48 protein-coding genes (2 of these 48 running past the window's edge) are annotated in these 57671 nt (G+C 64.6%); 33 read left to right on the forward strand and 15 right to left on the reverse strand.

Annotated elements, in window-relative coordinates; translation table 11 throughout:
- The 6 genes from AAHK21_RS23190 to AAHK21_RS23215 form a co-directional block, all read left to right on the forward strand.
- Window positions 1-797, forward strand: partial view of an ATP-binding protein gene (locus tag AAHK21_RS23190; protein WP_367858452.1) — the 3' portion only. The gene continues 361 nt to the left of window position 1, outside the view; 797 of the gene's 1158 nt are visible here — the last part of the coding sequence; the start codon falls outside the window, past its left edge; it ends in the stop codon at window positions 795-797.
- The gene (locus tag AAHK21_RS23195) at window positions 798-2999 is read left to right on the forward strand and encodes a hypothetical protein (protein WP_367858453.1); all 2202 of its coding nucleotides are present in this window, start codon (window positions 798-800) and stop codon (window positions 2997-2999) included.
- A 700-nt stretch (window positions 3000-3699) separates the two neighbouring features.
- A complete protein-coding gene (locus tag AAHK21_RS23200) occupies window positions 3700-3936 on the forward strand; it encodes a hypothetical protein (RefSeq protein ID WP_367858454.1) in 237 nt (78 codons plus the stop codon).
- A gap of 76 nt (window positions 3937-4012) precedes the next feature.
- Entirely contained in the window at window positions 4013-4321 is a 309-nt protein-coding gene (locus AAHK21_RS23205; protein WP_367858455.1) for a DUF3077 domain-containing protein, read from the forward strand.
- 207 nt (window positions 4322-4528) lie between these two features.
- Window positions 4529-5092, forward strand: coding sequence for a hypothetical protein (locus AAHK21_RS23210; protein ID WP_367858456.1), 564 nt, complete (start codon window positions 4529-4531; stop codon window positions 5090-5092).
- A 24-nt stretch (window positions 5093-5116) separates the two neighbouring features.
- A complete protein-coding gene (locus AAHK21_RS23215) occupies window positions 5117-5500 on the forward strand; it encodes a hypothetical protein (protein WP_367858457.1) in 384 nt (127 codons plus the stop codon).
- Window positions 5501-5643: 143 nt separating this feature from the next.
- On the opposite strand, the gene AAHK21_RS23220 is transcribed toward AAHK21_RS23215, so the two are convergent.
- A complete protein-coding gene (locus AAHK21_RS23220; RefSeq protein ID WP_367858458.1) occupies window positions 5644-6189 on the reverse strand; it encodes a hypothetical protein in 546 nt (181 codons plus the stop codon).
- A gap of 322 nt (window positions 6190-6511) precedes the next feature.
- On the opposite strand from AAHK21_RS23220, the gene AAHK21_RS23225 reads away from it, so the two are divergent.
- From AAHK21_RS23225 to AAHK21_RS23235, 3 genes are all read left to right on the forward strand, one after another.
- On the forward strand, window positions 6512-7417 hold the full coding sequence (locus AAHK21_RS23225; RefSeq protein ID WP_367858459.1) for a hypothetical protein: 906 nt from the start codon (window positions 6512-6514) through the stop codon (window positions 7415-7417).
- Window positions 7418-7463: 46 nt separating this feature from the next.
- A complete protein-coding gene (locus AAHK21_RS23230; RefSeq protein ID WP_367858460.1) occupies window positions 7464-9731 on the forward strand; it encodes a C1 family peptidase in 2268 nt (755 codons plus the stop codon).
- Between the two features lie 140 nt (window positions 9732-9871).
- The gene (locus tag AAHK21_RS23235; protein WP_367858461.1) at window positions 9872-11479 is read left to right on the forward strand and encodes a methyl-accepting chemotaxis protein; all 1608 of its coding nucleotides are present in this window, start codon (window positions 9872-9874) and stop codon (window positions 11477-11479) included.
- A gap of 39 nt (window positions 11480-11518) precedes the next feature.
- On the opposite strand, the gene AAHK21_RS23240 is transcribed toward AAHK21_RS23235, so the two are convergent.
- Window positions 11519-12850 carry a serine hydrolase domain-containing protein gene (locus AAHK21_RS23240; protein ID WP_367858462.1) on the reverse strand — a complete coding sequence of 444 codons (1332 nt, stop codon included), beginning with the start codon at window positions 12848-12850 and terminating at the stop codon, window positions 11519-11521.
- Between the two features lie 120 nt (window positions 12851-12970).
- Between AAHK21_RS23240 and AAHK21_RS23245 the strand changes: the two genes are divergently transcribed.
- A complete protein-coding gene (locus AAHK21_RS23245; protein WP_367858463.1) occupies window positions 12971-13903 on the forward strand; it encodes a LysR substrate-binding domain-containing protein in 933 nt (310 codons plus the stop codon).
- 24 nt (window positions 13904-13927) lie between these two features.
- On the opposite strand, the gene AAHK21_RS23250 is transcribed toward AAHK21_RS23245, so the two are convergent.
- The 9 genes from AAHK21_RS23250 to AAHK21_RS23290 all read right to left on the reverse strand — a co-directional run bounded on the left by AAHK21_RS23250 (window position 13928) and on the right by AAHK21_RS23290 (window position 24583).
- The gene (locus tag AAHK21_RS23250; RefSeq protein WP_367858464.1) at window positions 13928-14107 is read right to left on the reverse strand and encodes a CopG family transcriptional regulator; all 180 of its coding nucleotides are present in this window, start codon (window positions 14105-14107) and stop codon (window positions 13928-13930) included.
- Window positions 14108-14308: 201 nt separating this feature from the next.
- Window positions 14309-16546, reverse strand: coding sequence for a TonB-dependent receptor (locus AAHK21_RS23255; protein WP_367858465.1), 2238 nt, complete (start codon window positions 16544-16546; stop codon window positions 14309-14311).
- Window positions 16547-16770: 224 nt separating this feature from the next.
- A complete protein-coding gene (locus AAHK21_RS23260; RefSeq protein WP_367858466.1) occupies window positions 16771-17733 on the reverse strand; it encodes a siderophore ABC transporter substrate-binding protein in 963 nt (320 codons plus the stop codon).
- Complete coding sequence (locus tag AAHK21_RS23265; protein WP_367858467.1) at window positions 17730-18512, reverse strand: ABC transporter ATP-binding protein; 783 nt, start codon at window positions 18510-18512, stop codon at window positions 17730-17732. The genes AAHK21_RS23260 and AAHK21_RS23265 overlap by 4 nt, the downstream gene beginning before the upstream one ends.
- Window positions 18509-19444: an iron chelate uptake ABC transporter family permease subunit gene (locus AAHK21_RS23270; protein ID WP_111532888.1), complete on the reverse strand. Its 936-nt coding sequence runs from the start codon at window positions 19442-19444 to the stop codon at window positions 18509-18511. The genes AAHK21_RS23265 and AAHK21_RS23270 overlap by 4 nt, the downstream gene beginning before the upstream one ends.
- On the reverse strand, window positions 19444-20334 hold the full coding sequence (locus AAHK21_RS23275; protein ID WP_231867513.1) for an ABC transporter permease: 891 nt from the start codon (window positions 20332-20334) through the stop codon (window positions 19444-19446). The genes AAHK21_RS23270 and AAHK21_RS23275 overlap by 1 nt, the downstream gene beginning before the upstream one ends.
- Before the next feature lie 50 nt (window positions 20335-20384).
- Complete coding sequence (locus tag AAHK21_RS23280) at window positions 20385-22154, reverse strand: ABC transporter ATP-binding protein (RefSeq protein WP_367858468.1); 1770 nt, start codon at window positions 22152-22154, stop codon at window positions 20385-20387.
- Window positions 22155-22156: 2 nt separating this feature from the next.
- Entirely contained in the window at window positions 22157-23944 is a 1788-nt protein-coding gene (locus AAHK21_RS23285) for an ABC transporter ATP-binding protein (protein ID WP_367858469.1), read from the reverse strand.
- 120 nt (window positions 23945-24064) lie between these two features.
- Window positions 24065-24583 carry a sigma-70 family RNA polymerase sigma factor gene (locus AAHK21_RS23290; protein ID WP_046855607.1) on the reverse strand — a complete coding sequence of 173 codons (519 nt, stop codon included), beginning with the start codon at window positions 24581-24583 and terminating at the stop codon, window positions 24065-24067.
- A gap of 218 nt (window positions 24584-24801) precedes the next feature.
- Here AAHK21_RS23290 and AAHK21_RS23295 point away from each other — a divergent pair, with 218 nt between their 5' ends.
- Window positions 24802-26907 carry a condensation domain-containing protein gene (locus tag AAHK21_RS23295; protein ID WP_367858470.1) on the forward strand — a complete coding sequence of 702 codons (2106 nt, stop codon included), beginning with the start codon at window positions 24802-24804 and terminating at the stop codon, window positions 26905-26907.
- Between the two features lie 375 nt (window positions 26908-27282).
- Here the strand turns inward: AAHK21_RS23295 and basC are convergent, their stop codons facing one another.
- Both basC and AAHK21_RS23305 read right to left on the reverse strand, forming a co-directional pair.
- Complete coding sequence (gene basC / locus AAHK21_RS23300; RefSeq protein ID WP_367858471.1) at window positions 27283-28602, reverse strand: putative histamine N-monooxygenase; 1320 nt, start codon at window positions 28600-28602, stop codon at window positions 27283-27285.
- A 75-nt stretch (window positions 28603-28677) separates the two neighbouring features.
- Window positions 28678-32970: an amino acid adenylation domain-containing protein gene (locus AAHK21_RS23305; protein ID WP_367858472.1), complete on the reverse strand. Its 4293-nt coding sequence runs from the start codon at window positions 32968-32970 to the stop codon at window positions 28678-28680.
- Window positions 32971-33098: 128 nt separating this feature from the next.
- Between AAHK21_RS23305 and AAHK21_RS23310 the strand changes: the two genes are divergently transcribed.
- From AAHK21_RS23310 to AAHK21_RS23340, 7 genes are all read left to right on the forward strand, one after another.
- Complete coding sequence (locus AAHK21_RS23310; RefSeq protein WP_367858473.1) at window positions 33099-34271, forward strand: isochorismate synthase MenF; 1173 nt, start codon at window positions 33099-33101, stop codon at window positions 34269-34271.
- A 26-nt stretch (window positions 34272-34297) separates the two neighbouring features.
- Complete coding sequence (locus tag AAHK21_RS23315) at window positions 34298-35899, forward strand: (2,3-dihydroxybenzoyl)adenylate synthase (protein ID WP_367858474.1); 1602 nt, start codon at window positions 34298-34300, stop codon at window positions 35897-35899.
- Between the two features lie 17 nt (window positions 35900-35916).
- Window positions 35917-36783, forward strand: coding sequence for an isochorismatase (locus AAHK21_RS23320; RefSeq protein WP_023632374.1), 867 nt, complete (start codon window positions 35917-35919; stop codon window positions 36781-36783).
- Window positions 36750-37532, forward strand: coding sequence for a 2,3-dihydro-2,3-dihydroxybenzoate dehydrogenase (dhbA, locus tag AAHK21_RS23325; RefSeq protein WP_367858475.1), 783 nt, complete (start codon window positions 36750-36752; stop codon window positions 37530-37532). The genes AAHK21_RS23320 and dhbA overlap by 34 nt, the downstream gene beginning before the upstream one ends.
- Before the next feature lie 81 nt (window positions 37533-37613).
- Window positions 37614-38909 (forward strand): histidine decarboxylase, encoded by a 1296-nt coding sequence (locus tag AAHK21_RS23330; RefSeq protein ID WP_367858476.1) that lies wholly within the window; start codon window positions 37614-37616, stop codon window positions 38907-38909.
- Between the two features lie 438 nt (window positions 38910-39347).
- Window positions 39348-40415, forward strand: a complete 1068-nt coding sequence (locus AAHK21_RS23335) for a GNAT family N-acetyltransferase (RefSeq protein ID WP_367858477.1) — start codon at window positions 39348-39350, stop codon at window positions 40413-40415.
- Window positions 40416-40434: 19 nt separating this feature from the next.
- Entirely contained in the window at window positions 40435-41418 is a 984-nt protein-coding gene (locus tag AAHK21_RS23340; RefSeq protein WP_094009906.1) for a fatty acid desaturase, read from the forward strand.
- A gap of 55 nt (window positions 41419-41473) precedes the next feature.
- Here the strand turns inward: AAHK21_RS23340 and paaX are convergent, their stop codons facing one another.
- The gene (gene paaX, locus AAHK21_RS23345) at window positions 41474-42397 is read right to left on the reverse strand and encodes a phenylacetic acid degradation operon negative regulatory protein PaaX (RefSeq protein WP_139671043.1); all 924 of its coding nucleotides are present in this window, start codon (window positions 42395-42397) and stop codon (window positions 41474-41476) included.
- Window positions 42398-42456: 59 nt separating this feature from the next.
- Complete coding sequence (gene paaY / locus AAHK21_RS23350; RefSeq protein WP_217869676.1) at window positions 42457-43056, reverse strand: phenylacetic acid degradation protein PaaY; 600 nt, start codon at window positions 43054-43056, stop codon at window positions 42457-42459.
- Window positions 43057-43395: 339 nt separating this feature from the next.
- Here paaY and paaF point away from each other — a divergent pair, with 339 nt between their 5' ends.
- From paaF to paaZ, 15 genes are all read left to right on the forward strand, one after another.
- Window positions 43396-44169, forward strand: a complete 774-nt coding sequence (paaF, locus tag AAHK21_RS23355; protein ID WP_367858478.1) for a 2,3-dehydroadipyl-CoA hydratase PaaF — start codon at window positions 43396-43398, stop codon at window positions 44167-44169.
- A gap of 31 nt (window positions 44170-44200) precedes the next feature.
- On the forward strand, window positions 44201-44995 hold the full coding sequence (gene paaG, locus AAHK21_RS23360) for a 2-(1,2-epoxy-1,2-dihydrophenyl)acetyl-CoA isomerase PaaG (RefSeq protein WP_367858479.1): 795 nt from the start codon (window positions 44201-44203) through the stop codon (window positions 44993-44995).
- 2 nt (window positions 44996-44997) lie between these two features.
- On the forward strand, window positions 44998-46515 hold the full coding sequence (paaH, locus tag AAHK21_RS23365) for a 3-hydroxyacyl-CoA dehydrogenase PaaH (protein ID WP_367858480.1): 1518 nt from the start codon (window positions 44998-45000) through the stop codon (window positions 46513-46515).
- Window positions 46508-46957 (forward strand): hydroxyphenylacetyl-CoA thioesterase PaaI, encoded by a 450-nt coding sequence (paaI, locus tag AAHK21_RS23370; protein ID WP_110604710.1) that lies wholly within the window; start codon window positions 46508-46510, stop codon window positions 46955-46957. Before paaH ends, paaI begins: the two co-directional genes overlap by 8 nt.
- The gene (gene pcaF / locus AAHK21_RS23375; protein WP_367858481.1) at window positions 46950-48170 is read left to right on the forward strand and encodes a 3-oxoadipyl-CoA thiolase; all 1221 of its coding nucleotides are present in this window, start codon (window positions 46950-46952) and stop codon (window positions 48168-48170) included. The genes paaI and pcaF overlap by 8 nt, the downstream gene beginning before the upstream one ends.
- 94 nt (window positions 48171-48264) lie before the next feature.
- On the forward strand, window positions 48265-49584 hold the full coding sequence (gene paaK / locus AAHK21_RS23380) for a phenylacetate--CoA ligase PaaK (RefSeq protein WP_367858482.1): 1320 nt from the start codon (window positions 48265-48267) through the stop codon (window positions 49582-49584).
- Window positions 49585-49800: 216 nt separating this feature from the next.
- Window positions 49801-50790: a 1,2-phenylacetyl-CoA epoxidase subunit PaaA gene (paaA, locus tag AAHK21_RS23385; protein ID WP_367858483.1), complete on the forward strand. Its 990-nt coding sequence runs from the start codon at window positions 49801-49803 to the stop codon at window positions 50788-50790.
- A 26-nt stretch (window positions 50791-50816) separates the two neighbouring features.
- A complete protein-coding gene (paaB, locus tag AAHK21_RS23390) occupies window positions 50817-51098 on the forward strand; it encodes a 1,2-phenylacetyl-CoA epoxidase subunit PaaB (RefSeq protein ID WP_046855639.1) in 282 nt (93 codons plus the stop codon).
- 8 nt (window positions 51099-51106) lie between these two features.
- Complete coding sequence (gene paaC, locus AAHK21_RS23395; protein WP_367858484.1) at window positions 51107-51865, forward strand: 1,2-phenylacetyl-CoA epoxidase subunit PaaC; 759 nt, start codon at window positions 51107-51109, stop codon at window positions 51863-51865.
- Window positions 51852-52376 carry a 1,2-phenylacetyl-CoA epoxidase subunit PaaD gene (gene paaD, locus AAHK21_RS23400; RefSeq protein WP_367858485.1) on the forward strand — a complete coding sequence of 175 codons (525 nt, stop codon included), beginning with the start codon at window positions 51852-51854 and terminating at the stop codon, window positions 52374-52376. The genes paaC and paaD overlap by 14 nt, the downstream gene beginning before the upstream one ends.
- A 15-nt stretch (window positions 52377-52391) precedes the next feature.
- Window positions 52392-53468 (forward strand): 1,2-phenylacetyl-CoA epoxidase subunit PaaE, encoded by a 1077-nt coding sequence (gene paaE, locus AAHK21_RS23405; protein ID WP_367858486.1) that lies wholly within the window; start codon window positions 52392-52394, stop codon window positions 53466-53468.
- A gap of 122 nt (window positions 53469-53590) precedes the next feature.
- The gene (locus AAHK21_RS23410) at window positions 53591-53899 is read left to right on the forward strand and encodes a DUF485 domain-containing protein (protein ID WP_023631978.1); all 309 of its coding nucleotides are present in this window, start codon (window positions 53591-53593) and stop codon (window positions 53897-53899) included.
- On the forward strand, window positions 53896-55458 hold the full coding sequence (locus tag AAHK21_RS23415) for a cation acetate symporter (protein ID WP_225933162.1): 1563 nt from the start codon (window positions 53896-53898) through the stop codon (window positions 55456-55458). Before AAHK21_RS23410 ends, AAHK21_RS23415 begins: the two co-directional genes overlap by 4 nt.
- Window positions 55459-55493: 35 nt before the next feature.
- Window positions 55494-56726 (forward strand): OprD family porin, encoded by a 1233-nt coding sequence (locus AAHK21_RS23420; RefSeq protein WP_367858487.1) that lies wholly within the window; start codon window positions 55494-55496, stop codon window positions 56724-56726.
- Window positions 56727-56751: 25 nt separating this feature from the next.
- A protein-coding gene (gene paaZ / locus AAHK21_RS23425; protein ID WP_367858488.1) for a phenylacetic acid degradation bifunctional protein PaaZ crosses the window boundary here: on the forward strand, window positions 56752-57671 show its start. It continues 1129 nt past the right edge of the window; the window shows 920 of its 2049 coding nt (coding positions 1-920); its start codon is at window positions 56752-56754; the stop codon falls past the right edge of the window.

Raw genomic sequence — 57671 nt, forward strand, 5'->3', positions numbered from 1 at the left:
AAGAAACTAGCAGCGCAAGAGGCGCACGCCCTACGGTAATCAACCTATTTAGCATCAGCAACGCACGACGAGAGTATATTAAGCCCTTTTACGCTGGGAGTGCCGGGCCAAAAGTACACCCTAGTGACGCGTTTGCTGGGATAATTGACAAGGCATCTATTCTGATGCAAACCAAGGCGGATAGACGTGCACTGATGAAGCACGGCCTGACCTCATTAGGCGATTTAATTTTCGAACTCATATTAAACGCTGATCAGCATGCCACTATGGGGCTCGATGGTGAAAAATATAAAAAAGGACTGCGCGGGCTAACTATCAAGTCGACAAAGGTCCAGAGAAACCAACTCAAGGATAAATTCACTGGGTCGGCCGCAACATTTGAACGATTTCTGGCTAACAATATGACCCAAGGCGATACGCTCGAGCTATTGGAAGTTTCAGTAATCGACAGCGGCCCCGGCATGGCGCGTAGATGGTTATCGCACAAACACGGACGAATCATCAACGATTTGGCCACCATAACTATCGAAGAAGAATTGGCGGCAACTATGGAATGCTTTGAGAAGCATGTGACGTCAAAAGATGATGAGGTTTCCGGCATGGGGCTTCACCGAGCCACGAAGGCCATGAACGATCTCAAAGCATTCGTAAGACTCCGCACAGGGAGATTGTCCCTCCAGCAGACTTTCAGTGGAAAGACGCAGACTGCAAAATTCGCCCCAAAACCGTGGAAAGCGGATGGAACGCTGTCAGCGGTGGAAGGTACTGTCTTCACTATATGCATCCCGGTGAACTAAATGACAGATCTTCTCGACTTTGAGGTTTGCCTTAATGAAGGTTTGCCGTCAGCGGTAAATATTGTAGTGTTTTTCAGTGGGCCCGACCAAATCACGGCTGAGCAAATTACTCATGCGCTGCAAGTCCGCCTGAAAGAATACATACTCCCTGATCACGTGCTATTTCTCACTCCTGAAATATTCCGACCGCAGATCAAGGAGGACTTAAAAAAAGAAAGGTCGGACATCTCAATTGCCTTGCAGCGAAAGGGACGATCCTCCAATATTAGTTATGGTTTTGGCTTTTTTAGTTACGATGGAAAGCTTTCGGGTCATGAAGTTTATGACGGCGCCGAGAAAGAACTAAGCAAGCGAATAGTCGATTCTTTTGATGAAATTCTAAGTGCTGGCCTTAAGCAGTTAGCGGCAAAAACAAATGTATTGGAAAGAGCACCATCCGGTTTTTTATTTTCAAAACCTTCGTCTCGCGCAGCTAATTATTTTATAAGAGCAGAGTCCCTGCTGGCAGAGGCTGCCAATTCCCACTTCATCGCACTCGCATGCCTTAAGTATGTAGCGCCTGCAGAACTTTCTGCGGCACCAAAAGTGATATACCTAGACACGATTTCGTTTCTTCCAGTCGCCTTGTCGATAAAACTATTTCTGAACACCTTTGGGAAAAATGGCCCGATATCCATTCGGTCTTTCAAATCCTATGAGGGCATCTCAGGCTGCGCTCCGTCAGGGAATGTCGCGCTTTGCCTGATTTCGGCGTCAACCAACTGCGGTCTTGCCGAGAAGTGGTACGAGGAAAACGGCTTTGATGCCTCCAAAATCATCACTATCCTGTCATTTCTAAAGAAGTCACCTTACTGCTCGATTGTTCTGCCTCTGGACAGACCCCACGATTTCAGCACCAGCGACGGTTCGGACTCCAGGCCACTGATTAGGATACAGGGCGAACGTTTCGTTGCTCAGCATTCTGAGACTCAACTCCTTAACATCTCTGTCAAACATGCTCACGAGAAACTGCAAGAGCGATTTGAGAAGTTCGTCGGAAAAGGTTTTTTTGGATGCTATGGCCAAGGGGCAACAGGCAATCGGAGAACAATATGGATTGACAGACCAAAACTGGCAGCGGACGATGAGTTTCAGAAATGGCTCAGCGATTGTGTCATTGAAGAAGTATCGTTGTCGACGAATACAATTATCTATGACGATGATCCTGCTAGTTTGGCAATGGCAACGCTCGCAAAATCGTTGTTGGAAGGGTACGGTCTCACAATTAAGCATTTCCTAAGTTTTGATGAGTTAGAAGACTTGGAGAATTTTGTTGGCGGCGCCCTGATATTGACCGCTGCTGCAGAGAGAGGATCTCGCCTGCTGAGCGTAAGCCGTCGGCTGAGAAGCAATCAAGAGAGTGGAACGCGAGTGTATCTTGTCGGGGCACTCCTAGGTCGATCCTATGATCAGATGGCAGAACTTTCCTCCAACCTGACCCAGCCACCTAGCGGTGCGAAGCGTTACACCGTAAAAAGTTACTTCGAGTTCCCAGTCTCCAATCCCATTTGTAACCGTCATTGGGAGGACGAAGCTAATCTCCTGTCGAGGATCATCAGCCAAAGCTCTCGGCCGCCGGCATTTGTGCTCGCACGAACCAAAGAGCTGAAGGTCACGGGCGATTCTGGTCTCATTGAGTCTGCATTCTGGCGCTCCAGTCAAACGGACAAACCGATGACGATCACTAAAGGCTTCGCATTTGTAAACGATAAAACCGATGTCAGATCTAGTTCCAGTGTAGAGATATTCTTGACGATCAACTGGGTGCTGCAGAATGCCAGGCAGTCCGTGAAAGTTGGAGAAGGTAAAAAGCTTGCTTCTATTGAGCTGCAGCAAGTTTTGCTTTCTCCAGAAGTATTCTCACGCTACGATGACGGCGTAATCCAAGCTGCATTTCTTCGAGCAGCTCATCCAGCAGAATTGGATTACAGGGAACACGAGGACTACAGTTTGGCCATGGCTGATATAATCAAGCGGATAGTTCGAGGCTACGGATTCTCGCGCGGAGAGGCAGCACTCGAATTTATCGTAGCATTGTGCATTGGCAAGATCGCCCTTCATTCAACTGTTGCAAACAAGTTGAATCATTTCATTTGTAGTCAAATGGAATCTCGTATTAAGGGCATTCACACCTTATTTAGTTCTGACTTAGAGGTTCTTTAATTTTCAATGGGCCTTTGCAGTGCTTCGGCATTATTACTGCTGCAAAGGCCCTGCTTGGTCGAAAGGCATCTGGGATAGCATCATAATTTATGATTAGTGTGTCTTCCGACTTAAAGGCCCACCTCCAGAGGTAATGTTTTTATAGTTTCCGACACACTATTTTTCACATTCGAGCAGGTCATGTGATGCTAAGTATCTCAGGCTGCAGATTGAGGACTTTCACATCGCCAACGATAGCACCTAGGTGGAGGCCACCACCCTCAGGATTGACTTGAAGATCTGGTGCATCTACTCAACCGCCGTGAGAGCCACCCGAGCCTCTGCCGGAGCAGGCAAATACTGGAGGCGCTGAACAACTAAGGCCCAAATAGGGTTGGACGGAGTCTTTTTTGTGTGTTCTGAATCGGAATTTCCCTCTTCCCTGTAGTCCATTTCCGAAACATACTCCCACCGCCTTACAGCCCATTGCAGCAGCCCTATCAGCCATCTAGTCTCGCCAAGTCGCTACCAAACCCGCGACACGGCTTTGACAGGCCGTTGCTGATAGAAGGATTGCACGTTGTCGCTTATGGCGGCTGTACGTGGGGCACCTTGTGTGCGCCGGGTTCCTTCATCCTCGGTCTGTCAACCCACGTACCGCTGCCACCATTCTGTTTGACAGCAGGATCTTGGCGGTTTCCCCCGATGAAGGAGTGCAACCATGCTAAAGATCGTCCCCGATCCACCGCAACATGACAAATACGCCACCCACACCCTCGAAGACCTTTTGGTCCAGATCTCCGAATACCTTGTCTGCGCCCTGACCGTCAGCCAGCAGACCGTCCTGCTCCATGCCAAACCCCCAGGCCAGGTCCTGACCCTCGCCGCCATGCATGAAATCGACAGCGCCCGCACCTTGGTGGAAGTGGCGCTGAGCCGTCTGCAATCCCGGCACTGACCTGGCGAGCCGAGGCTCGTACTTGATGTTCACCGATCAGGCCCCGCGCCGTTCGCGGGGCTGCAGGAGGAGTGGTATGGATAAGGAATTACAAACCCCGCGCACCAGGAAACTCACCACCACCGGCGTCGGGCATTTCGGCGAGGCTGGAGAGGAGGGCGGTCAAGACCCACTGTTCCGTGTTGTTGCGGGCCATTCGATGGACCATGCGGTTGAGCAGGCAACTGTGCTGATGTGCGCTGTACACAAGATCAGCGATCTGGCGATGACGGAGGCGGATCATTTGCCGACGTTGCTGACTGCCGTGCACTACCTCAGTGGCATGGCCAAGGCATTGGCTCAGGATGTGAATCATGGGTTGATGGTGGGGCGGAGAGCTGAGTAGGAATACGGTGGCTGCTCTGGCTGGTGCCAGTCTGTTAGACCCCGGGGCCGCTTTGCGGCCCATCGCCGGCGAGCCGGCTCCCACACCGAGCGCGCCGTACTCCAAATGCGTTATCAGCTATATATAGAACGGATGTACTAGATAGCCCTTTGCCTTATGTTCAGGCGAGAAACTATCGCCTCGAAGAATAGGCAAAGGACTGTCCCCATGATCGCTTTCAAAAAGCAGCTCCTGCCTGTCGCCATTCTTTGCAATGTCCTCGCCGCCCAGGCTAGCGATGTACAGATGGGTGACTTTTGGGTAGTCCATTACCAAGGTGGCTTGGGCAAGAACCAGGTGTTTGTCGCGGACGGCGACCCCAACAACATCTTCAATCGCCCAGACGGCGCGAAATCATTGGGCGTCTATCAGTTCTACGAAGAGCCCGGCAAACCCACATTCACTGCGTACGATGTCGAAATCGACTGCGCCAAGAACCGCGTGCGCATCACGGGTGCGCAGGATTTTCGCAGCGTTTTCAATGAATTGCGCAACGCCAAGTATTCCAGCCAATGGCAGAGCAAACCTGACGCCTGGTTGGCGCAAAGCCGCGACTTCCTGTGCAAACCGGCTGACCGCCAAGCCCGGAAAATGGAGCGCCTGGGTGTGATGCCTGCATCGCAAATAGCCAAGGCAGGGCCGCAGCTGTTCCAGATATTGAACCGCGAGGCCGCCAAGGCAGCCATCATGCAGAAGATCGACGAAGGGTTCGCACAGATGTCTGCCAAGTAAAGCGGCCTCCAGGGAGAAGACCTTATGAACAGATTGTTCGCATTGGGCCTGTTGGCCACATTGCTCAGTGGCTGCGCATCGCTGGAAGCCAGCAGCGCCTGGAAAGATCGCCCGGTGGGCGAGCTGATCGATTTCTTCGGCGTGCCCCGGCAGGTCATGGTGGTGCCGGAGGAGGATCTGGTCGTGCTCAGGTATGTGCGCGACAGCAGCTATGTCACGCGTGAAGCCGCGGGCACTTACACGGGGCCGCAAAACGGACAGATTGTGCATACGGAATACTGGGAAGACGTGCAGCACTCAGGCAGCTGTCAGATCGATGTGTTCATCAACAGAGCGCGACTGGTGCAGAAGGTACGCACGAAGGGACGCTGTGCAGTTGTCGAGATGGCGCCGGCAGCTCGAGCGTGATGGCAGGCACAAATCACAGGCAATCGACTCAGGAGGTCACCTCCCATAATACGCAATTTAACATAATATACATTATGCGCACATTCATATGAAGCTACCGGCGCCGTGGGTGAGCAGATTTGAAGCCAGGCCCCTGGCCTCGATCACTGCGCCGCAGATCGAGCTTGGACCTCAGCGATGTAACTCAGCACGAACGGATCCTGCGAGCCTCGTTCCTTGTAGTAGCCAACCACGTTGGCCAACGTCCACCGCAGCAACCTCATAAGCACTGGATCGGAAAATTTCCAGCTGTCCGACTCGTACTGATACCGGCTGTTGGTGAACACATCGCGATACCGCTCGAATGACTGTTCCTGGCTGTTCAGGGCCAAGCTCTCGCGAATCACTGCAGGCATCGCGTGAAACAGCGTCAGCAGGTCGTGAGCATCACGCTTTTGTTTGGGTGGAATCTTGCCGATTGACTGCAGGTGCTGGTGGGCCGTCTTGAGTGCTTCGACGTCGAGCTTGTAGGTTTCGCTGGACGTACCTTGATGCTGATCTGGCACAGAAATAAAGCTTTTCAGCAGGATTTCCATACCGATCGCTGCATTGACCATGGCGACATGCGGGAGGTTTTGGGCGTCTAGAAGCTCAGCGGCCTTGAGGTAGTTATGGGCGCTTTCAAGCATCCAGCCTGGAAAGTGAGTCATTGAATGGTGCTCCTTGGTGGTGACCGCCGCCGAAGGTAGCTCATTCTTGAACGATAGAGTGCAAACGTGAGCGTTAGCGATCACGCATGAGCTACCCCTAGCTCACCAGATGAGCTACCCTGCCCTTATAATATGACCTAAAGGAATAACTAAACTAAATATTCATTTAGTTGAGTTATATACAGTATGGCTCCGCGAGCCGCTCGCTGGTTTTCCGAGTTGTGATCGACTGTCTCTTTCTTCCAATCGTCGGCCCTCATCCCTCAGCAACCGTCCTGGGCTAGCCTCAATGCTGTCATATTGACACCTCCGAGAGGCAAGAATGGACTTCCCCTCCTCCCCCCCTCAAGCTCTCAGCCCACAAGATCGACAAGCCTACACCGATGAGTTGCTCCGATTGCAACTTAAACGTGCTCGAGCCGAACTCGACGTGCTGGCCCCTACCGGGCTGAAGATGAAGCTCAAAATCATCGGTGATTACCTGAAACCGTCGGCAATCGCCATCAGCGCCTTGGCCGGAATCGCTCTTGGCGCGATCGGGTTTATCTATGGGACCAAGGAAGCAGAAGACAAGCAACGCGACTTGAAATACACCAACGAACAACTTTCAGCCCTCACCAAGAGCCAAAACGACGACATAGAGAAGCAGAAAACGCTGCTGGCGAACGGCGACGTCCAATTGCGCTTGAAAAAGGGAGAGTTCGAACAGCTCAACCGTTCGATGAGGGATGTGTTCAATGACCTCAAAGGCCTGGCAAGCGACATCATTGCTCTGCCCGAGGGAGCCAAGAAAAACGCCTTGCTCAAACGCCTCGCTCAATTGGACAGCTCCATTGGTAACGCTGGGGCCGATTCGGCCGCAGCCGTTGTACCTGCTCAGGGAGCTACCCCGACTGCCGCCCTCGCCGAATTGATCGGCGGTCTTTTCTCGCGTGAAGCCAAGGGCCGCGTCAAGGCCTACCAGGAACTGATCTCACAGTACGGCAAGCGCGAGGAGTTGATTCCCGCTCTATTGCAGTACGCGAACGACCACTTCGAAAACGACAACGGGATTTACAACGCCCTGGTTGTCTTCAGTCATCTGAACTACCGCAGCCTGCGTGGCGTGGATCTCGAGTCAATCAGGGCCTTCGCCTCGAGAGCCGAAGGGGAAAAGGGCCCGCGTATCCGCGACAGGGCCCGCAAATTGATTGAAAGACTGGAGCCTCATTGGACGGACCATCCATAAGGTTCCCATCGCGCACCTCGCCAAGTCACATCAAGGAGCAGCAGGCATGGCCACGAAAAAGAACAAGACCGTCACCAGCGCTAACAGTAAACCCGCCTCTCAGAAGGCTGGATCCGCACTCAGGTCTCCCCCTCTCCTGGCCGCTCCACCTGCCAGGCGCACACCAATCACCGGCCGCCTGTTCGACGCCCGCCCCGACCGTCTGGACTTTCGTGATCTGGCCTACATCCCACCACTATGCTCCCTGCCTCCCAGCTACCCCAAAGCAGCTGATGTGACGAATTACTTTAAGGGCTATGTCAAGCAAGGCCTGGTGCTGGACCAGGGCAGCGATGGCGCCTGCACAGGTTTCGGATTGGCCGGGGTGATCAACTATCTACTCTGGGTCCAATACCTGGAACAAGAGGCAAGCGCCGCGTTCCAGTGCGTAAGTCCGCGCATGCTCTATGAATTGGCCAAGCGCTATGACGAATGGCAAGGCGAAGATTATGACGGGTCGAGCTGTCGTGGCGCGCTCAAGGGGTGGCACAAGCACGGTGTCTGCAGTGAAAACCTCTGGCCGTTTTCGACCAGCGGATTCGTCAGGCCATTGCCTGGCTGGGACACCAATGCCCCCAGTAGGCCATTGGGTGTCTACTACCGCATCGATCGTAGTTCGGTGGTGAGCCTGCAAGCTGCGCTCCTGAACATTGGTGCCATCTATGTATCAGCCCGGGTTCATGATGGCTGGGATACCTTGATGCGCAAACGTGCCACACCAGTCCCCAAGGACCTGCAAAGCCTGCCGGTCATCCCTGTGCCCAAAGCCCCCGGTGTGCTGGGCGGCCATGCTTTCGCATTGGTCGGCTACGACGAGCGTGGTTTCATCGTCCAGAATTCCTGGGGCACACGGTGGGGAAGCTCTGGGTTCGCAGTATTGCCCTACGAGGACTGGGTGGTGCATGGCACCGACGCCTGGGCGTGTGCACTGGGGGTGCCGCAAAAGTTGATGAATACTCAGTTGACGGTACTGGAGGCCCAGGTCGCATCGTCGTTCCGCGTCGGGCCAGGGCGGTCTCTGGTCAGCCTTGATCGATCCACGCGGGCACCGGGAAACCCGGCCGACGATCCGTGGCCGTTCGACCATCAGTTCGAGCAACCGGCGTACCAACCTATCAGGACCTCGCAGGCGCAGACATACACACTGGTGACAGGCAACGATGGTGAGATTGTCGCCACGGACTTCACCCGCAGCCCATCGGATCGCGTGGGTCTGGTTAACGAGATCGTGCATGACCGCCCCCTCGCCTGGCTGGGCACCCATTCGAAGCAGAAAACCCTTCGCCTGGCCCTGTATGCCCATGGCGGCCTGAACAGTCAGAGCGAGTCTATGCAGCGTATTCGCGTCCTGGCCCCCTGTTTCCTGGCCAACGGGGTCTATCCGCTGTTCATGACCTGGAAAACCGGGCCAGGCGAGACGATCGCCGACATGGCGCAAGATTGGCTGCGGCGGTTGTTCGCAGGTCAGGACAAGCTCGCGACCGGGTGGTTTGACGACCTCGCCGAACAAAGGGACCTTGCATTCGAGAACCTGGCCAACCTGCTAGGTACAGGTATCTGGTCAAAAATGCGCAGCAACGCGAAAAACAGCGTCCAGCCCGGACATGGCCTGGACCTGCTGGCCCAGGCGCTGACCAAGCTGTCCGCTACGTTGCAGGCCCAGGGTTGCACGCTTGAACTGCATTTTGTCGGTCATTCCGCAGGCGCCATCCTTCTTGGCCATTTACTCGACTTGCTCGGCAAGAACCCGGCGAACCGCGTCATGGTGAAAAGCTGTCAATTGTTCGCGCCCGCATGCTCCATGGAGTTCGCGGTCGAACATTACCTCGGAGCGCATGTCAATGGCGTACTTGAGCGTGAGCAGATCTGGCTCGATGTGCTCAGTGATGAAAATGAGAAGGCTGACGGCCTGCCCACACCGAGCTTGCCAGCCTACGGCAAGTCGCTGCTCTACCTGGTGTCCCGGGCCCTCGAGTCGGTACGTAAGCAGCCCCTGCTCGGCATGGCCACCGCATTGGACCCGAAGTATGCCAATGACATCGACAAATGGGATGCCAGTACCCTGGCAGCGATCCGCGTGTGGCAGGCAAACTGGCCCAGCAAGCCCGACCGCAAGCGTGTCTGCACAGACCGCAAGGTTCGCGTGAGCAAAGACAATCAGCAAATGCAGGCGACCCATGGCTCCTTCGACAACAACATTGACGTGATCAGCTTCGTGTTGACACGTATCACCAACAAACAGCTGATCAGTCCGTTGGAATGGCTGGACTACTGAAACCTGAGGGTAAGACGGTGCCTGCGCTGCGGCTCTGCCCAATGCGCAGGTACTGCGTATGATCGACACCTTTATAGAGGCGGCGAAAAACACACAGCCATCTATGCTCACCAAACCCACCCCACGGAGCCTGTTCGAAAATGGACATTCGCCAGAAAACCATCGGGTTCGGTCTTGTCAGCATCCTCGCCGCCCTGTTGCTCGGTGGCAGCGGCCTGCTCGCCGAGCATGACCAGAACCAGGCGTTGCAGCGCAGCGAGGCCAGCATGGCCGCCCTGCGCAACCACATGGAAGGCGACATGATGCACGATGCGCTGCGCGCCGATGTGCTGGCCGCCCTGCTGGTCAAGCCGGGCGATACTGACACCGCCAACCAGGTGATAGCCGACCTCGACGAGCACGCCAAGTGGTTCCGCAGCGTCGTGCAAAGCAACCTGGAACTGCCCCTGGACGCCGACCTGCACAAGGCCATCAGCGAGCTGGGCCCCCTCCTCGACCACTACATCGCCAGCGCTACGTCGATCATCCAGCTGGCGTTACAGTCGCCTGAACAGGCCCAGGTGCAGCTGCCGGCCTTCGTTGCCGCCTTCAAGGAGCTGGAGCAACGCAACAGCACCCTGAGCGACCTGATCGCCGGCAATGCCGACAAAAGCCGCGAACAGAGCACCGCCACCCTGCACCAGGGTATCAGCGTGCTGGTGGGCGGGATGATCCTGGCGACCCTGGCGTTGGCGCTGTGCACCTTCCTGCTGCTGCGCTCCATCCTGCGGCCGTTGAGCCAGACCATGGCCGTTGCCGAGCGGATCGCCCAGGGCGACCTCACCACCGCGATCGAGGTCCACGACCGTGACGAAACCGGGCATCTGTTGCGTTCCCTGGCGGACATGCGTGACAGCCTGGGCAACATGATCAAGGCCATCCATGAAGAGAACCTGCTGCTGCGCGAGGTGGCCGATGAACTGGGCCAGGCTTCCAGCAGCCTGGTGCAACGCACCAGCCAGCAGTCCGACAGCGCCGTGAGCATGGCCTCGGCCACCGAGCAGATGATTGCCAACCTGGAGCGGATCGCCGACCACGCCCGCGATGCGCAGGCCATCTCCGGGCAGTCCGAGCGCCTGGCCAGCGACGGCGGCGAGGTCATCCTCAACGTGGTCGGCGGTATGCAGGGGATCGACGAAGCGGTCAACCGCTCCTCTGAAACCATCACCGTGCTGGGACAAAGCTCGGAAGAAATCCATTCGATCATCCAGGTGATCAACACCATCGCCGAGCAGACCAACCTGCTGGCCTTGAACGCGGCCATCGAAGCCGCCCGTGCCGGCGAGGCCGGGCGCGGTTTTGCCGTGGTCGCCGACGAAGTACGTGGCCTGGCCGGGCGCACGGCGCAGTCGACCCGGGAGATCACCGGCATGATTGAACGCATCCGGCAAAGCACGGGCAACGCTGTCGACAGCATGCAGACCGGCGTCACCCGGGTCCGCGCCGGCGTGGAACTGGCCACCCGGGCCGGCGACTCGATCCAGCAGATTCGTGAAGGCGCCCGCCGCGCCGCGTCGGTGGTCGAAGAAATCTCGCAGACCATCGGCGAGCAGACCCGGGCCAGCCAGGATGTCGCCCATCAGGTCGAGTTGATCGCCCGCATGTCGCGGGACAGTACCGACACCACGCGGCAGCTGGCCTCGGCGGCGCAGCGCCTGGGCGAGATTGCTCAGTGCATGCAGGCGAGCGTGTCGCGGTTTCGCGTGTGACTGGGCAGGCGCTTGCCGGCGCCCTGCCCTCGCCCGGCGTTACTGGCTCAGCGCCTTGGCCACCGCGTTGACGAACACCGCCTGCTCGTCATACAGCGAACCGGGGCTCTCGGCGTTCTTCCAGGTCGACCACTGCACCACCACCAGGCGCTCCGCCGGGTTGATGGCGATGCTCTGGCCGAAGATGCCCAGGGCCCAGAACGTCTGGTCACTGGTGGCAGTGCGTTTGGGTTCGGCATCGCTGTCCGGGGCCGGGGCGTTGTACCACCACTGGTAGCCGTATTGACCCTTGGGCGCGGCGGCCGTCACTGAGCCCTTGGCTTGGGTCCAGTGGGTGGAGCGCGCGATCCAGTCGTCCGGGAGAAGCTTTTCACCCTGCGGCAATTGTCCGCCACTCAGCACGAACTGGCCGAACCGCCCCCAGTCACGCAACGTGGCATTGAAACCGTGGCCGCCCATGTCCACCTTGCCGGGCACCAGCGCATGCCAGACCCCGGCCTGCTGCATGCCGTAGCGGCTCCACACGCGGCTCTGCAGGTACTCGGCGATGGTCATGCCGGTGGCGTTTTCCAGCACCCGGCCCACCAGCCAGGCGCCGCCGGTGTTGTACGACCAGACCTCGCCCGGCTTGACCCCGGGCTTGCGCTTGACCGAGCGCACCAGGTCGAGCACGCAGTGATAGGGATCGGCGGTGGCCTCGCACTGGGTCATGTGCGAGAAGTCCGAATCCTTCGAGGCGTAGTTCTCGTCCCAGACGACGCCCGAGGTGTGCTGCAACAGCTGCTGCAGGGTCACGTCCTGCCACTCGGAACCTTCCAGCTCCGGGACATAGCGGCTGATCCTGTCATCCAGCGAATGGATCTTGCCTTCCTTGACGGCGATGCCCACCAGCACGCTGACCACCGACTTGGCCACCGAGCGCGATGTCCACAAGGTCTGCGCAGTGTTGCCCTTGCCGTAGTGCTCATAAGCGATCTTGCCATCCTTGAGCACTAGCAGGCCGGTCACGCTCTGGTTGGCCAGGTAGTCCGCCAGGTTGTGGGTCTTGCCGGCCAACTGATAGTGCACGTCGCTCAGTTTGTGGCTGGCCTGCGGCAAGGGGTATGGCGTGGCGCCGCGCGGGGCGAAGACATCGCCGCCGTACAGGCGATAAGTGTTGCGAAAGCCCACGACCCGGGTGTCCTGGTCCCAGGTGAGCATGTCCTTGGCCGCCGGCAGCACCTTGTCGAAAGGCTGCGGGCAAGGCTCAAGCCCCGGCACGCCGCAGGCCCCCTGGCTGTCGGCCGCCTGCGCCGCACCGGCCAGTGCGGCGAGTGCCAGTGCCAGGATGGAAAGAGCGTTGAACGACTTCTTTATTGTTATTGGCCGCATCGGAGGGCTCCTCGAAAAGCGCGGAAATACGCTGCCCCGAGTGTCTGCAACTTGAGCCAGCGGGAAAAGCACAATAAATTTGCCTTCACTATTACAAAAACTAACAACCAAGGAATGCCCATGGCCGAAGACCGCCTGCCCCCACTCAACGCCGTGCGTGCGTTCGAGGCCGCTGCCCGCCTGGGCAGCTATGTCGCGGCATCCCAGGCGCTGCACGTGACCCAGCCGGCGATCGGCCGGCATGTGAAGAACCTCGAGGACTGGCTGGGTGTACGCTTGCTCGAACGCTCCCCGCGCGGGGTGACCCTTACCCTGCCCGGCGCCCATTACTACAAGGCCGCAGCGCAGGCGCTGCAGATCCTCGCCGACGCCGGTGCGCGCCTGGGGCAACGTGGTGACGAGCGCTGGCTGCGCATCCTCTGTGTGCCGGCGTTCGCCTCACGCTGGCTGACACCGCGCATCGACACCTTGCGCAGCCTGCGCCCGGACCTGAGGATCGCCATCGAGCCCAATGCCACGTTCACCAGCGTGGATGCGCGCCAGGCAGACCTGGGCATCGCCTTCGGTCTGCCGGGTGAGCTGAGCGGTGTACGTGAGGTGTTGATCCGTCCGAAGGTGTTCGCGGTCTGCGCGCCGAGCTACCTGGCGCAGTTGCCCGCAGGGCTGAGCGCTGCCGACCTGACCGCCTTGCGGCTGATCCATGTCGATGACGGCACCTGGTGGAACAGCTGGTTCGCCGCCAATGGCCTGAGGGTGCGGGTCAAGGCCGATACTTCGCATATCAGCAACGATATCGTCCTGAACCTGGCCCAGCGCGGCCACGGCATCGCCCTGGCCACTGAGGTGCTGGTCGGACGTGAACTGCGCGAAGGCAGCCTGGTGCGTTGCGTGGAACAGGCCGTGGCGCTGGAGAGCTATCAGTTGCTGACGCCACCCCAGCCGCCGAGTGCCGATGCGTTGTGGTTCATGGATTGGCTGGGGAGCAGCCTGCGGGAGGAGTATCCGGATGCGCTGGTGGTCGCGCAGAAGCCCTCCCATGCGGGTGATACTTGAAAACTACATTCCCTGCTCAAGCAGTTATACGACACATTGCGGTGCTGGTAATGGCGTGTCCGTGCCGAGGCTATCAACCCAAGCTTTAACGGCTTGGTGGTCAATCACGCAGCCAGCGTCAACATCCGCCAGGGCTTCCGATGTCAACCGCACCCTTTCTTCTTCATGGGCCAAGATAGAGCTGGTTTTGATGGTATTCGCCATTATCGGATCTCCTCAGTGTTCGAACTGAAACTAACCTCCGCTCATCAGTGCCTCCAGTGGTGCTCTGTGCTGCAGGGTCTCCCAGCAGTTTGATGCAAAAACAGTGAATGGTCATTCTGCGTCAACGGGCTGCGTAGCCTTGCACCGGCTACGCCGGTGGTCGCGGGGGATCGGCGCACCTCCGCTCCCACACGGCGTTCGCTAGAAATCCACCGAGGTGGAGAACAACAACGACCGCGGCGTGCCCAGTCCGCCAGACAGGCCGCTGCCGTCGCCGCCGTTCCACGAGCCGATCCAGTAGGCCTTGTTGGTCACGTTCTGCACGGTGGCACGCAAGGTGACCGGCTTGTCCGAGACCTTCAGGGTATACCGGGCCCCGAGATCGAAAATCGTGTAGGACGGCAGCGACAGGTTGTTGGCATCGGTGGCGTAGCGCCGGCCGGCATAGTTGGCGTTGCCGGTCAGGGTCAGCCCGGGCATCTCGCGCAGGTCGTACTCGACGCCGAGCTTGGCCAGCACCTTGGGCACGCCGGTGGCTTGGTTGCCTTCGTTTTCCTTGCGTATCGATTTGGTCAGCTCGGCCTTGGTGTAGGACGCACCGCCCAGCAGGCGCAGGCCCGGCTCGAGCTCGCCGAAGAACGACCATTCCAGGCCACGGTTGCGCTGTTCGCCGTACACGCCGTAGATCTGCGTGAGCGGATCGGTATAGGCGCTGGGTTTCTTCACCTGGTAGACACTGACCGTGTGCGCGAAGGTGCCCAGGTCGAGCTTGGCGCCCAGTTCGTACTGTTTGGTCTGGTACGGCGCCATGATCGCGCCGGCGTTGCGCGCGTTGTCCGGGGCGATGCCACCCTGGCTCAGGCCTTCGATGTAGTTGCCGTACAGCGACAGTTCGTCGGTGACCTTGACCAGCAAGGCCGTGGCCGGCGAAACCCGGCTTTCATCGTAGGCCTTGGAAGTACGCTGGTGGTTGCCGTTGTAGTTCGACGCGCGCACGTTCTGGTGGCGTGCACCGACGGTCCACTGCACCTTGTCATCGAGGAACGACATCGTGTCGAGCAAGGCTTCGCTGCTCAGTCGGGCGCGCATTCGCGAGGTGACGTTGCCGTACTCGCCGATCTCCGGGCGCGGGCCATAGTCCAGGTTGTAGTAGTTGGTGAGGATGCGAGTCGGCAGGCGCTTGTCCTTGAAGCTGTTCTCGGAGTCGTAGCGGGTTGCCGCCAGCGACCAGGCGTGGTCGACCGGGCCAGTGGCGAAGCGCCCGCGCAGGCCGACTTCGCCGGACTTCTGCTCGCCATCTCGAGCCGAGCGGATCGGTGTGGCGGAGATGTCGCCGGCATCATTGAGCAGCATACCGCTGGTCATCAGCGCGTTGTAGCCCCCTTCCCTATGGCCCCAGCCGGCGAATGCGGTGAGCGAGTCGTTGAGGTCGTACTCACCGCGCAGCACCACGGTATCGGTGTCGTTGACGGTGTAGCCCCACTCCGGGGCCAGCGAGTGATCGCCCTTCTTGGCCTTGGGCAGGTGGGTCACGCCGGGGCTGATCGAGGCAATGCCGAAATAGTTGACCCCGTCCATGCGTTCGCGCTGGTGGTAGTAGTCCAGCGACGCCCTCGCCCGCTCGCCGCGCCAGTCCAGGGCCAGGGACGACAGCTGCATGCGGTGCTGCTGGTCGTCCACCGGGGTGTCGCCGTCGCGGTAGACGCCATTGAAGCGCACGCCGAACTGCTTCTGGTCGCCGAAGCGGCGGCCGATATCGGCATGCATACCCGCCAGGCCATCGGACTCGTAGGAGGCGGTCAGCCGGGCCAGGGGCTCGTCGCCGGCACGCTTGGGCACGATATTGATGCTGCCGCCGACGCTGCCGTCTGGCGGCATGCCATTGAGCAGCGCCGACGGGCCCTTGAGCACTTCGATGCGCTCGGCAAGCTCGGTGGACCCGCGCATGTTCGGCGCCATGCTCGGCAGGCCGTTGAAGGTGATGTCGTTGCCGGTGCTGTACAGGCCGCGGATAAAGAAAGTCTCGAAGATACCGCGCTTGCTCGGCACGTAGACCGACGGATCGGTGGCACCGATCACCGAGCCGATGTCCTGGGCCTGGCGGTTCTCGATGTATTCCTTGGTGTAGCTGATGGCGTTGAACGGGGTTTCGCTGAAGTCCTTGTTGCCCATCAGCCCTACCCGGCTGCCCGAGCCGACCTGGCCCCCGGCATATTCCGGTGGCGGGGCACCGAGGGCGTCACGGGTGTCCTGCACCAGGGTTTCCGGCAGGGTCAGGCCCTCTTCCTTCACGTCGGGGGTCTGCTGCTGCGCCGAGGTGGTGCTGCGTGGCGGTTGCGCGAAGGCGTTGCCGGCGATGGCGGCCATGCCCAGCAGCACGGCCATGCGCAAGGCCCTGCGGGGCAGTTTCGGTGCCTGGGGATGTTGCAGTGGAGGCATGAGGGATTCCTTTCGGGACAGAATGGTAATGTTTCTCATTAGTCATTCCGTACGAATCGGCGAATCCCTCAACAGAAATTACAGTCACTTGGCCACTATCGGTTTCACATCTGTACCGGCCTCATCGCCGGCAAGCCGGCTCCACAGGAATCGCGCCCGGCTGCAGTTTCTGTGGGAGCCGGCTTGCCGGCGAATGGACTGCGTAGCAGCCCCCTTTCAGGAAGTCAGCCCTGATATCCCTTCACCACCTCGTCCGCTACCCGCTCCAGGCAGGTCACGCTGGCGGTGCACAGGTACCAGGTCTGCGGATCGACGAACACCACATGGCCGTTCTTCCACGCCTTGGTCTGGCGCAGCAGCGGGTTGTCCAGGGTCTCGCGGTCCAGCGCGGCGCGGCGCTCCATCACCGCGGTGCGGTCGATCACGTAGAGGATGTCCGGGTCGGCCTGGTGGATGAACTCGTTGGAGATCGGCTGGCCATGCAGGCCAGCCTGCATGTCGTCGCTGGCCGGCTTGACCCCGAGGGTGTCGAAGATGAAGCCGTAGCGCGAACGCACACCGTAGGCGGTGAACGCGCCGTTGTTGTGCAGCACCACCAGCGCCTTTTCCGGGCGCCCGTCGGTCACCTTGCGCACCTGGGCCACCTTGGCATCGATGCGCGCAGCGGTTTCCCGGGCCAAGTCTTGCTTGCCGAGAATTTGCCCGACGGTCAGCAGGTGCTGCTTGGCGGTGTCGATGACATTGCCCTGGCGGTTGTCCATGTCGATGTCGTAGTGCACCGTCGGCGCGATCTGGCTCAGCTCCTGGTAGCTCTGCGCCTGCAGCGGCGAGATCAGGATCAGGTCGGGCTTGAGCGCATGCAGGCGTTCGAGGTTGGGCTGGATGGTGGTGCCAACGTCCGCCACCTTGGGGTCGTCGCGGTACTTGACCAGGAAGCCCGCCACATAGTCCTTGGCGATGCCGACCACCGGCGCGCCGAGCTGGTCGAGGGTGTCCAGCTCGCTCATGTCGAAGGCCACCACGCGTTGCGGCTGGTGCTCGACCAGCGTGGTGCCCAGGGCGTGCTCGATCTTCACCGGGGCGTAGTCGGCGCTGGCCGCGCGCGCCTGCTCCTGCGGGGCCTGGTCGCAGCCCGGCAACGCGGCCGCCACGGCGGCGGCCAGGAGTATCTTGCAGATTCCGTTCATACCAGCTCTCTCGATAGTGATGGGTTGAAGTAGTTGCAGACGAAACCCTGCGCGCTGGGCAGGATCTCGAACGCCAGGCCGAACAGCGCGCGCAGGTTGGCCTCTGTGACCACCTCGGCGACCGGCCCTTGGCTGTGCACTGCGCCCTGCTTCATGGCGACGATGTGGTCGGAATAGTTGGCGGCAAAGTTGATGTCGTGCACCACCAGGATCACCGTGCGCCCCTGCTCGTCGCAGAGCCTGCGGATCGCCTGCATGATCTGCACCGCGTGTTTCATGTCGAGGTTGTTCAGCGGCTCGTCGAGCAGCAAAAGGTCGGTGCGCTGGGCGATGGTCATGGCCAGGAAGGCCATTTGCCGCTGGCCGCCGCTGAGTTCGTCGAGGTAGGCGCGGCGCAGCGGCTGCAGCCCCAGAAAATCCAGGGATTCGTCGATTACCAGGTGGTCGTCGGCGGTCAGCAGCCCGCGGCTGTAGGGGAAGCGGCCGAAGGCGACCAGTTCCTCGACGGTCAGGCGCAGGTTGAAGTCCAGGACCTGGCGCAGGGTGGCCACGCGGCGGGCGTAGTCGGCGATGGCGATGCGGCCGATGTCCTGGCCGTCGAGCAGGATGCGCCCGCGGCTGGCCGGCAGCAGCCGGGCCATGCACATGAGCAAGGTGCTCTTGCCGGCGCCGTTGGGGCCGATCAGCGAGGTAACCCGACCGGCCGGGAACTTCAGGCTCACGTCTTCGAGCACGGTCTTGTCGCCATAGGCCTTGTGCAGGTGTTCGAGGGTGATCATGGGGTGCCTCGGGTACGGACCATCAGCGCGAGGAAGTACGCGCCGCACACCAGGTTGACGAGGATGCTCACGCTGGTCCGGTAGTTGAACAGATGCTCGACCAGCAGTTGGGCGAGCAGGAACATGCCGATGGCCACGGCGCAGGCCAGTGGCAGGGTCACCTGGTGCCGGGCGCTGCGTGCCAGGGCGTAGGCGATGTTGGCGACGAACACCCCCATGAACGCGGTCGGCCCCACCAGGCTGGTGGACACCGCCACCAGCACGGCGATCAGCGCCATCTGCAGACGCAGGCAGCGGCCATGGTCCAGGCCCAGGGCAATGGCTTGGTCGCGGCCCAGCGCCAGCACGTCGAGCACCCGCGTGCCGCGCGCCACCAGCACTGCCACTGCCGCCACCAGCAGGCCCGAGTACAGCACTTGGGCCGGCTGGGCGCGGTTGAACGAGGTATAACCCAAGCCTTGCAGGATGGAGAATTCCCCCGGGCTGGTCTTGAGCTGGATGAACTGGGTGAAGGTACCCAGCACCATGGTCAGCACCAACCCCAGCAGCAACAGGCGGTAGACATCCCCGCGCCCCTCGCGCAACAGCCAACGCTGCAGCAGCCACGAGTACCCGAGCATCAACGCGATTGACAGCAGCGCGTTGCCCTGCGCGCCGAGCAGCGCCACGCTGCCGGTGCCCAGCCACAGCACCAGCACCGCCTGGAACAGCAGGTAGATGCCTTCGTAGCCCATGATCGCCGGGGTCAGCACACGGTTGCCAGCCAGGGTCTGGAAGATCACCGAGGACAAGGCGATGCACACCCCGGCCACCACGATCGCGCCCAGGCGCACCAGGCGCTTGGGGATCACGTAGCTGAAGTCCAGGCCCGAGCCCAGCAACAGGAACGCCAGCACCAGGGCCGGCAGCAACAACCAGGCGGCGCGGCGCATCATTTGCACTTCCACAGGATCAGGACCAGGAACAGCACCCCGCCGACACTGCCGGCGGTCAGGCCGATGGGCACTTCGTAGGGGTGGATCAGCAGCCGGCCGAGGATGTCGCAGGCCAGCAGCAGCGCCGCGCCGCACATGGCGACGATGGGCAAGGTGCGCTTGAGGTTCTCGCCGTAGCGCAACGCCACCAGGTTCGGCACCACCAGGCCGACGAAGGGGATCGCGCCCACGGTGATTACCGTGGCCGACACCGTTACCGCCACCAGCACCAGGCCGAGGATCGCGGTGGCCGCGTAGTTCAGGCCGAGGCTGGTAGCCATGCCCTCGCCCATGCCCAGCACTGTGAAGCGCTGCGCATATAGATAGGTGAGCACGACGATCGGCAGGATCAGGTAGATGATCTCGTAGTTGCCCTCGATCACCCGCGAGAAGTCGCCCAGCAGCCAGCCCTGCATGCTCTGCAGGATGTTGTGGCGATAGGCATAGAACTCGGCGATGGCGCTGAGCACGCTGCCGTACATCAGGCCGATCACCGGCACCAGCACCAGGTTGGTGAAGCGTATGCGGCGAATGATCGCCACATACGCCAGGCTCGCCAGCAGGCAGAACACCAGGGCAAACAGCATGCGCCCGGTGGCCCCGGCACCCGGCAGCACGGTCAGGGCCACCAGGATGCCCAGCTTGGCCGCGTCGAGTCCGCCGCAGGTGGCCGGCTCGACAAAGCGGTTGCGCACGATCTGCTGCAGGATCACCCCGCAGATCGACAGGCCGACACCCGTCAGCACCAGTGCCGCCAGGCGTGGCAGGCGGCTGGCGGTGAGGGTCAGCCAGGCATCGTCGGAGGCCGACAGCAAGGCCGACCAGGACATCTGGCTGGCCCCGACCATCAGTGAAACGCCACACAGCAGCAACAACAGTGTTGGCAGCAACACCCGACTCAAGCGGTCACTCCATCGCCTGCGGCCTCACCGATGCGCCAGCCCTTGGCGGCCCTGCGTTGCTCGAGGAAGTGCGCGTACAAGCCACCTTCGGCAGCCAGCTGGGCATGGGCGCCCTGTTCGCGGATACGCCCTTCGTCCAGCACCACGATCTGGTCGGCCATGGCCACCGTCGACAGCTGGTGGGCAATGACGATCAGCGTGCGCTTGCCGCGCAACCGCGCCAGCGCTTCGGCGATGGCCGCCTGGTTCTCGGCGTCCAGCGCCGCGGTGGCCTCGTCGATCAGCAGGATTGGCGCGTCCTTGATCAGCGCGCGGGCAATCGAGATGCGCTGGCGTTCGCCGCCGGACAGACGCGCACCGCCCTCGCCCACCGGCGTGTGCAAGCCTTCGGGCAGACGTTCGAGGATCTCCTGCACCCCGGCCAGCCGCGCCGCCTCGAGCACTTCGGCCTCGCTGGTGTCGGGTTTGCCCAGGCGAATGTTGTCGGCGATGCTGCCCTGGAACAGGTAGGCGTCCTGGAAGATCTGACTGATCTGCCCGGCCAGCTGTTCGGCGGACATCTGCCGCACATCCACCCCGCCGACCTTGACCCGGCCCTGGGTGACGTCGAAGAAACGGGCGATCAGGCGCACCAGGGTAGTCTTGCCCGAACCCGATGCACCGACCAGCGCCGTCATGCTGCCGGGCGCGATGTCCAGGCTGACCTCGCGCAGCACCTCTGGCTGGTCGTCGCCGTAGCGGAATCCGACCTGCTCCAGCTGCACCGAGCCGTCGGCCGGCGCCTGCGGTGCGGCGGGCTCGGGCAGCGGCTCGACGGCCAGCAGCTCGGCCACCGCCTGCAACTGGCCGCGGGTGCCGCGCAGCACCTCGCTGTAGCCGGCCACATCCAGCAGCGGGTCGATGAAACGGGTCGCCAGCACCAGCGCGACCAGGGTGGCGATCAGCGTTGCGTTGTCGAAGCCCGCGCCGGCCTGCTCGCCGAGCCACAGCGTGGCGACCACCAGCAACGCGGCGAAGCTGGCCTGCACCGCCCAGACGTTGAGCACCGACGACAGCGCCGACAGCTGGATCAGCTTGCGCGCCGCCTGTTGTTGCTGGGCCACGGCCTGCTCCAGGAAGCGCGTTCCGCCCTGTTCGCCATTGAAGGCACGCAGCACCGACTGCGCCTGGGCGAACTCGACCATGCGCTGGCTGGTCTGCGCGGTGTCGCGCTGGTAGCGCTGGTCGGCGCGCTGGCCAAGGCGCATTGTCGCCAGCATCACCAGGGCCAGCAGCGGCAGGCTGACCAGGGCCACCAGGCCCAGGCGCAGGTCGACCAGCAACAGCGCAACGAGGATCACCAGCGGCGTCACCACCCCGGTGAACAGCGGCGTGAACACATGGGCCGGCAGTTGCGCGATCTCCATCATGCCCTGGGTGGTGACATGGCTCAGGCGCGCGGTGTTGGCGGCATTGAACCAGCCCACCGGCAGCGTGCCGACATGCTCGCCCAGGCGCTGGCGGCCACCGCGCAGCACGGCAATGCCCACGGCGATGCCGGCCTTCTCCACCCGGCGCCGCAGGTACCAGCACACCACTACGCCCAAGGCCAGCAGCGCCAGCCACTGGCCGGCGGCCTCCAGCTGATTGCCCAGCAGGTGGCGCAGGATCGGCACCAGGGTGACGATGGTCAGCCCGCACAGCACGCCATACACCAGCGCCAGGCGGATGTAGCGGCGCAGGAACACGGCGTCGTCGCCGAGCAGTCGAACGAAAGTCCCCAACATGATCAGTGCTCCTCCACCTGCGCGGTCGCCCGCGTCTTCGCATAGCCGCCGGCGGCCCACAAGCGGGCATACAGCCCGCGACGGGCCAGCAGTTCGTCGTGATTGCCGCGCTCGGCGACGGTGCCCTGGTCCAGCACCAGGATCTGGTCGGCGTGCATCACCGTGTCCAGGCGATGGGCGATCACCAGCAGCGTGCGCCCCCGGGCGAAGCGCGACAGCGCCTGTTGCAGCTTGACTTCGTTCTCGGCGTCGGCCGCCGCGGTGGCCTCGTCGAGCACCAGCACCGGCGGGTCGAGCAGCACCGCGCGGGCAATGCTCAGCCGTTGCAGCTCGCCGCCGGAGAACTGCACGTCCTCGCCGATCACCGCGTCGTAGCCGCGCGGCTGGGCGAGGATGCGCTCGTGGATATTGGCAATCCGCGCCGCCGCCTCGATCTGCTCCTGGCTCGCCGAAGGCCGGCCCAGGGCAATGTTCTCGCGCACACTGGCATGGATCAGGCGCACGTCCTGCAGGACAAAGCCGATGCGCCGGTACAGTTGCGCGCTGTCGATCTGTCGCAGGTCGACGCCGCCCAGGGTGATACGCCCGGCACTGGGGTCGAAGAAGCGCAGCAGCAGGCGCGCCAGGGTCGACTTGCCGGCGCCCGAGGCGCCGACCACCGCTGTTACCGTGCCCGGTTCTAGGGTGAACGACACCTCGCTCAGCACCGGATTGCGCGGGTCGTAGTGATAGCCCAGGCCCTGCACCTCGATGCGCGCATCGGTCGGCAGTTTGCCGGCGCCCTGGCCGTCGGTCTCCAGCACCGCCGTGTTCAGCAGCGCCTGCACGCGCTGGGCGGCACCGGTGGCGTTGTTCAGGTCGTGGGTGATATAGGCCAGCAACAGCAGCGGCGCACAGATGCCCGGCGCCACCAGGGCGAACGGCAGCACCTGCACCGGGGTGATCCAGCCCAGGCCGACGAACAGCGTGCCGAACGCCAGCACCACGCCCAGTACCGATACCGGCGCGATCATCGCATTGGCGTTGGCCATGGCGCTGACCAGCGGCCGGGTGAAGTCGGTGAAGGCCGCGGCGAAGGCGTCCACCGCCTCGCGGTAGCTGCCATGGGCCTTGCGCTGCCCGCCGAAGGCCTTGACCACCGGGATGCCGTTGACGAACTCGACCACCGCCTGGTTGATCCGCCCCATGCCGGCGCCGAAGGCCTGCATGTTGCGGGCGCTGGCCTGGTGGGCACGGGCGAAGAACAGGAAGAACAGCGGGAACGGCAGCATCGACACCAGCGCCATGCGCCAGTCCATGGCGAACAGGTAGACGATCGACGCCAGCACCGCCCCGGCGCTGCGTCCGAGGGTGGTGTAGAAGTGCGCGGTGAGGCTGTGCAGGATGCCGATATCGTCCTGCATGGCCTGCTTCACCTCGCCGGAGGCGCGGCTGGTGAACCAGCCCAGCGGTACCCGTGCCAGGCGGCGGATGATTGCCAGGCGCAGGGTGCCGGTGATGTGGTTGTCAGCCAGGTGGGCCACCAGGTCGCCCAGCGAAATCAGGGCCATGCCGACGAACAGGCAGCCCAGCCCCAGCACGATCACCGGCCAGGCCTGCGCGACGCCCTGCCCTTCGGCGAACGCCAGCCGGGCGACCTCGGCGATCGCGGCCAGGGGCGCCAGGCTGAGCATGGCGCCCAGCGCGGCGAACAACCCGGCGACGATCAAGCGCCCACGAATCGGTGCCAGCACTGCGGCGACCGGCCCCTTGGCGGGCTGCTGCACCGCCACCCCTTGTTCAACACTCATGAATGCTCCTTTTCAGCACGAAGAGCAGGCCGGGCAGCCACTTGGGCGCCCAGCCCGCCAGTCCTTCTCAACCTGTATTCCGCACGAGGCGGGCAAACCCGTAAAAAACAATGCCCACACTCAGGCGCCACTGCCGATGCGGTAGCGCCTGCAGGTGCGCACGCCGGCGGCGATGTACTTCTCGACCGAGGACACCGACACCCGCAACTCGGCGGCGATGGCGCGATGGGCCATGCCGTCGAGCCGGCACAGCAGCAGGGCCTGGCGGGCCTTGGGCGAATGCCGTTGCAGGGCGCTGTCGATCGCGCCCAGGGCCTCGACCACCAGCGCCCGCGCCTCTTCCGACGGCACCCGCGGCTCGGGCTGCAGGCCATGGTCCTCAAGGTAGCGGGTTTCACGTTGGCGGCGGCGGTACAGGTCGATGACCTTGCCGTTGGCGATCTGCGTCAGGTGGCAGCGCGATTGTTCCGCCGTCGGCACCTGGCCCTTGTTCATCAGGTGCAGGTAGATATCGTGGGCCAGGTCCGCCGCGTCCACCGCGTTGCCCAGCTTGCGGCGCAGCAGCTCGCACAACCAGCCGTGATGATCCTGATACAGCTGTTGCAGCTGTTGACGAAGCGCGAACGTTCCGTTGTCCACGGTACCTCTCCCTGAGCGTGGTGCATTCCAGACGGCTTCCTTTGACGTGCGCCAATCTAGATGATAATTATTTGCATCTTTCTCACCATAACGAATCCTCGGGATTCACGCAATGCACCCCGGTGGTGCGAACCCTCTGCGCGGCCACTCACCGCGATCCACGGATGGCAGTGAAGGCCGACGCGGGCCTTGATCGATCGAACAGCAGGAAGCTAACCATGTTGGAACGCAACACCACCCTACCCTCGCCCCAGGCGCTGGATGAACACGAAGAACTCGCCTGGTTCGCCCAGCAACAGCAACCCGAGCAGCTGCACCGGCAACTGGGCGCCTGGCGCCTTGGGCCCACGGCCGACCTGTCGCTGCTGGCCCTGGCCGTGCAGGCGGTGGTCGAAGCCACGCCGGGCCTGAACAGCCGCTACCACTTCAGCGACGACGGCGACCTGTACAAGACCCAGGAACCCGGCTGGTACCCGTGCCTGCGTATCGAACGGAGCGCGGCCGAGGGTCTGGACGCCCTGCTGCGGGCGCGCCAGGCGGCGCCCTGGGATTCCACCACGCAACCGCCATTCGAGGCCCTGCTGCTGGCCGGCGATCACCAGGCTGCGCTCGGTCTGCTCTGCCATGCGGTGCTGCGTCAGTCGCCGCAAGCCCTGCTCGAACGCATCCGAGCCGCCTATGACGCTAAGGCCGGCGACCAGCCACTGGTGCTCGAACCGTTGTCGCAGGCGCCCTCGACGGACATCGCGCAACGCATCCTCGACGCGTTCCGCCAGGCATTGGCGGAGCCTGGCATGACACTGGACGATGACTTTTTCGACATGGGCGGCCACTCGCTGCTGGCCACCCGGATCATCGGGCGCTTGCAGGGCGAGCATGGCATCGAACTGCGCTTCAGCGACTTCTTCGCCTCGCCCAGCGCATCGGCGCTGGCCAGCCGCGCCAAGCTGAGCCAAGGGCAAGCCAGCCAGGCCAGCGATCAGGCCAGGGATATCCAGCAAGCGCCGATGGCCCTGGCCCAGGCGTCGTTGTGGCGCGCCTGCGCGGCCTTCGACTACGGCACCATCTTCAACCTGCCCTTTGCCCTGGACTTCCACGACCCGGTGGACGAAGCGCTGCTGCAGCAGGCCTTCACCGACCTGCTGGAGCGCCATGCCAGCCTGCGCACCACTTACCATGGCGAGGGCGACGACGCCTGCCAGCGCATCGTGCCGCTGGCCGAGCTGGGCCGTTTCAAGTGGTTCTGGAACAGCGCCGAATGCGCTGGCGCGAGCCTGGCCAGCGAGGCGAAGCACCGCTTCGACCTGGCCCGCGAACTGCCACTCAGGCTACGCATCCTGCGTGACCCGCACAGTGGCCACCAGGTGCTGTCGTTCCTGGTCCACCACATGGCCATCGACGAGTGGTCGCTGAACGTGATCATGGCCGAACTGGCCGAGGCCTACCTGGCCCGCGCCCAGGACCGGGCGCCGCAATGGCCCGCGGCGGCGCGCACCTTCCACGAATTCGCCCTGACCCAGAGTGCCCAGGGCCCGAATCCACGCCACCTGGCGTACTGGACCGAGCTGCTGCACGACGCCACCCGCGGTCTCGCCCTGCCCGCCTGCGATGACGCCACGCTGCTGCCCGCCGACCAGGCGACCACACGTGCGCGCTGGCTGGAGCTGCGTCCCGAACCCGGCATGCTGGAACAACTGGGCGCCAGTGCCCGGCAACACCAGTCGTCACTGTTCAGCGTGATCTACACCGCCATCGCCCTGTCGCTGCACAAGCTCGGCAACCTCTCGGACCTGGTGATCGGCACCTCGGCGTCCGGGCGCACCGACCCTGCGTATTTCGACACCGTCGGCTACTTCACCACCATGGTCGCCCACCGCGTGCAGTTCGCCCCCGAACAGTCGCTGGCCGGGTTGCTGGGCGAGGTGACGCGGATGATCAACGACTCGATGGCCTATGCCGACGTGCCCATGGAGACCATCCAGCAGGCGCTGGGCATGACCCCCGCCGAGGGCCTGATGTTCGATGTGTATGTGCAGATCCACGCCAACAACGCCCTCAATGGCACGTTGCAGGCACCCGATGGCCGGGCTATCCGCTACAAGCAGATCGACCCGGACAAGAGCGAGTCGATGTTTGGCCTGCAGTTCGAGATCATGGAAGATGTGTTCGATGGCCAGCGCTCGCTGCGCCTGGTGATCACCTACCGCAGCGATCGCTACAGCAGTGCTCAGGTCGAGCGCCTGTGCGCGATGATTTCGACGGCGTTCGGTGTGTTGGCCGAGGCGGATGGCGGCCGGAGGGCTTTGGCTGCGGTGGTTTTGTAGTTCAAGGTGGGCGGCGCTTCTGGGACTGAGCGTCGCCTGCTATGTGTTCGGCGAAAGAAGTTCAGCGCCCTCAAGATCGAGCGCCGCCCGCGCGGCGCATCGCTGGCAAGCCAGCTCCCACATCTATTTCGGGCCAGTTATGCCTGCGCCGCCGCGGCTGTACGCCTTGTGGGTACGACACGGTCTCAGCGTGGGCATCACTGGCGTCCCACTTGTCTCAAGACATGCACCAAGGCGGACAGCGACAACTTCACAGGACAGACTGGCCCGAAATAGATGTGGGAGCTGGCTTGCCAGCGATGCGCCGCGCGGGCGGCGCTCGATTTCATAGGCGCAACATCCCTCCCGGCGAACACCTCGCAGCCCAAACGCCAATCACCCCTCCGGCAACCCATAGCGCTGGAACGACGAGCGCTGCGGCACCCGGTACTGCGCCCGGCCCAGCAACTGGTTGACGATCACCGCATTGCGCACCGGCCCCAGCCCCAGGTCTGGCGAGCCGACGCCATGCTGGAAGATCTCGGCGTTCTGCACGAACACGCGGCCACTGCCGCCATCGCAACGCTGCGCGGTGAAGCCCTCGCCGACGATGCAGTCGCCGTGCGCGTCGGTGGCCAGCACCGAACCCTTGAGCTGCTCGAACCACTGCGGCCAGGCATGGGCATAGCCGGTCGCCGCGACGATCGCGTCGGCTTCCAGCGTTGCCCGTTGCTCCAGCTGGCTATGCCGGAAGGTCATGCGCAGCCCCGCCGAGCCCAGGTCCTCGACCGTCTCCACGTCACAGCTGGACAGCAGCGTCAGCCCAGGCTCGCGCCCGCCGATGGAGCGTTCGTAGATCAGGTCGTAGATCGCGCCGATGGTCGAGAAGCTGATGCCTTTGTACAACAGGCCCTGCTGGGCGACGATCTCCCGGCGTTTGTCCCGCGCCAGGGTGTGGAAGTAGTTCATGTACGCCGGGGTGAAACACTCCTGGCCGAGCTTGGAGTACTCCATGGGGTGGAAGCCTCCCGAGCGGGTGATCCAGTGGATCGACGCCCCCGCCTCCACCTGCTCCGGGGTCAGTGCGTTGAACAGCGCCAGCACGCACTCCGCGGCGCTCTGTCCGGAGCCGACCACCACCACGCGCCGGCACTGCTCCAGCTCGCCCTGACGCTTGCCGAACTCCGCCGAGTGCAGCAACGGCGCCTGGGTGCGGGTTTGCGCCCAGGCCGGCAACCATGGCCGGGTACCGAGGCCGATGGCCAGGTCGCGACTGCTGTAGCGCCGCTCCAGGCCCGACACCGACACGCTGTCGATGACGAAACGCTCGCTGGCATTGTCGTAGCGCACGCCCGTGACCTCCTCGCCGAAATGGCAGTCCGGCAGTTGGCCCGCCGCCCAGCGGCAATAGTGGTCGTACTCGCGCCGGGGCACCTGGAAGTGGTCGTAGTAGTAGAACTGGAACAGGCGGTCGTGCTGGTGCAGGTAATTGAGGTAGCTCAGCGGGTGACACGGGTCGGCCAGGGTCACCAGGTCGGCCAGGAACGGCACCTGCAAGGTGGTGCCGGGCAGCAGCAGGCCCTCGTGCCAGCGGAACTGCGCCTTGCGCTCGAGGAACGCGCAGCTCAGGTGCGGATGGCGTGACAGCAGCGCGGCCAGGCCCAGGTTGAACGGTCCGATGCCGATGCCGGCGATATCCAGGTGTGCGATGTCCATATGCTCGATAATTTCCCAAGAACGATGATTGGCGCCCCGGGCCAGGCCCAGGGCGATTGATTCAGGCCGGTGGTTTCACACGGGGGCGGTGACGAGCAGGCGCTCGACCTCTTCCACCGTGCGGCACGGCAGCAACTGCGCGGGCGACAGGCGCACCGCGAAGGCTTCGCCCAGGCGCGCCGCCAACGGTTTGAGGTGCTGCGGCCGCAGGCCCATGGCCAGAAAGTCCCTGGCAGGCTGGGTGGCGCCGAGCACCTGCTGGTAGATCGCCAGCACCTGGGCATGACGCTGCGGGTCGCTGGGCACAGCCGCCGGTATCGGCGCCTGCCCGGTGTCACCTTCAAGCAAGACGCGGGCGAGCCTGCGGTCCGGCTTGCCGTTGGCGGTCAACGGCAAGGCGTCGACCTCGACGAACCGCGTGGGCACATGGGACTGCGGCAGCAGGGCCCGGGCATGCTCGCGCAACGCCACGGCGCCGGGCGGCGCAGCATGGCGCCTTACATACAGCGCGCCGATGCAGGCCTCGCCCTGTTGCGTGTCGCCATAGTCCACCACCAGCACCTGCTGCACCGCCGGATGGCGGATCAGCTCGATCTCGATGTCCGGCAGCGACACCCGCACGCCGCGCACCTTCACATAGCCATTGACCCGGCTGTCGAACAGCAGCACGCCGTCCTCGCGGTAGCGGCCACGGTCACCGGTACGGAAGGCACGCACTGGTGCGCCGTGCTCGTCGAGCACGTTGACGAAGTCGTTCTGCACCAGCTCGCCGTCCTCCAGGTAGCCCAAGGCCAAGCCCACCCCACTGGTGTGGATACGCCCGGCGACGCCCTGCGGGCAATGCGCGCCGTGCTCGTCCAGCAGCCAGTAGCGGTTGCCCGGCAGTGGCCGGCCATAGGGCACCCTGGCGCGGTCCTGTGCACCGATTTCGTGCCAGATGCTCCAGATGGTGGTCTCGGTCGGGCCACCCAGGGACACCAGCCGCGCCTCGGGCAGTTGCTCGCGTAGTTCGGCGATCACCGCCGGCTTGATGTAGTCGCCGCCCTGGGCCAGCAGGCGCAGGCTGCGCAGACCATCACCCTGACGGCAGGCCAGGAGCATTTCGAGGATGGCCGGCACCGAGCACCAGAGGCTCACGCCGTGCTGCCTGACCAACTGGTTCCAACGCAGCGCATCCTTTTCCTCGCCGGGCTCGGGCAGCACCAGCGCCGCCCCGGCGCACAGGCTGCCGAACACGTCGAACAGCGACATGTCGTGGTGCAGCGGGGTCACCGAGATGAACACATCGTCGCGGCTGACCTGCCACTGCGCCAACGTGCTGCCGATGACATTGGCGGTGGCGCGGTTGTTCAGCACCACGCACTTGGGCTTGCCGGTGGTGCCGGAGGTGTACAGGTAGTAGGCCCGCGCGGTGCTCGCCGACAAGGCCGCCAGCCCCGTCAGGTCCAGGCCTGCCGGAGGGCTGGCCAGCAGTGGCGCGACAGCGTCGACCACCAATGCCGGCTGGCAGTTGTCCAGCAGATAGCGCAGGCGCTCCTCGGGCGCCGCCGCGTCGATCGGTACCCAGACCAGCCCGCTCAGGGCGCAGGCCAGGGTCGTCATGGTGTGCTCCGGGCCACGTGGCAGGCAAATGGCGACCACCTGGCCGGGGCGCAGCCCGCGGGCCTGGAATGCCCCGGCAATGCGCTTCACACCCTCCCCCAGTTCGGCATAGCTGATGCGCCGCTCGCCATGCAGCAAGGCGATGCGTCCATTGTCCGGGCCGAACAGGTTGTGGGCGATGCGCCCAAGGAAATCGACCGGCTCGGCCCGCGCCTCGCTGCTGTTCAGGCGGTAGTGGCCAAGGTCGATGAACTGCCGTGCGTGGACTTCGAATGCAGCCTGACCGGCCAATTGCGCCACCGCCTGGTTCAAGGCCGCGAGCAACTGCCCGACCCAGCGGCCATCGACTGCTTCGCGGGCATAGTCGATCTCGAACGCCAGCCCGCCCTCGGCGGTGTTGCAGAAACGGATGTCCATGGCCACCTGCGGCGTCTGGGTCAGGCCCGCGCTCAGGGACATCGGGCCATCGACCGCGCCCACCGGCCAGGACAGGCCGTTGGTCAGCACCACCGGTAGCGCTGGGCCCGGGCCGTTGCTGTCGTACAGCAGGCGGGCCAGGTCCACGCCGGAGAACGCCAGGTGCTGCAAGCCTTCCAGCACATCGGCCTGCAGGCGCTTGGCGCGCTCGGCCAGGCTGGGCAGGCCGCGCTGCCAATCGATGGCGATGAAGCTGGAGCGGTTGGCAAATGCGCCGTCCTGCGGCGGCGCCACCGGCACCGCCACGCACAGGCTGCCTTCGTCGAGCCAGTGGCCGAGCACTTCCAGCACCACGGCCATGATCGTCGAGTTCTTGAACAGCCCCTCACGCGCACCGGCGCGGCTCAATGCCTTAAACGCTTGGGCGGAGATTACCTGGCGCTGGCGGGCGTATCGGGCCACGCCGACCTTGTCCAAGGCTTGGCGCCACGGCAGCCTTGGCGCACCGTCGACCTCGGCCAGCTTTGCCTTCCAATACTCGGCATCGGCCTTGCGAACCTCGCTCTGGTCGATGCCAGCCCTCGACGGCTCGCTGGCCGTCAGCGGCTGGCAGTGGCCGTCGAACAACTCGACCATCAAGGTCGCGATGGAGCGTCCATCAAGAATCAGCGCATCGAAGCGCACGAACACCACCAACTCGCCTTGTGGCAACTGGAAGGCGGTGACACTCCAGGGCGGCCCGACCAGGTCGAACAGCGCATGGGCATAATCCTCGCGACGGACTTCGAGCTGCGCCTGAGCCTGCTCGGCCGTCAACCCGTGCAGGTCGATCACGTCCAGGTTGACCTGCACCTGATCACTTATCGACTGGGTCAATGCCTGGGCATCGATACGGGTGCGCAGGCTGTCGTGGCGGCGCACCATGTCCGTGAGGCGGCTGCGCAGCAGCGCCAGGTCCATGCGCCCGCGATACTCGCGGAACTCCTGCATGGCCACGCCGCCCAGCGGCAGATGCTCGCCACGCCCCAGCAGGTAAGCCTGTTGCAGAGCGTTCAGTGGTCGATCCCGGCTCGCCGCGATCGACAATGGCTGGTGCAGCGCGCCCGTGTCGGCAGCCACCGCCACAGCCAGGGCGATGAAGCGCTCGAACAGTGCCTGGACCCAGTCAGCGGGCAATGCGTCCAGGCGCACGTCCCAATTGATCAGCAGGCCACCGTCGGCCCGCGCCACCTGTGCGTCCAGGGCCACCTGCGGGCCCTGGGAGATCACCCAGTCCATCGGCCCGAACACCCGGTTCACCCGCTCGGAGAACAGCTCGCCGCCAGGCAGGTCCAGCCCTGCGGTGAACACCACCGGTGCCAGTTGCGGCGTACCGTGATGGCGCGACAGGTCGCGCATCAGGTCCACTCCCGGATAGGCGCTGTGCGCCAGGCGCTCCACCAGTTGCCGATGCAGATCCCGGCACAGCGCGGCAAGGCTGGCGACACCGGTGAAGTCGACGTCCACCAGCACCAGGTTGGCGAACTCGCCAACGATGCGTTGCACAGGCTCCAGCAGCGGTTCGCGCCAGAACACCGGGACGTTCAGGCGCAAGCGCCGATCGCCGGTGTGCTCACCCAGGGCGGTGGCGAACAGCCCGAGCATCAACGCCGACGAGGTGATCCGCTGTGCGCGCGCCGCGTGCTGCAAGGCACGATACTGCGCAGGTTCAAGGCGAGCGGCAAAGCGCTCGCTGCGTGCCGGCCCCGCAGGGAGCAAGGGCAACGAGGGCGCCGGGGCGATCTGCGCCAGGCGTGCTCGCCACCAGGCGCGATCGCGGCTGCGGGCGGCACGCAGGTCGGCATCGGCACGCACCTGATCCAGCCAATCGAAGTAGTTTGGCGTGGTCGGCAGAACGCTTTCAGGCGAATCGTACAGCCGGGCCAGGTCTTCCATCAGCACCCGGAAGCTCGACGGGTCCACCGCGATCATGTCGGTGTCCACGTGCAGCCGGCTCGCATTGCTCGGCAGCAGGCTCAGGCCGAAACGCGCACCCTGGCCTACACCCAGGTCCAGGCGCTGGTGGCTCCACTGGCGACGTTTCTCCAGCAGGCGCCGCTCCACGGCTGGACCATCCAGATCGCTGAAATCCTCCAGCTCCAGATGGGCGCGCTGTGCTTCGTCGATGGCCTGCAGCCCCTGCCCGTCGATGCGCAGGCTGAGCATCGGATGCGCCCGGTACAGCCCCTCAAGTGCGCCGGCAAGGCGCGCCACATCGATGGCCCGGCCATCGAACTCGGCGTACAGGTGCGCGCTGACGCCACCCAGTGCCGCATGTGCATCCCGCCCGATCCAACAGGCGGCCTGCATCGAAGTTAACTCTCTCATCGCTTACCCGCGTAGTTGACAAATCCATGTGTTTCGCGTCCTCATATTTACTAACGAGAATGATTATATTTCAAGGTTTTCTTTCTCACCCATCGCCAAGGAGGCAACCCATGAAGACAGGCACCCTGCGTTTGCAAGACAGGGACACCATGCCGCTCAACCAAGAGGATTCGAGCTTTTCATTCACATCCGGCGAGCGCGAGCTGAGCGTCAGCGGCCTGCGCGAACGCATCGACATCGCGGCCCACGGCAGCCATTTGGCCGGTGGCGCACTGCGGCGCAGCATCGACCAGGCCTTCGAACGCGCCCGCCAGGCCGGGCAGGAAAATCCCATCGTGGTCGGTGCGATCCCCTTCGACACCACCCAGGCTTCCAGCCTGTACGTGCCCGAGGCCTATACCTGGCAGGCGTGCGCCGCGGCTCCTGTACAGCCCGGCTCGCTGCCTGCTCTGCTCAGCCAGGCCAACATCCCCGACGAACACGGTTTCAAGCGCGCCGTGCGTCACGCCATCGTCAACTTCCAACACAGCGATGTGCGCAAGGCCGTGCTCTCGGTGCAGCGCGAACTGCACTTTGCCGCGCCCGTGGACACGGCCCAGGTGCAGGCCAACCTCAAGGCACTGAACCGCGAGGGCTATCACTTCCGCGTGCCCCTGGCCGACGGTTCCACCCTGCTGGGGGTGAGCCCGGAACTGCTGGTGCACAAGCAAGGCAGCGCCTTCGTCAGCAATCCTCTGGCCGGCTCCGTGCGACGCATGGCCGACCCCGAGGCCGACCGCGCCAATGCGCAATGGCTGGCGGCGTCGGAGAAGGACCACTACGAGCACCGCCTGGTCACCGAGGACATCGCCCAGCGCGTCGGCGAGCTGTGCAGCCGCCTGCAGGTCCCCGAGCGGCCCTCGCTGATCAGCACCGCCGCGTTGTGGCACCTGTCCACGCGCATCGAGGGCGAACTGGCCTCGGCCGATATCGACGCCCTGCAACTGGCCTGCCGCCTGCACCCGACCCCCGCGGTCTGCGGTTACCCCACCGAGCGCGCCCGGCAGTTGATCCGCTTCGTCGAGCCCTTCGAGCGTGGCCTGTTCACCGGCATGGTCGGTTGGTGCGACGCCCAGGGCAACGGCGAGTGGGTGGTGACCATCCGCTGCGGCACCTTCAACGGCCAGCGCGTGCGCCTGTTCGCCGGCGCCGGCATCGTCGAGGCCTCCAGCCCCGACAGCGAATGGAACGAAGTACAGACCAAGCTCGGCACCATGCTGCGTGCCTGTGGCCTGGACCATTGACCTCAAACCCGCTTTCCGAGATGCCCATGACCATCGAATTCACCCCCTGGCCCGCGGACCGGGCGCAGCGCTATCGCGCCGCCGGCTACTGGAACGACCAGACGCTCAGCCAGTTGCTGATCGCCCGCGCCGCCGTGCAGCCGCAAGCCCCGGCGATCCTCTGCGGCGAACGCCGCATCAGCTACGGCGAACTGGACCGCCGTGCCTCCAACCTGGCATCGCGCCTGGCCGCCCACGGCCTGGGCCAGGGCGACACTGCGCTGGTGCAGTTGCCCAACGTCGCCGAGTTCTACATCGTGCTGTTCGCCCTGCTCAAGGCCGGCATCGCCCCGGTCAATGCGCTGTACAGCCACCGCCAGCACGAGCTGGGCGCCTTTGCCCGGCAGATCCAGCCGGCCCTGCTGATCGCTTCGGCGGAGCATGAGGTATTCCGCAATGACGCGTTCCTCGACGACCTGGCCAAGGAAGGCCTGCGCCCGAAGCTGACGCTGATGCTCGATGCCCTCGACGACTGGAGCGCCAGCGCCGATGTGCGCGGCACCCACTACGCGCCCAGCCCGTCCGGCGAGGTGGCGTTGTTCCAGCTGTCCGGCGGCAGCACCGGCACCCCCAAACTGATTCCGCGCACCCACAACGACTACGCCTACAGCGTGCGGGCCAGCGCGCAGATCTGCGCCCTCGACAGCGACACGCGCTTCCTCTGCGCGCTGCCGGCGGCGCACAACTACACCCTCAGTTCCCCCGGTGGCCTGGGCGTGCTGCACGCCGGCGGCTGCATCGTCATGGCGGCCAACCCGGAGCCGTTGCACTGCTTCGCCCTGATCGAGCGCCACGCCGTGACCATGGCCGCCCTAGTGCCCAGCGCCGTGGCCCTGTGGCTGCAGGCCGCCCCCGGGCACGCCGCCAAGCTGCGCAGCCTGCGCCTGCTGCAGGTCGGTGGCGCCAGTTTCGCCGAGGCCTTGGCGCGCCAGGTTCCCGAGGTGCTGGGCTGCAAGCTGCAGCAGGTATTCGGCATGGCCGAGGGCCTGGTCAACTACACCCGCCTGGATGACAGCGACGAGCAGGTATTCACCACCCAGGGCCGGCCGATCAGCGAGCTGGACGAGGTGCGCATCCTCGACGAGCAGGGCCAGCCGGTCGCCGACGGCGAGCCGGGCATGCTCGCCACCCGTGGCCCCTATACCTTCTGCGGCTACTACAAGAGCCCCGAGCACAACGCCCAGGTGTTCGACCAGGACGGTTTCTACCACTCCGGCGACATCGTCCAGCGCAGCGCCGACGGCAACCTGCGGGTCGTCGGGCGGGTCAAGGACCAGATCAACCGCGGCGGCGAGAAGGTCGCCTCGGAGGAGATCGAGAACCTGATCGTCATGCACCCCGACGTGACCCACGCCGCCCTGGTGGCGCTGCCCGACGAACTGCTCGGCGAGAAGAGCTGCGCCTTCATCGTCTCGCGCAACCCGCAACTCAAGCCGATTGCCCTGCGCCGCCACCTGATGGGCCTGGGCATCGCCGAATACAAGCTCCCGGACCGGATCCGGCTGATCGACGCCATGCCGCTGACCGCGGTGGGCAAGATCGACAAGAAGCAACTGCGCGCGCTGCTCGCCGTCGCCCCGACCGCCTGACCGTCCAAGGACTCGACATGACCATTCCAACCATCCACGACTATCCCATGCCGCAACCGGCCAGCTACCCGGCCAACAAGACCACCTGGCAACCCGACCCGGCCCGCGCCGTGCTGCTGATCCACGACATGCAGCGCTACTTCCTGCGCTTCTACCAGCCGGACGGCGCCCTGCTCACCGCGCTGGTGGACAACCTGTCGCGGCTGATCCAGTGGGCTCGCGCGCAAGGCATCCCGGTGGTCTACACCGCCCAGCCCCATGAACAGCCGCCCGAGGATCGCGCCCTGCTCAACGCCATGTGGGGCCCGGGGCTGCCCGCGGCCAGCCCCGAACAGCAACCGATCATCGACGCGCTTTCACCGCAGCCGGGCGATACCGTGCTGACCAAGTGGCGCTACAGCGCCTTCCAGCGCTCCGACCTGCTCGAACGCATGCGCGGCTGGCAGCGGGACCAACTGCTGATCGGCGGCGTGTACGCCCATATCGGCTGCATGATCACCGCCGCCGACGCCTTCATGAACGATATCCAGGCCTTCCTGGTGGGTGACGCGGTGGCTGATTTCTCCGAGGAAGAGCACCGCCTGGCCCTGAAGTACGTCGCCACCCGCTGCGGCCATGTCACCGACACCGCCACCCTGCTGACCCAGCCGGCGGGCGTGACCACCCGTGACTGGCTGCACGGCCGGGTGCGGCAGATGATCGAGGACGACAGCGAGCTCGATCCCCAGGAAAGCCTGATCTTCTACGGCCTCGACTCGCTGCAGGTGATGAAACTGGCCGCCGAGCTCAAGCAGCGCGGCATCGCCGTCAGCTTCGAGGAGCTGGCCAACGCGCCGACGCTGGATGGCTGGTGGTCGCTGGTGCAAGCGCGGGGGGCCGCCTGATGGCCATGGCCCGCTTCACTGGCCGGCGCGTGCTGGTCACCGGTGCCGCCAGCGGCATCGGCCGCTGCGTGGCGCAGCGCTTTGTCGAGGAAGGCGCCGAGGTCATCGGCCTGGATTGCGAGGAAGCCGACGTGCCGTTCCCGCTGCTGCATGTCGACCTGACCGACCCGGCCGACGTGCAACGGGTCTGCGACCGGCTCAAGGAACAGGCGCAGTATCTCGATGTGCTGGTCAATGTCGCCGGCGTGCTGCGGCTCGGGCTCAGCGACGAGGTGTCCTTCGATGACTGGCAGCGTTGCCTCGACGTCAACGCCAGCGCGCCGTTCTATCTGATGCGCCAGTGGACCCCGGTGTTCCGCCGCCAGCGCCGCGGCGCCATCGTCAACGTCGCTTCCAACGCCGCCCATGTGCCGCGCCTGAACATGGCCGCCTACTGCGCCTCCAAGGCCGCGCTGGTCAGCCTCAGCCACTGCGTGGGCCTGGAGCTTGCGCCCTATGGCGTGCGCTGCAACGTGGTCTCGCCGGGCTCGACGCGCACGCCGATGCTGGCCGGCATGCTGGGCGATCCGGCGGCAGAACGGCAGTTGATCGACGGCCTGCCACAGCAGTTCAAGCTCGGCGTGCCCCTGGGCAAGATCGCCACGCCCGACGACATCGCTCATGTGGTGCTGTTCCTCGCCTCCGAGCAGGCCGGCCACGTGACCCTGCAGGACATCGTGGTCGACGGCGGCGCCACCCTGGCCGCCTGAGCCCGACACGGCCACCGACAAGGACTTTCACCCGCAACGCGCCCGGCCCTGGTCGGCCGGGCGCGCTCCATGGAGCTGGACATGACATTCTCACCTGCCGACCACACACGTCTCGAGGCGTTCTGGCGCTACTGCCTCACCCACCAGTACTTCAATGTCGGCTACCCCGAATCCGCCGACTTCGACTACAGCCTGCTGCACCGTTTCATGCGCTTTTCCATCAACAACTGCGGCGACTGGAACGAGTACAGCAACTACCTGCTCAATTCCTTCGACTTCGAGCGCGAGGTGATGCGCTTCTTCGCCGAACTGTTCCACATCCCCTTCGAGGACAGCTGGGGCTACGTCACCAACGGCGGCACCGAAGGCAACATGTTCGGCTGCTACCTGGCCCGCGAGCTGTTCCCCGACGCCACGCTCTACTACTCCCAGGACACCCACTACTCGGTGGCCAAGATCGTCCGCCTGCTGCGCATCAAGGCCCAGGTGGTGGCGTCCCAGGCCAACGGCGAGATGGACTACGACGACCTGGTCGCACGGATCGCGGCCGACGGCGAGCGCCACCCGATCATCTTCGCCAACATCGGCACCACCCTGCGCGGCGCCACTGACAACATCGCCGTCATCCAGCAGCGCCTGGCCCAGGCCGGCATCCGCCGGGAGGACTACTACCTGCATGCCGATGCGGCACTCAGCGGCATGATCCTGCCCTTCGTCGAGGCTCCCGAACCCTACTCGTTCGCCGACGGCATCGACTCGATCTGCGTCTCGGGGCACAAGATGATCGGCTCGCCGATGCCCTGCGGCATCGTCGTGGCCCGTCGCGCCAACGTCGAACGCATCTCGGTGGAGGTCGACTACATCAGCGCCCGCGACCAGACCATCAGCGGCTCGCGCAACGGCCACACGCCACTGATGATGTGGGCCGCCCTGCGCAGCCGCTCCATGGACGACTGGCGTGAACGTATCCAGCGCTGCCTGGACCTGGCCCAGCATGCGGTGGACCGACTGCGGGCGGCGGGGATCGACGCCTGGCGCAATCCCAACTCGATCACCGTGGTGTTCCCCTGCCCCTCGGCCAACGTATGGAAACGCCATTGCCTGGCCACTTCGGGCGACACCGCGCACCTGATCACCACCGCCCACCATCGGGACAGCACGCAGATCGATGCCTTGGTCGACGAGGTGATCGCCGATCTCAAGGCCCGTGGCAAGCCACCGACCAGGCAACCATTGCAAGGCGCTCTGGTAGATGGGCTGGCCACTCGCACCCAGGTCTACAGCACTGCCAGCCAGCCTCGGCGGGTGCCTGCGCCGGGCCTGAGAAAAGCCGAACCGCAACGCATCATCGCCCATCCCAAGGGCAGCGATAGCTGAACGCCGAGTCGTCATTACGGGCGTTTGCATGTAAGCCTGTGCCTACAACGCGCGCCCCTGGAAGCTGGCGTGCCGAAAAACCGGGGGCGGGCTGATCCGCCCCTTGGCCGCCCCGCACAGGCCACCGCGCAGGCGACCCTCCGTGTGCGTTTGACAGCCCATGGCGTGGCTCTATAGTCCGTTTCCTGGCAACGGGAAGGATTTCTGTTTGCCTCGGACAAGAACCCCGCCATGTACAGGAGTTGCGTAATGGCCATGCTCACGGATGACGCTCCGTTCAAACCCGCCCTGCCTTGCCTTTTGCTCGCCCCCGCCTGCTTCGCCGTCAACCGACGACATCCCCGCCACTGACCGCAGCGCCAAAACCCACACGTGCCCGTGACCTGCCCTGGGCGGTCACTGCCTTCGTTCGCCTTCAATAAAGACAAAAGGTGCGTCATGACTGCGACCCGTTCGCCGCAAACGGCCGTTGCGCCGTTGCCGGAAACCGAAACACTGCGCTATCGCCCAGCCAGCCCCACAGATATCGAAGCCCTCGCCGCGCTGTTCCAGCAGGTCTATGGGCAGACCACCCATCCCTGCCAGAGCTCCTCCTACATCCGCTACTCGATGAGCAGCGGGCAACAGCAGTGGTTCGTCGCCGAGGCCGAGGGCAACCTGGCCGGTTGCTGCTGCATCGCCCGCCGCCCGTGGAACCAGTCGTGGGAGGTGTGCCATGGTGTGATTCACCCTGACGCGCGCAGGACCGGCGCCATCTCCAGCCTGGTCCGCCTCGGTTTCGAGACGCATCGACCAGCGTCCATGGAACTGGGCTTCTACATTACCCGCAACATCGCCAGCCACGGTGTCATGAAGAAGATCCGCCCCGCCGTGCTGGTGGGCCATGACGGCGGCCCGGACAAGGTCGATGGCCTGCGCGAGTATCACCTGACCGCCATCCACCCCGTACCCCAGGCCGGCTTCGCGCACGTCGCCCCCTGGTACGTGACCACCCGCGCCGCCGACTATATCCGCAGGCTGCTCTACCCCGCCCTGCAGCTTGCCGTTGCCCCCGGCAGCTACCCGGACACCTACCTCAGCGGCCCGACCGGCGCCGAACGCCATGGCCAGCTCAGCTACAGCCACGACCCGCAGGCCGCCGCGCTGATGCTGTCGGGCCAATGCGGCCGTTACGTCTCGACCCATGCCGTGCTGACCGAGCTGGGCGCGCTGCTGCGTCAGTATTCCCAGGCCGAGTACGTCGGCCTGGTGATCCTGGCCGACAAGCTGGAGCTGCTGGCCAGCCTGCGCCGCCTGGGCTTTGCGATCACCGCCTATCTGCCGGCCTGGCACCTGGAGAACGGCAGCCGCTACGACTGCATCCAGCTGGTGTTCCAGGACTTCGCCGTGGCGCCGCGCAGCCACGGTTTCGATGACGACATCGCCCGCTTCGACCTGGCCTACGCGCACCTGGCCAACAACCTCTGCAGCCTTCCCGCGGCCCCGGCTTCCCGGGCCGCCAGCTAACCGATCGGAGTTTCAGCAAGTGACCAAGGACCAATGGCTTAGTGTAAGAAAACAGATCCCCGACGGCGCCCGGGAACCCTGGACCGTGATGTTGTGGGTCGCCGACCTGCTGCTGCTGGCGGTGGCCTGGAACCTCTGGCTCGCCGACTCCACCGCCCTGCAGTTGCTGGGCCTGGCGCTGGCAGGTCTGGCCACCGTGCAGCTCTACCTGATCATGCATGAGGCGACCCACGGCGCCGCCTCGGCCAACCGCCGGTTCAACGACTTCATCGGCCACTGCAACGGCTGGCTGATCGCCCTGCCGTTCCTGGTCCGCCGGCGTTTCCACATGGCCCACCACACCTGGACCGCGCACCCGCTGAACGACCCGGAGAACCGCGGCATGATCGAGCGCTTCTCGGTGATGACCAAGAAGCAGGAGCGCACCCTGGAGTTCGTCTGGAAGCACTGGATCCCGATGATCGCCGCCAACCACTTCCTGCTCAACTGGCGCGCGCCATTCATCGCCAAGGCCAAGGGCGACAGTTCGCCACGGATCCTCAAGGAGATCCGCTTCGCCCGCCTGTACCTGGCCGGCTACCTGGCGGCGGCCGTGCTGGCCTGGAGCCTGGGGCACCTGCTGGACCTGGTGCTGTTCTACCTGATCACCTGGGTGTTCCTGTTCTTCATGGTCGAGCTGCTCAATCTGCCGCACCACGCCGAGGCCCCGCTGCTCGCCCGCGATGCCGATCGCCTGCAGTTCTGGGAGCAGGACGGCGTGTCCCACGACTGCAAGAGCCTGCCGCTGTGGTCGCGTTTCGTGATCCTCAACTTCAACCTGCACATCGTCCACCATGCCTTCCCCTCGGTGCCCTGGTACCGCCTGGCCAAGGTGCAGAAGCTGCTGGGCGAGCATGAGCTCGGCCATGCGCCGTCGCAGACCCATGAATGGGAGTTCGCGGTGAAGAACCGACGCCGGCCGTTGTTGCAGCTGATGGGGCATTTCTTCGATCAGCGGGGTTGAAAGCGTCACCGTCCCTGTAGGCGCGGGCGAGGCCGCTCCTACAGGGCACCGCTTTTCAAGCAAGCCCGCCAAAGCGTCGATAGTAACTCTCGTTGGCATCCGGCAACGGCCCATCCGCCGTCTCCAGCGCGCTGGCCAGATATTCCTCCGCCCTGCCCTGCACCAGCCGGTACAGGTTGCGGCACAGCTGCCGCGCCGCGCGCCCTTCCCAATCCCCCGGCAACAGCTCGTCCGGCAACTGCGGATCACGCAGCAGCAGGCGGCGGTACTCGTGGATCAGCAGCGTGCGCGCCAGGAAGCAGTCCTGCGGGCTTGGCGCGTCCAGGTCCTTCATCGCCTGCCACAACGGGCGGAACAGGCGGATGAACTCGCTGTAGTGCTGGCCCAGTTCCTCGATGTTCCAGCTTTCCCGCACCTGGGCGCGCAGGGCCTTGGAGGCCAGCACTTCCTGGGCGTGGGTCTCGAAGACGATACAGTCGTCCTCGGCATCCTGCTCGCGCAGGGTGGCGGCCAGGTCGGCACGGTCGGTGCGCGGGCAGCCCAGCAGGTTCGCGCCCATGACGCCGAAGCCTTGCCACTCGAGCTCTTCACGCACCGCCTTGCGCTTGGTGGCGTCGAGCTGGGCCAGAAGCACCAGGGTCCAGGCGCCGTTCCAGGCCGGCAGGCTGGCGCTGTAGACGCGCTTGAAGGCTTTTTCGAAGCGCCGCCGGCCGGTGCCGGTGAGGCTGTAATAGCTGCGCCGGCCGACCTTTTCGGCGGTCAGCCAGCCTTCCTTGGTCAGGCGGAAGATCGAGGTGCGGATCAGCCGCTCGTTGATGCCCATCGGCTCCAGCAGGTTGATCAGGCTGCCCAGCCAGACCGTGCCGCCATGGGGTTCGATGGCATCGCCGTAGAGGGTGATGATCAGGGAGCTGGCGCGGATCGGCGTCTGCTCCTGGAAACGGGTGATCAGGTGATTCAGGGGGGCAAGGCTGCTCATGGGGGAACGAGGCGCGGCTAAAGCCTCGACTATACCTGCCTGCCGCGACCGCGCAAGGCTCATGCAGCGCCCTCGGCCTTGGGCCTGAAGCCGGAGTCGCCCATGCGCGGGCGGTCCTGCTCCGGCGCGGTCAATGGCGGGCATTCCACCAGCGCGCTCAGGCAACGCCGGGCGAGGCTGTGGTATTCGGCGGTACCGCGCTGTTTCCAGGCCAGTTCCTGGTCGCTGAGCGGGCGCTTGGCCACGGCCGGCGCGCCGACCACCAGGTGTTGCTGCGGGCATTCGAAGCCGGCCTTGACGAAGGCCGTGGCGGCGACGATGCAACGCGGGGCGATATGCGCGGCGTCCATGACCACCGCGTTCATGCCGACCAGGGCATCCTCGCCGATCCGGCAGCCGTGCAGAACGGCGCCATGGCCGATATGGCCGTTGCGCTCGACCACCGTGTCGCCGCCGGGAAAACCGTGCATCACGCAGGTGTCCTGCAGGTTGGCGCCCTCTTCCAGGATGATTCGCCCGAAATCGCCGCGCAGCGAGGCCAAGGGGCCGATGTAGCAGTTTGCGCCGACCAGCACGTCGCCGATCAGCACGGCGCTGGGGTGTACATAGGCGCTGGGATGCACCACGGGGGTCAGGCCGTCGAGGCGGTAGCAGGGCATGGGTCTGGCTCTCGATATGATTCAGAAGATTTGTCGATCCTGTATCAGATCAAATCGCTTAGTCAATGCCTTGCTGGTGTATCGCTTTGTTCACAAGCTTCAGGTCAGTGAAGACCTCATCGTGCGGCAAGCCAGCCCCCAGTATTAGCTATAAAAGCGAGGCAGCGTGAGAGCAGGCTTGCCCCGCGTTAGCGTCACGCGCTTCAAATATAGATACGTAATTACAATTTCTATGTTGATTTTATGTATCGTATTGAACATATACTTGCCCCAGCACCACGAACAATTCCAAGAAAAGCCGGCCCCAGCCGGCGCCGAACGTGCAGCCCGAGGTACCCCATGCCAAGCAACCTCATCGTGCAGGCCCCGGCGGACGGTGTCCGTCTGATCACCTTGCACCGCCCGCAAGCCCTGAACGCCCTGAACACAGCGCTGCTGGAAGAGCTGGCCGCAGAACTGCATGCCGCCGACCAGGATCCGCAGATCCGAGCCGTGGTCATCACCGGCAGTCGCAAGGCCTTCGCCGCCGGCGCCGATATCAACGAAATGGCCCAGCGCGACCTGGTCGGCATCCTCGACGACCCACGCGTGGCCCACTGGCAACGCATCGCCGGTTTCGGCAAACCCCTGATCGCCGCCGTCAACGGCTTCGCCCTCGGCGGCGGCTGCGAACTGGTGATGTGCGCCGATATCGTCATCGCCGGCAGCGACGCCCGTTTCGGCCAGCCGGAAATCAACCTCGGCATCCTCCCCGGCGCCGGCGGCACCCAGCGCCTGCTGCGCGCCGTGGGCAAGCCGCTGGCCATGCAGATGGTCCTCGGCGGCGAGGCCATCGGCGCCCGCCATGCCCTGCAGGCCCGCCTGGTCAGTGAAGTCACCGAACCCGAACTCACCGTCGAGCGCGCCCTGCAGGTGGCCGTAGCGATCGCCGCCAAGGCGCCGCTGGCGGTGCGCCTGGCCAAGGAGGCGCTGCTCAAGGCCCAGGACATGGACCTGGCGAGCGGCCTGCGCTTCGAGCGCCACGCCTTCACCCTGCTGGCCGGCACCGCCGACCGCAACGAAGGCATCCGCGCCTTCCAGGAAAAACGCCCGGCCCGATTCCAAGGGCTGTAAGCCTTCCACCGACTGACGGAGCGAGCCAGTCATGTCTTTCCAGCACATCCTGTTTTCCATCGGCGACGACGGCGTTGCCCTCCTCTCGCTCAACCGGCCCGAGCAGCTCAACAGCTTCAATACCGCGATGCACCTGGAGGTGCGCGAGGCCTTGAAGCAGGTACGCCACAGCGAACACGCCCGGGTACTGCTGCTGACCGGCGAAGGCCGTGGCTTCTGCGCAGGCCAGGACCTGGCCGACCGCAATGTCGCGCCCGGCGCAGAGCTGCCCGACCTTGGCCAGTCCATCGAGCAGTTCTACAACCCGCTGGTGCGCAGCCTGCGCGACATGCCGCTGCCGGTGATCTGCGCGGTCAACGGCGTGGCCGCCGGTGCCGGGGCCAACCTGCCACTGGCCTGCGACCTGGTGCTGGCGGCACGCTCGGCGAGCTTCATCCAGGCGTTCTGCAAGATTGGCCTGGTGCCGGACTCCGGCGGCACCTGGTTGCTGCCCAGACTGGTCGGCATGGCCCGGGCCAAGGCACTGGCCATGCTGGGCGAGCGCCTGAGCGCCGAGCAGGCCGAGCAATGGGGGCTGATCCACCGGGTGGTGGACGATGCCGCGCTGCGCGACGAAGCACTCGGCCTGGCCCGTCACCTGGCGGCCCAGCCCACCTACGGCCTGGCCTTGATCAAGCGTGCCCTCAACCAGAGTTTCGACAACCGCTTCGATGAACAGCTGGAGCTGGAGCGCGACCTCCAGCGCCTGGCCGGGCGCAGCGAGGACTACCGCGAGGGCGTCAGCGCCTTCATGAACAAACGCACACCTGTGTTCAAGGGGCGCTGACCATGGCCGCACTCGACAACGACGCCCTGGTGGCAGTGATCGGCGCAGGCGCCATGGGGGCCGGCATCGCCCAGGTAGCGGCCCAGGCCGGCCATCCCGTGCGCCTCTACGATACGCGCCCCGGCGCCGCCGAGCAGGCGATCGAAGGCATCGATCGCCTGCTCGGCCGGCAGGTGGAAAAAGGCAAGCTTGCGCCTGACAGCCGCAGCGCGATCCGCGACCGGCTGCAACCGGTGGACAGCCTCGACGCCCTGGCCGAGGCCCATCTGGTGATCGAAGCCATCGTCGAACAACTGCCAGTCAAACAGGACCTGCTGCGTCGGCTTGAAGCCCTGTGCGCCACGGACTGCATCCTGGCCAGCAACACTTCCTCGCTGTCGATCACCAGCCTCGCTGCCGGGCTCAAGCACCCGGAACGGGTCATTGGCATGCACTTCTTCAACCCGGCGCCCTTGATGGCGCTGGTGGAGGTCGTCTCCGGGCTGGCCACTGCGCCGAGCCTGGCGGCCACGCTTTACGACACCGCCCGGGCCTGGGGCAAGCAACCGGTGCATGCCCGCTCGACGCCGGGCTTTATCGTCAACCGCGTGGCCCGACCCTTCTATGCCGAAAGCCTGCGCCTGCTGCAGGAAGGCGCCGCCGACTGCGCCACCCTCGATGCCCTGCTGCGCGATGCCGGAGGCTTTCGCATGGGCGCATTCGAGCTGACCGACTTGATCGGCCACGACGTCAACTACGCGGTGACCTGCTCGGTGTTCGAAGCCTTCTATGGCGATTTCCGCTTCCAGCCGTCGCTGGTGCAGAAAGAGCTGGTCGATGCCGGGCGCCTCGGGCGCAAGACCGGCCAGGGCTTTTATGACTACGCCGAGGGTGCCGAAAGGCTACAGCCCGCGACATTGACCAGCCAGACGTCTGTCGAGCGCTGCACGGTGGAAGGTGACCTGGGTGCCCTGCAGCCCCTGGTCGAGCGCCTGCGCGCCAACGGTATCGACGTCACAGAACGCGCCGGCGCGGGCCTGCTCCGTGTGGGAGATGCCACCCTGGCGTTGTCCGATGGCCGCCTGGCCAGCCAACGCGCCCGCGAGGACGGCTTGCGCAACCTGGTGCTGCTGGACCTGGCCCTGGACTACGCCAGCGCCCCGCGCCTGGCCATCAGCCACGGCGCCGAATGCAGCGCCGTGGCCCTGGACCAGGCCGTCGCCCTGCTTGCCCGGGCCGGCCTGAGCGCCTGCCCGGTGGCCGACCTGCCCGGCCTGGTGGTGCTGCGCACCGTGGCCATGCTCGCCAACGAAGCCGCCGACGCCGTGCTGCAAGGCGTCGCCACCCCCGGCGACATCGACCTGGCGATGCGCGCCGGGGTCAACTACCCGCGCGGCCCGCTGGCCTGGGCCGACCACCTGGGCATCGGCTACACCCTGAACGTGCTCGACAACCTGCAACGCAGCTACGGCGAGGCACGTTACCGCCCGTCCCTGTTGCTGCGACGCACCCACGCCGAAGGAGGCCGCCTGCATGGCTGATCAATCCGCACACGCTTTGGCCCGCGCCTGCGCCGAGGCCATGTTCGGCCGTGACGCCGCCAGCCAGGGCCTGGGCATCGAACTGCTCGAAGCCGGCCCCGGCAGCGCCCGCCTGGGCATGACCGTGCGCGCCGACATGATCCAGGGCCACGGCACCTGCCATGGCGGCTACCTGTTCGCCCTGGCCGATTCGGCCTTCGCCTTCGCCTGCAACAGCTACGATGAAGCGGCCGTGGCCTTGGGTTGCAGCATCGACTATGTGGCCCCGGCGCGGCTCGGCGACCGCCTGCAGGCCAGCGCCAGCGAACAAAGCCGCAAAGGCCGCACCGGCAACTACGACGTGCGCATCGAGAACCAGCAGGGCGAGCTGATCGCCCTGTTCCACGGCAAATCCTACAAAGTGCGCGGCACCGTGCTGTCGCCGGAGACTTCAAATGACTGACGCCAGCCTGCCCCACGCGCTGATCATCGATGCCGTGCGCACCCCCATCGGCCGCTACGGCGGCGCCCTGTCGAGCGTGCGCCCCGACGACCTTGCCGCGGTGCCGATCAAGGCGCTGATGGCGCGCCATCCCGGGCTGGACTGGGCGGCGCTGGACGATGTGATCCTCGGCTGCGCCAACCAGGCCGGCGAAGACAACCGCAACGTCGCGCGCATGGCCGGCCTGCTGGCCGGGCTGCCGATCGAGGTGCCCGGCACCACGATCAACCGCCTGTGCGGCTCGGGCCTGGACGCCATCGGCAACGCCGCCCGCGCCCTGCGCTGCGGCGAAGCCGGGCTGATGCTGGCCGGCGGCGTCGAGTCGATGTCGCGGGCACCCTTCGTCATGGGCAAGTCGGAACAGGCCTTTGGCCGCAGCGCGCAACTGTTCGACACCACCATCGGCTGGCGCTTCGTCAACCCGTCGATGCAGGCGCAATACGGCATCGATTCGATGCCCGAAACCGCCGAGAACGTCGCCGAGCGCTTCGACATCTCCCGCGAAGACCAGGATGCCTTCGCCCTGCGCAGCCAGCTCAAGGCCGCCGCCGCCCAGGCCAATGGTCGTCTGGCCCAGGAGATCGTCACGGTGGAGATCCCGCAGCGCAAAGGCCCGGCCAAACGCGTCGAGCACGATGAACATCCACGAGGCGACACCACCCTGGAACAACTGGCGCGCCTGGGCACGCCGTTCCGTGAGGGCGGCAGCGTCACCGCCGGCAATGCCTCGGGGGTCAATGACGGCGCCTGCGCCCTGCTGCTGGCCAGCCCACGGGCCGCGCAACGCCACGGCCTCAAGGCCCGTGGCCGGGTGCTCGGCCTGGCGGTGGCGGGCGTCGAACCACGCCTAATGGGCATCGGCCCGGTGCCGGCGACCCACAAGGTACTGGAGCTGACTGGCCTGGCGCTGGCCGACATGGACGTGATCGAGCTCAACGAAGCCTTTGCCGCCCAGGGCCTGGCCGTGCTGCGCGAGCTGGGCCTGGCCGACGACGATCCGCGGGTCAACCCCAACGGTGGCGCCATTGCCCTGGGCCACCCGCTGGGCATGAGCGGCGCACGCCTGGTCACCACCGCCCTGCACCAACTGGAGCAGACCGGCGGCCGTTACGCCCTGTGCACCATGTGCATTGGCGTCGGCCAGGGCATCGCCCTGGTGATCGAACGCCTCTGATCAGCCGCCAGAGACGCCACGCGACGCGGGCAGTATGCTGCCTGCCATGACACTCAGGGCCCCGGCCCACGACAAGAACAACTCGAGTGAAACCATGAATCTCTACCACGATGCCGACCGCGCCCTGCTCGACCCGATGGAAACCGCCAGCCTAGACGCACTGCGCCAGCACCAGCTGGAGCACCTGCGCTGGAGCCTGAACCACGCCTACGCCAATGTGCCGCTGTACCGCCAGCGCTTCGACGCCTGCGGCGCCCATCCCGACGACCTGAAATCGCTGGAGGACCTGGCCCGCTTCCCCTTCACCGGCAAGAACGACCTGCGCGACAACTACCCCTACGGCATGTTTGCCGTGCCCCAGGACCAGGTGGTGCGCCTGCACGCCTCCAGCGGCACCACCGGCAAGCCGACGGTGGTCGGCTACACCCAGAACGATATCGACACCTGGGCCAACGTGGTGGCGCGCTCGATTCGCGCCGCCGGCGGGCGCCGCGGCGACAAGGTGCATGTCTCCTACGGCTACGGCCTGTTCACCGGCGGCCTGGGCGCGCACTACGGCGCCGAGCGCCTGGGCTGCACGGTGATCCCCATGTCCGGCGGCCAGACCGAGAAGCAGGTGCAGCTGATCCGCGACTTCCAGCCGGACATCATCATGGTCACCCCCTCGTACATGCTCAACCTCGCCGATGAGATCGAGCGCCAGGGCATCGACCCGCACGACCTCAAGCTGCGCCTGGGCATCTTCGGCGCCGAACCCTGGACCGACGAACTGCGCCGCGCCATCGAGCAGCGCCTGGGCATAGACGCCCTGGATATCTACGGGCTGTCGGAAATCATGGGTCCGGGCGTGGCCATGGAGTGCATCGAGACCAAGGACGGCCCGACCATCTGGGAAGACCATTTCTACCCCGAGATCATTGACCCGGTCACAGGCCAGGTGCTGCCGGACGGCCAGCTCGGCGAGCTGGTGTTCACCTCGCTGAGCAAGGAGGCGTTGCCGATGGTGCGCTACCGCACCCGCGACCTCACCCGTCTGCTGCCAGGCACGGCGCGGCCGATGCGGCGCATCGGCAAGATCACCGGGCGCAGCGACGACATGCTGATCATCCGCGGGGTCAATGTGTTCCCGACGCAGATCGAGGAGCAGGTGCTCAAGATAAAACAGCTTTCAGAACTTTATGAGATTCATCTGTATCGTAACGGGAATCTCGACAGCGTCGAGGTGCATGTTGAACTGCGCAGCGACAGCCAGTACCTCGACGAGGGGCAGCGCAAGCAGGTGGTGGGTGAACTGGCGAAGCAGATCAAGACCTACATCGGCATCAGCACGCAGATCCAGTTGCAGCCGTGCGGCACGCTGAAACGTTCAGAGGGCAAGGCCTGTCATGTGTATGACAAGCGCCTGGCCAGCTGACCGATAGCGCTTCCTGGAAAGCCCCGGCCAAGTTCCGGGGCTTTTTTTCGCCTGGCCGAACGTTATGGCGGCGCAAGCCCGCTGCCACGCCCGGCCAACTTCATGCGAAAGCGATACACAAATCTTATTTGATACATCAAATACTGTTTGATGTTGTGTTTTGTATCGCTTATAAATGACCCACGCCCCAAGCAGCCCATCAGCGGGAGCCCGACTATGTACGCACAGCTCGTAGAAACCGGCGTCAAACGCCTGAAGACCCTGGAAGAGATGTCGCCCGAAGAGCGCGCCTTCCAGGAGAAGATCGACGCCGAGATCAAGATCGAAGCCAAGAACTGGATGCCCGAGGCCTACCGCCAGACGCTCATCCGCCAGATTTCCCAGCACGCCCATTCCGAGATCGTTGGCATGCTCCCGGAAGGCAACTGGGTCACTCGTGCCCCCTCGCTCAAGCGCAAGCTGCAGTTGATGGCCAAGATCCAGGACGAGGCCGGCCACGGCCTGTACCTGTACAGCGCCATGGAAACCCTTGGCGCCGACCGCGACGAAGAGATCGCCAAGCTGCACAGCGGCAAGGCCAAGTACTCGAGCATCTTCAACTACCCGACCCTGAGCTGGGCCGACATGGGTGCGGTGGGCTGGCTGGTGGACGGCGCGGCGATCGTCAACCAGGTGGTGTTGCAGCGCACCTCCTACGGCCCCTACTCCCGCGCCATGATCCGCATCTGCAAGGAAGAAAGCTTCCACCAGCGCCAGGGCTACGAACTGCTGCTGACCATGATGCGCCACGGTACCCAGGCGCAGAAGGACATGGTCCAGGACGCCATCGACCGCCTGTGGTGGCCGGCGCTGATGATGTTCGGCCCCAGCGACGAACATTCGCCCAACAGCGCCCAGTCCATGGCCTGGAAGATCAAGCGCCAGAGCAACGATGAACTGCGCCAGCGCTTCATCGACCAGACCGTGCCACAGCTGGAACTGCTCGGCTGCACCGCTCCCGACCCTGAGCTCAGGTGGAACGCCGAACGCGGCCATTACGACTTCGGCCAGATCCAGTGGGAAGAGTTCTACGAGGTGCTCAAGGGCAACGGCCCATGCAACCAGGAGCGCGTCACCACCCGCCGCAAGGCCATCGAAGACGGCGCCTGGGTACGCGAGGCCGCCGTGGCCTATGCGCGCAAGCAACACAACAAGAACGCCGCCTGAAGCGGCCATCGATGCGGAGATCGAGCATGTCTGACTGGACCCTCTACGAAGTATTCGTGCGCAGCAAGCACGGCCTGAACCACAAGCACGTCGGCAGCGTGCATGCCGCCGACGCCGCCATGGCCATCGAGAACGCCCGCGAGCTGTACACCCGCCGCAGCGAGGGCGTGAGCCTGTGGGTGGTGCCCTCGGCGCTGATCACCGCCTCTTCGCCCGACGAGAAGGACCCGCTGTTCGCCCCGGCGGACGACAAGATCTACCGCCATGCCAGCTTCTACGAGCTGCCCGCCGAAGTCGGACACATGTGAGGCCCGCCATGCACAAGCAAGCACTCATCCAATACCTGCTGCTGCTCGGCGACAGCGCCCTGGTCCAGGGCCAGCGCCTGTGCGAGTGGTGCGGCAAGGCGCCGGCGCTGGAAGAAGAACTGGCGCTGATGAACGTCGGCCTCGACCTGGTGGGCCAGGCGCGCAACTGGCTGGACTATGCCGCCGAACTGTTGGAGGACGGCCGCGACGCCGATGCCCTGGCGTTCCGCCGCGACGAACGCGCCTACCGCAACCTGCTGCTGGTCGAGCAACCCAACGGCGACTACGCCGTCACCATGCTCAAGCAGTTCCTCTACGACGCCTGGCACCACGCCACGCTCGAAGGGCTCACGGCCTCCAGCGATGAACGCATCGCCGGCATCGCCGCCAAGGCCCTGAAAGAAGTCACCTACCACCTGCGCCGCTCCGGCGAGTGGGTGCAGCGCCTGGGCGGCGGCACTGAAGAAAGCCGTCGGCGCATGCTCGAAGCCATCCCGACACTGTGGCGCTTCACGGTCGAATTGAGCGTGGCCAACGACGGCGAAGTCCAGCTGGCCAATGCCGGTATCGGCGCCGACCCGGCGCGGATCGCCCAGCACTGGCTGAATACCGTCACGGCCATCTTCGCCTCGGTCGACCTGCCCCTGCCCAAGGTCGCCAGCCACTTCTACCTGGACGGGCGCAAGGGCCTGCACAGCGAACACCTCGGCCTGCTGCTGGCTGAAATGCAGTTCCTGCCGCGAGCCTACCCCGATGCGACCTGGTGAGCTGATCGCCGGCGACCGCGGCGCCAGGGCCTTGCGCGATGGCGACCTGAGCCGGGCCTGGGCGGTGCTGGCCGAGGTGATGGACCCGGAAGTACCGGTAGTCAGCGTGGTCGACTTGGGTGTCGTGCGCGACCTCGACTGGCGCTCCGGCCACCTGCACCTGGTGGTCACCCCGACCTACTCCGGCTGCCCGGCCACCGAGGTGATCGAGAGTGACATTCGCCAGGCCCTGGAACAGGCCGGTTTCGCCGAGCCTGCGCTGGAGCGTCGTCTCACCCCGGCATGGAGCACCGACTGGATCAGTGCGCAAGGCCGTGAGCGGCTGCGCGCCTACGGCATCGCCCCACCCGAGGGCAGCGCCAACCTGCGCGGTGCGGCACCCAGCGTGTGTTGCCCGCAGTGCGGCAGCGCCGATACCGAACTGCTCAGCCAGTTCGGCTCAACCGCCTGCAAGGCCCTGTACCGCTGCCGCGCCTGCCTGGAACCGTTCGACTATTTCAAATGCCTTTGAGCCGTGGAGAATGCCATGAGTCAGTTTCACAGCCTGACCATCAAGCAAGTGCGCCAGGAGACCCGCGACGCGGTGTCCATCGCCTTCGACGTGCCCGCGCACCTGCGCGATGAGTTCCGTTTCACCCAGGGCCAGTACCTGGTCATGCGCACCCAGCTCGATGACGAGGAAGTGCGCCGCTCCTATTCGATCTGCAGTGCAGTGCAGGATGGCGAGCTGCGCGTGGCGGTCAAGCGCGTGCCCGGCGGGCGCTTCTCGGCCTTCGCCAACGAAGTGCTCAAGGCCGGCCAGCAGCTCGAAGTGATGCCGCCCTCGGGCAACTTCTTCGTGCCGCTGGAGCCGACGCGCCGGGGCAACTACCTGGGCGTGGCCGCCGGCAGCGGCATCACCCCGCTCCTGTCGCTGGTCGCCACCACGCTGGCCACTGAACCAGACAGCCGCTTCACCTTGCTGTACGGCAACCGTGCCAGCAACAGCGCGCTGTTCCGCGACCGCCTCGAGGACCTGAAGAACCAGTACCTCGAGCGCCTCAACCTGATCTTCGTGTTCAGCCGCGAGCAACAGGACGTCGACCTGTACAACGGCCGCATCGACGCCGACAAGTGCGGCCAGCTGTTCTCCCGCTGGCTCGACGTGACCTCACTCGATGCCGCCTTCATCTGCGGCCCCCAGGCCATGACCGAAACCGTGCGCGACAGCCTGCAGGCCAACGGCATGGACAAGCAGCGCATCCACTATGAACTGTTCGCCGCCACCGGCAGCGAAGCCCGCCGCGAGGCCCGTGAAGCGGCCCGCGAGCTGGATTCGGCGGTCAGCCAGGTGACCGTGATCAGCGATGGCCGCGCCCTGGCCTTCGACCTGCCGCGCAACACCCGCAGCGTGCTCGACGCCGGCAATGCCATCGGTGCCGAGCTGCCGTACTCGTGCAAGGCCGGGGTGTGCTCGACCTGCAAGTGCAAGGTGGTCGAGGGCGAGGTGGAGATGGACAGCAACCATGCCCTGGAAGACTACGAAGTGGCCGCCGGGTATGTGCTGTCGTGCCAGACCTACCCGCTGAGCGACAAGGTGGTGCTCGACTTCGATCAGCTTTGAGACCGCATTGCCTTCATCGCTGGCAAGCCAGCTCCCACAAGCGCTGGCTTGCCAGCGATGAAGCCTTCGGTAACACCCGCGTGACCTGAAAAACAATTACAACAGCCAGAGAGAACGCTCCCATGACACCCGAACACATCGAAACCATCAGCAACCACCCCGCCTTCGTGCAACTGATCAAGCGCAAGCGCCGCCTCAACGGCAGCCTGACGCTGACCATGTTTGTCGCCTATTACGGCTTCGTCCTGCTGGTGGCCTTCGCCCCGGGCGTGCTCGGCCAGTCCCTCAGCGGCGGCGTGACCAGCGTCGGCATGCTGGTGGGCGTGCTGATGGTGCTGCTGTCCTTCGCCCTTACCGGCATCTACATGCACCGCGCCAACCGCGTCATCGACCCGCTCAACGAAGTGGTCAAGCAGGAGTGCGCGCGATGAACTGGACCGCCATCTCGATGTTCCTGGTGTTCGTCTGCTTCACCTTGCTGGTCACCCGCTGGGCCGCCCTGCGCACCCGCTCGGCCAGCGACTTCTACACCGCCGGCGGCGGCCTCACCGGCATGCAGAACGGCCTGGCGATCGCCGGCGACATGATCAGCGCCGCGTCCTTCCTGGGCATTTCGGCAATGATGTTCATGAACGGCTACGACGGCCTGCTGTATGCCCTGGGCGTGCTGGCCGGCTGGCCGATCATCCTGTTCCTGATCGCCGAGCGCCTGCGCAACCTGGGCAAGTACACTTTCGCCGACGTGGTCTCCTACCGCCTGGCCCAGGCTCCGGTGCGCCTGACCTCGGCCTTCGGCACCCTGGCCGTGGCGCTGATGTACCTGGTGGCGCAGATGGTCGGCGCCGGCAAGCTGATCGAGCTGCTGTTCGGCATCAACTACCTGTACGCGGTGATGCTGGTGGGTGCGCTGATGGTGCTGTACGTCACCTTCGGCGGCATGCTCGCCACCACCTGGGTGCAGATCATCAAGGCGGTGATGCTGCTCTCCGGCACCACCTTCATGGCATTCATGGTGCTCAGGCATTTCGGTTTCAGCACCGAGGCGATGTTCGCCAGCGCCGTGGCCGTGCACGCCAAGGGCCAGGCGATCATGGCGCCGGGCGCGCTGCTGTCCAACCCGGTGGATGCCATCTCCCTGGGCCTGGGCATGATGTTCGGCACTGCAGGCCTGCCACATATCCTCATGCGCTTCTTCACCGTCAGCGACGCCAAGGAAGCGCGCAAGAGCGTGTTCTACGCCACCGGTTTCATCGGCTACTTCTATCTGCTGCTGATCGTCATCGGCTTCGGCGCCATCGTCATGGTCGGTACCGAGCCATCCTATCGCGACGCCAGCGGGGCGATCATCGGCGGCGGCAATATGGTCGCGGTGCACCTGGCCCAGGCGGTGGGCGGCAACCTGTTCCTCGGCTTCATCTCGGCGGTGGCCTTCGCCACCATCCTCGCCGTGGTCGCAGGCCTTGCGCTGTCCGGCGCCTCAGCGGTATCCCACGACCTGTACGCCTGCGTGGTGCGCAAGGGCCAGGCCAGCGAGCAGGAAGAAATGCGCGTATCGCGCCTGGCCACCCTGGGGATCGGCCTGTTCGCGGTGCTGCTGGGGCTGCTGTTCGAGTCGCAGAACATCGCCTTCCTCTCCGGCCTGGTGCTGGCGGTGGCCGCCTCGGTCAACTTCCCGGTGCTGCTGCTCTCGATGTTCTGGAAAGGCCTGACCACCCGTGGCGCGGTGGGCGGCAGCCTGGCCGGGCTGGTCTCGGCGATCGTGCTGGTGGTGCTGGGCCCGGCGGTGTGGGTCAACGTGCTGCACAACGAACGGGCGCTGTTCCCCTACAGCAACCCGGCGCTGTTCTCCATGTCGCTGGCCTTCCTCGCGGCCTGGGCCTTCTCGGTCACCGACGGCTCGCAGCGGGCGCATGAAGAGCGTGGGCGCTACCTGGCCCAGTTCATCCGCTCCATGACTGGTATCGGCGCCGCCGGTGCCAGCAAGCACTGACCTCAAGAACAATAACAATGTCGGGTACAACAACAATGAACCGCACCCACCTCAAGTCAGCCGCCTGGCTGGCCACCCTCGCCCTGCCCTTGCCGGCCATGGCGGACTTTATCGCTGACAGTCACGCCCGCCTCGAACTGCGCAACCACTACATCAACCGCGACTTCCGCCAGAACAACGCCCCGCAGAGCAAGGCCGAGGAATGGGGCCAGGGCTTCACCGCCCGCTTCGAGTCGGGTTTCACCGAGGGGCCGGTTGGTGTCGGGGTGGACGCCATGGGCCAACTGGGCATCAAGCTCGACTCCAGCCGCGACCGACGCAACACCGGCCTGCTGCCCTACGGGCCAAACAGTCTGGAGCCAGTGGACGACTACAGCGAGCTGGGTCTGACCGCCAAGCTGCGGGTCTCCAAGAGCACCCTGCGCCTGGGCACGTTGCAGCCGATCCTGCCGGTGGTGGTGTACAACGACACCCGCCTGCTGGCCTCGACCTTCCAGGGCGGCCTGCTGACCAGCCAGGAGCTGGACGGCCTGACCTTCAACGGCGGGCGCCTGACCAAGGCCAACCTGCGCGACTCGTCCGGGCGCGATGATATCGGCTACGGCGCCGCCAGCAGCGACCACTTCGACTTCGGCGGTGGCAGCTACGCCATCACCCCGCAGGCCAGCGTCAGCTACTACTACGCCAAGCTCGAGGACATCTACCGCCAGCAATACGTCGGTTTTCTGCATACCCAGCCTTTGGCCGAGGGCGTCAGCCTGCGCAGCGACCTGCGCTACTTCGACAGCCGCGGCGACGGCGCCGAGCGCGCGGGCAACATCGACAACCGCAACTTCAACGCCATGTTCACCCTGGGCGTGAAGGCCCACAAGTTCACCGCCACCTGGCAGCAGATGTCCGGCGACAGCGCCTTCCCGTTCCTCAACGGCGGCGATCCGTACACCGTCAACCTGGTTACCTACAACACCTTCACCCGCGCCGGGCTCGACTCCTGGCAGCTGCGCTACGACTACGACTTCGTGGCCATGGGCATCCCCGGGCTGAGCTTCATGACCCGCTACACCGACGGCCGCCATGCCGAAACCGCCACGCTCAGCAATGGCCGCGAGCGCGAACGCGACACTGACATCACCTACGTGATCCAGAGCGGCCCGTTCAAGGACGTCAGCCTGCGCTGGCGCAACGTCACCTTCCGTTCCGGCAATGGCCTGACCAACGCCGTGGACGAAAACCGCCTGATCATCGGCTACACCCTGGCGCTCTGGTAAGCGCGCCCCTTCAAAGGAGAACAGCATGTCCGCCGCCCCTACCCTGCAAAGCTTCATCGCCGGCCGCTGGATCGGCCAGCACGGCGCCCAGGCCCTGCGCAGCGCCCTTGATGGCCACGTCCTGGCCTACAGCCACGAAGAGCGCCCGGATTTCGCCGAGGCCGTGGACTTTGCCCGCGTCCAGGGCCTGAAGCAGCTGCTGGCCATGGATTTCCAGCAGCGCGCCGCCCGGCTCAAGGCCCTGGCGCTGTACCTGGCCGAGCGCAAGGAGCAGCTCTACGCCCTGTCCCATCACAGCGGTGCCACCCGCGCCGACAGCTGGATCGACATCGAAGGCGGCAACGCCACGCTGTTCGCCTATTCGAGCATGGGCCGCCGCGAGCTGCCGTCGGGCAACCTGGTGCATGAAGGCCCGGCGATCCCCCTGGGCAAGCAAGGCCATTTCGCCGGCAGCCATATCCTGGTGCCGCGTGCGGGCGTGGCCGTGCATATCAACGCCTTCAACTTCCCGATCTGGGGGATGCTGGAGAAATTCGCCCCGACCTTCCTGGCCGGCATGCCGTGCATCGTCAAGCCTGCCACGTCCACCAGCTACCTGACCGAGGCCGTGGTACGGCTGATGAACGAATCGGGCCTGTTGCCGGCCGGCAGCCTGCAACTGGTGATCGGCAGCACCGGCGACCTGCTCGAGCGCCTGCAGGGGCAGGACGTGGTGACTTTCACCGGCTCCGCCGATACCGCAGCCAAGCTGCGCGTCACCCCGAACCTGATCCGCAACTCGGTGCCGTTCAACGCCGAGGCCGACTCGCTGAATTGCGCCATCCTAGGTCCGGACGTGAGCCCTGACAGCGAGGAGTTCGAGCTGTACATCAAGGAAGTGGCGCGGGAAATGACCACCAAGGCCGGGCAGAAATGCACCGCGATCCGCCGCGCCATCGTCCCGGC

The organism is Pseudomonas sp. TE50-2 (assembly GCF_040813665.1).
In the GTDB taxonomy this organism is placed as follows: domain Bacteria; phylum Pseudomonadota; class Gammaproteobacteria; order Pseudomonadales; family Pseudomonadaceae; genus Aquipseudomonas; species Aquipseudomonas soli.

Excerpts from the sequence above, each read along its gene's own strand:
- paaY (WP_217869676.1), bottom strand. The coding sequence starts at position 43,056 with ATGCCCTGCTACCGCCTCGACGGCCTGACCCCCGTGGTGCATCCCAGC.
- AAHK21_RS23240 (WP_367858462.1), bottom strand. The coding sequence starts at position 12,850 with ATGCGGCCAATAACAATAAAGAAGTCGTTCAACGCTCTTTCCATCCTG.
- paaI (WP_110604710.1), top strand. The coding sequence starts at position 46,508 with ATGGCTGATCAATCCGCACACGCTTTGGCCCGCGCCTGCGCCGAGGCC.
- AAHK21_RS23260 (WP_367858466.1), bottom strand. The coding sequence starts at position 17,733 with ATGAACGGAATCTGCAAGATACTCCTGGCCGCCGCCGTGGCGGCCGCG.
- AAHK21_RS23420 (WP_367858487.1), top strand. The coding sequence starts at position 55,494 with ATGAACCGCACCCACCTCAAGTCAGCCGCCTGGCTGGCCACCCTCGCC.
- paaD (WP_367858485.1), top strand. The coding sequence starts at position 51,852 with ATGCGACCTGGTGAGCTGATCGCCGGCGACCGCGGCGCCAGGGCCTTG.
- paaG (WP_367858479.1), top strand. The coding sequence starts at position 44,201 with ATGTCTTTCCAGCACATCCTGTTTTCCATCGGCGACGACGGCGTTGCC.
- AAHK21_RS23275 (WP_231867513.1), bottom strand. The coding sequence starts at position 20,334 with ATGGTCGGGGCCAGCCAGATGTCCTGGTCGGCCTTGCTGTCGGCCTCC.
- AAHK21_RS23285 (WP_367858469.1), bottom strand. The coding sequence starts at position 23,944 with ATGAGTGTTGAACAAGGGGTGGCGGTGCAGCAGCCCGCCAAGGGGCCG.
- AAHK21_RS23200 (WP_367858454.1), top strand. The coding sequence starts at position 3,700 with ATGCTAAAGATCGTCCCCGATCCACCGCAACATGACAAATACGCCACC.
- AAHK21_RS23410 (WP_023631978.1), top strand. The coding sequence starts at position 53,591 with ATGACACCCGAACACATCGAAACCATCAGCAACCACCCCGCCTTCGTG.
- AAHK21_RS23265 (WP_367858467.1), bottom strand. The coding sequence starts at position 18,512 with ATGATCACCCTCGAACACCTGCACAAGGCCTATGGCGACAAGACCGTG.
- paaX (WP_139671043.1), bottom strand. The coding sequence starts at position 42,397 with ATGAGCAGCCTTGCCCCCCTGAATCACCTGATCACCCGTTTCCAGGAG.
- AAHK21_RS23270 (WP_111532888.1), bottom strand. The coding sequence starts at position 19,444 with ATGCGCCGCGCCGCCTGGTTGTTGCTGCCGGCCCTGGTGCTGGCGTTC.
- AAHK21_RS23230 (WP_367858460.1), top strand. The coding sequence starts at position 7,464 with ATGGCCACGAAAAAGAACAAGACCGTCACCAGCGCTAACAGTAAACCC.
- paaA (WP_367858483.1), top strand. The coding sequence starts at position 49,801 with ATGTACGCACAGCTCGTAGAAACCGGCGTCAAACGCCTGAAGACCCTG.
- AAHK21_RS23295 (WP_367858470.1), top strand. The coding sequence starts at position 24,802 with ATGTTGGAACGCAACACCACCCTACCCTCGCCCCAGGCGCTGGATGAA.
- AAHK21_RS23335 (WP_367858477.1), top strand. The coding sequence starts at position 39,348 with ATGACTGCGACCCGTTCGCCGCAAACGGCCGTTGCGCCGTTGCCGGAA.
- pcaF (WP_367858481.1), top strand. The coding sequence starts at position 46,950 with ATGACTGACGCCAGCCTGCCCCACGCGCTGATCATCGATGCCGTGCGC.
- AAHK21_RS23255 (WP_367858465.1), bottom strand. The coding sequence starts at position 16,546 with ATGCCTCCACTGCAACATCCCCAGGCACCGAAACTGCCCCGCAGGGCC.
- AAHK21_RS23225 (WP_367858459.1), top strand. The coding sequence starts at position 6,512 with ATGGACTTCCCCTCCTCCCCCCCTCAAGCTCTCAGCCCACAAGATCGA.
- AAHK21_RS23205 (WP_367858455.1), top strand. The coding sequence starts at position 4,013 with ATGGATAAGGAATTACAAACCCCGCGCACCAGGAAACTCACCACCACC.
- AAHK21_RS23305 (WP_367858472.1), bottom strand. The coding sequence starts at position 32,970 with ATGCAGGCCGCCTGTTGGATCGGGCGGGATGCACATGCGGCACTGGGT.
- AAHK21_RS23280 (WP_367858468.1), bottom strand. The coding sequence starts at position 22,154 with ATGTTGGGGACTTTCGTTCGACTGCTCGGCGACGACGCCGTGTTCCTG.
- AAHK21_RS23210 (WP_367858456.1), top strand. The coding sequence starts at position 4,529 with ATGATCGCTTTCAAAAAGCAGCTCCTGCCTGTCGCCATTCTTTGCAAT.
- paaE (WP_367858486.1), top strand. The coding sequence starts at position 52,392 with ATGAGTCAGTTTCACAGCCTGACCATCAAGCAAGTGCGCCAGGAGACC.
- paaC (WP_367858484.1), top strand. The coding sequence starts at position 51,107 with ATGCACAAGCAAGCACTCATCCAATACCTGCTGCTGCTCGGCGACAGC.
- AAHK21_RS23235 (WP_367858461.1), top strand. The coding sequence starts at position 9,872 with ATGGACATTCGCCAGAAAACCATCGGGTTCGGTCTTGTCAGCATCCTC.
- AAHK21_RS23215 (WP_367858457.1), top strand. The coding sequence starts at position 5,117 with ATGAACAGATTGTTCGCATTGGGCCTGTTGGCCACATTGCTCAGTGGC.
- basC (WP_367858471.1), bottom strand. The coding sequence starts at position 28,602 with ATGGACATCGCACACCTGGATATCGCCGGCATCGGCATCGGACCGTTC.
- paaF (WP_367858478.1), top strand. The coding sequence starts at position 43,396 with ATGCCAAGCAACCTCATCGTGCAGGCCCCGGCGGACGGTGTCCGTCTG.
- paaH (WP_367858480.1), top strand. The coding sequence starts at position 44,998 with ATGGCCGCACTCGACAACGACGCCCTGGTGGCAGTGATCGGCGCAGGC.
- AAHK21_RS23195 (WP_367858453.1), top strand. The coding sequence starts at position 798 with ATGACAGATCTTCTCGACTTTGAGGTTTGCCTTAATGAAGGTTTGCCG.
- AAHK21_RS23310 (WP_367858473.1), top strand. The coding sequence starts at position 33,099 with ATGAAGACAGGCACCCTGCGTTTGCAAGACAGGGACACCATGCCGCTC.
- AAHK21_RS23245 (WP_367858463.1), top strand. The coding sequence starts at position 12,971 with ATGGCCGAAGACCGCCTGCCCCCACTCAACGCCGTGCGTGCGTTCGAG.
- AAHK21_RS23330 (WP_367858476.1), top strand. The coding sequence starts at position 37,614 with ATGACATTCTCACCTGCCGACCACACACGTCTCGAGGCGTTCTGGCGC.
- AAHK21_RS23250 (WP_367858464.1), bottom strand. The coding sequence starts at position 14,107 with ATGGCGAATACCATCAAAACCAGCTCTATCTTGGCCCATGAAGAAGAA.
- AAHK21_RS23220 (WP_367858458.1), bottom strand. The coding sequence starts at position 6,189 with ATGACTCACTTTCCAGGCTGGATGCTTGAAAGCGCCCATAACTACCTC.
- AAHK21_RS23320 (WP_023632374.1), top strand. The coding sequence starts at position 35,917 with ATGACCATTCCAACCATCCACGACTATCCCATGCCGCAACCGGCCAGC.
- paaK (WP_367858482.1), top strand. The coding sequence starts at position 48,265 with ATGAATCTCTACCACGATGCCGACCGCGCCCTGCTCGACCCGATGGAA.
- paaB (WP_046855639.1), top strand. The coding sequence starts at position 50,817 with ATGTCTGACTGGACCCTCTACGAAGTATTCGTGCGCAGCAAGCACGGC.
- AAHK21_RS23315 (WP_367858474.1), top strand. The coding sequence starts at position 34,298 with ATGACCATCGAATTCACCCCCTGGCCCGCGGACCGGGCGCAGCGCTAT.
- AAHK21_RS23415 (WP_225933162.1), top strand. The coding sequence starts at position 53,896 with ATGAACTGGACCGCCATCTCGATGTTCCTGGTGTTCGTCTGCTTCACC.